Origin of the sequence: Thermoflexus hugenholtzii (genome assembly GCF_018771565.1) — a bacterium.
Taxonomy (GTDB): Bacteria; Chloroflexota; Anaerolineae; order Thermoflexales; family Thermoflexaceae; genus Thermoflexus; species Thermoflexus hugenholtzii_A.
Genome location: NZ_CP076326.1, coordinates 221,485 through 277,415, shown reverse-complemented (window position 1 = coordinate 277,415; position 55,931 = coordinate 221,485). Strand labels below are relative to the sequence as shown.

Here is a 55,931-nt window from a genome sequence, read left to right as displayed (position 1 = left end):
GTGGCGATGAAATACTGGATGAACTCGAAGGTCCGCTGGGGCAGCTTGCTCTGCTGCCAGGCCCCGTAGGCGGCCGTGAACAGCAGCGGCCAGAGGAGGAAGAGCCCCGCCCCCGCCGCCACCGCCTTGTCCACCCACTTGCCGGCCCCGATCTCCACCTGCAGGCTGTCGCCCTGCCGGCGAAGGGCCACGTTGAGGGCCGAGGAGACCCCCAGCAGGTTCCGCCATGTCTCGTCCTGGCGGGCCTGGATCACCACCCCACCCTGGGGGAGATCCAGCACCTGCACTTCGAACTTCTGGGCCCGATACCAGTCGGCCAGGCTCTGCACCAGCCGGCCCATATCCAGGTTCGGAGCGTGGAACACGCGCTGATCGGGCATGGCCTCACCTCCTCAGGCCGGGGTCTGCAGGAAAAGGGTCGTTTGCATCGCATTCAGAACCGCCAGCTCCAGCAGCAGCTGGGTGACCTGCTCATGGAGGGCGTCGCTGAGCTGGGGTTCGATCTCCCGCAGCAGGGCCGCCACCCGCTCCGCCTGGGCCCGCACCTCCTCCGGGTCGATGCGGCCGTCGGCGATGGCCTGCTGCCAGGACTCCATCCGATCGACATACCGCTGGAAGAAGAGGTCATCCCCCTCCTCGCTGAACCAGCTGATCCGTCCCATGGGCGCCTCCTTCCCCCGGATTCGGGAACATCTCGCCTCCTGCATCGGAACAACTTGTGAACAGACCGGCCGCCCCGGCTTGAAAAAGCCGGCCGGACGACCCCCAATCGTCCGGCCGGATCCTCGCATCGTCAGCGGGTCGGGATGGCGTCGCGCGGGTTCTTCGGAGGCTACGGCGGCGGCGGACTCGGGGAAGCAGTGGTTGGGGAGCCCGGCTCTTCCCGTTCCCGGGGAGCCTCGGAAGGCCCGGCCTTCCCTGGCCCCTGGAGGACGTCCAGCGTCATCCGGCGCGTGACGCGCGGCCCGTCCTTCTCTTGCTCCTCCGTCTCCAACCGCAGCTGCATACGCCGGACGATCTCCTCCGGGGTCTCCTCGGGCGGCCCCTCCTCCGGCTTCTTCTCCTGCTTCTTCCACAGCTCCTCCGTCTTCTCCACCATACGGTCCAGCAGGCGCTCAGAGAGGCCGAAGAGGGCCCCCAGGGCCAGGAGGGGCACCGTGTCTTTCTGCAGCGCGATGGGTGGGGTGAGAAGCTGGGAAAGCGTTCCCAGCGCTTCCAGAGAGAGAATCTGCTGGTTTTGCAGGATCGCGACCAGGTGCAGGCCGGCCCATGCGCTGAGGGCCCCAAAGAGGGGTGCCGGGAACACCGTCGCCCACGAGAGCCCGTAGTCCGGCATCTTCGGGCTGCCCCGATACACCCGCGCCAGCCGGCTGAGCAGACCGCCCACCGCCCCCGCCAGCAAGATCGGGCCGTAGCCCACGATGGCCAGGGCCAGCCCAATCGGCAAGCCCACGAGAACCATAAAGGTCAGCAAGTTCTGCATCTTAAGCACCAGCATGAACCGCTTGTCCCGCGCCTCGTAGAGATCCGCCAGGAACGCCGAAAGGGTCGCTCGGGCATCCCCGTTTGCATGCCCCAGCGCTTCCTGGAGAGGCTTTTTCCATGCCTTCTGACGCGCCGGGGGAAGCTCCGAGAGGTCGCCCAGGGCCCGCTGCAGCCGGGCCTTGAGGTGGGGCGTGGCCATCGCGTTCGCCGCCAGCCGCTCCGCGTCGTGGATCAACCGCCAGGCGGCCAGCTCCGCCCCGCCGTTCCAGCATAGCGCTTTCACTTTGTCCCCGAAGGTCCAGGAAACCGCTCGCTCCGCCTGCTGGAGCAGCGCCTCGACATGGTTCAGCACGACCTGTTCGGAGGGGGTGACCGCCTCGGGCTCCTTCTGTTCCAGCTGGATGCGCCGGCGGGTCCCCTCGATCTCGGCCCGGGTGAGCTCCCGGAGCATCCCGGCCACCAGGAAGGCCCGGATGAGGAGGAAGAGCAGCCCATACAGGAGCCACAGGATCACCCCTGCCAGGATGATCCAGACGGGCTCCTCCGCGCAAAGCCCGAAGAGACATCGCTCTCCCGGCATATAGGGCCTCCTTTCTGGGGGAAGATCTCATAGAGAAAAGCGGGGGCGCCCTTTGCAGGGCGCCCCCTGCTGGAGGCCAGACAGGACGTTATGGATGGGCCCGCCGCCGGCGGGGAACCTTGCGGAAGGCAGGAAGGGCGCTCCCCGGCGGCGGGGCCATCTCCCGCGGCTCCGGCGTCGGGATGGACGGCGCCGCGGGGGCTCCCTCCTCCACCGCCTGGCCGCTCGAACGCGCCCCGCCCGCCTGCCGCAGCACCAGCGGCAGGAAGAGCCGATACGGCACCCGAACCGTTATCGGCTCCGATGTGATGCCCATCCCCACTTCATCCCGTGCGTCGACCCGGATTTGATAATCGCCGCCGCCGGGGACGGAGAAGGCGAATACCTGATTCAACTCCCGGACCGGCTCGGTTAGCATCAGGTCTGTCCCCAGACTCCACGCCTGACCCCCATCGCGACTGTAGTAAACGGCAAGGCGGGAGAGGCCCGAGTGCTCATCCTGGGTCCGCACGCGCAGGCGGATCTGATCTCCGGCGACCGAAGGATCCGAAAGCGTGGGCGTCACCGGCGGCGTGACATCGATGACATATGTGATCACGTTTGTCCAGATGGGCGGGTTCACATCAAAGACGATGACCGCCTGGGCCGTCAGAACCGTGCCGCTGCCGAGGTTCGCCTTCGGCCGGACCCGGAAGCGCACCCACCCCTCTCCCTCCGGCGGATTCCGATTGGGGGGCAGATTGATGCCATTGAAGGCCCAGACCAGCACCCGCGACTCCTCATCGGCGCGCAGCTGCAGCTTGTCCGGGTGGCTGCTCCCCAACATCTGAAGGGCTGACCAGTCCAGGTTCGGATCCAGGGTCATGGTCACCACCACCGTTTCGGCCTCCGCCGTCGCCGTGGCCACGTTCTCGAAACGGATGGTGAACATCAACGCTTGAGACGGATCAATATAAACCCGGCTCGGCAAACCCTGGATATCGTTCGGATCCCAGGAGGCCCGCAACGGCACCGACCGGCTCCCGCCACAATCTGATGTCGCGGAGGTTCCCGAAGCGCCCACAGGGCTCACAAGATGCTGATCATCACTGGAAAGCACTTGGTTGACAAAGTCCTTAGTATTATACATGACTACGACATTCAATGGACGAGACTGCGCAAAACTTTCCCGCAACTCATCAACGAAAGCCGGATTCAGTTTCCCTTCTTTAGTAAAATAAGGTATGTTGTCACGGCCCATCCGGAAGTAATGTTTAGTGTAATAGTGTGGGCCAGCGGCCATAATTATGTTCCCCCACTCATCTCGCATAGGCTGCCCGGTGTTCCGATCTATCACTGGCTTGCCTGAACTGCCATATCCCATGTGCGGATCTGTAACGATTTTCCTGCCAAGCACATTGCCGAATTGATCCCTAACCAATTCCTCTCCCACTACTCGCTCGCCATAGTGGAAGATATTTACATCATAATATTCGTCACCAACTTTCACAATCTTGCTTAATCCGACACGAATCGGCTCGATATCATTGCCGCTCAGAGTGAGCTTATACTTGTTCCACAACAAGATGTCCCGCCGACCCGGTGGGCCCCAGCCGAATTGGATGTTCGATAGATTCGAATTGATCCCCAATCGGTTTAGCGCCCCATCCACCCGCTGCAGCGTGTTCAACAGCTTCTGAGCGCCCGAATCCAGGGTAGAGGCAATCACCTTGTAGTGCGATCGGCCGAGTTGGATCAGACGCTGGTTCACACTATGCGCCAGGGCTGCCAGTCGCTCAGAACCGTAGATCTTGATGGGCACGCTCAGTTTGAGCGGCACGGCTATGGCTGCGATATTGCCAGCCACACGACCCCACTTCACCGCCATCTGAATGTAGGGATCCTGGCACTCCAAATCCGGAACCGGATTCAGCTTGACGAACCCCAAGGTCAGCCCTTCCACAAGGCCGGCCCCTATGGCCTTGGCAGAGGCCTCCATCGTCTCCCAGCCCTCAAACGAGAACATCTCTTTAACGGTGGCCCCGAATAACTTCAAATTGTCCCAAAGGCCACCGCTGTATTGCAGCGTGCCGATCCCGGCCGGACGGGCCATGCCCGTCGATCCCTCCAGCACCCGCTCAAAGTTCAACTCTACATACGGCGGCAGGGCCTCCCTACCCCCGAGGGCCTCATACCAGGCCGGCAGAATCGCCTGCACCGCCGCCTGGATCAGGACCGAAGCCAGAACCGGATTCCGGATATACAGACGCTCCCACCATTCAAGGCCCCGCGCGCGCTGCCAGTTGATCAAATCGATGAACCGTTGCTCGTAATGGCCCTCCAGCATCATCCAGCCCGCCATCATCAGCAGCGTCAGCCGCTCCGGCGTCTGGTCGTCCATCTCGGCCCGCAAGAGCTCCCAGCCCTCCACCGTCGTCATCCCGAGCAGCTCGCTATACATAAACAGGGGCGCTCCCAGGCGCAGCTGGCCCGGCGCATCCCCCACCGCCTCCCACGGGATCCGGAACCACACCGTCGCCGTCCGCGTATCCCCCGGCTCCACGCGAATGGCGTAAAGGGCCAGGTTGCCCTCCCGCTTCACCACCTCCACGCCCCCGGCGGCCGCCGTCACCGTGATCACCTGCGTCCCCGTCGGCGTCGTCGCCATCACCAGCGCCACCCCCGGGGCCGTCCCCGCGTTCGTCACCCGCACCTCAAAGGGCAGAAGGAAGCCCGGCCGGGGGCGCGCCGGAGGCTGCGATTCCACCACCATCACCGGCATGTAGGGGAACACATACAGCGGGAAGCGGCGCTCCTCGCCGCCCTGCCGCACCACCACGTCCCACAGGCCGCTGAGCCCGCCCATGTTCACCCGGACGCGCAGCTCCTCCTCCGAAACCCGGATCACCGATTCCGGATCCACTCGCTCCGTGTCCGAGATCACCTGCTCCAGCCACACCTGCGCCCCGCTCGTGAAGCCATACCCGTAAAGGGTCAGCGTCTGGGTCAGCCCGGGCACCGCCAGGATCTCCTCCGGCTGAACGCTGGCGATGCCCCAGGCGGTCAGGTTCACCGAGAAGGCCCGCTCCGGCCCCGTCCCCATCCCGATGCCGTCAAAGGCCGTGACCCGAATCGTGTAATCCCCGGGCGGCAGCGCGCGGGTCAGGGTCAGGGTGGCCGTCACCCCCTCGCTCGACTCAATCCGATAGAACCCCCGATCCCAGCCCGCCGGGCTCTCCACCTGGTCGTAGACCGCCACCACCGTTCCACCCTGCCGGATCTCCGCCCGCAGATAGATCATGTCCTGGACGAAGGTCGTCCCGGTCAGGGCGTCGGTGTCCGTGACCCAGATCTGAAACTGCAGAGGCAAGGCGTTGAAGGTGAAGCCGTCGGCCGCCGGATTCACCACGAAAGCCTGCGGGGGCTGATTCTCCGGAATGAAGACGCCGGCCACCCGCAGCCAGGGCTCGAAGTCCACCCCGTCGCTCACCCGGTCCCCCAGGCCCATGGGGTTCCGGGAGGGATGATACGGGCCCGTGGGATGGCCCCACGCCTGCTGGCGGGCGTTCACCGTCCGGGCAGGGGTGTCATTGCGGATCCCGAAGCCGGCGTTGCGGTAGAAGAGGTTGCCCCGAAGGATGGGCTGGCTGTTCGAGGTCACCAGGCCCGGCCCGCCGTTGAGGTAGATGGCGTTCCCGGCCAGCGTAGGGGCGCTGCCCACCACATACGCCCCGGCGCCTGCGTTATGGTGGATGCGGCAGTCCTCCACCACCACGTCCGAACTCTCAATCCACAACGCCGCATAGTTGCCAGCACCCGCCGAGTTCACCACACACCGCCGCATCACCCCCGAAGAACCACTCGCAAACCGAATGAAATACCAGCGCCCCGGCGCCACCGTCGTCGTGCTCGCCGTAGTAAACGTAATCGGCGCCGTCTCCGTCCCCGTTACAACCAGCCGCCCATCCACCCGCAAATACACATTGTCCTCAAACCGCACCGCCGTCCCCGGGCTCGATGGTGAGCTGGCCCGTGTCCGCCACGGTCACCGACCCCTGGACGATATAGGGGCTGCCGGCCGCCGTCCAGGTCACCGAACCCGTGATGGTGCCTCCGGGGATGATCGTGGGTCCCTCCGCCTCGGCGATGCGGGGGCGGGTCAGCCCCGTGATCCCGGCCCCGATCAGGAAAACCGCCAGCGCCATCACCGCCAGCGCCCCCACGCGCCGGGCGCGCTTCGCGATCTCCGTCCACGGCTTGCTCCGAAACATCGTTCACCTCCTGGGATCGGCTTCAGGCTGCGGACCGCGTCCCGGGATCTCGCCTCAAACATGTGGGCGGCGAACGCATCTTCCCCCCTAACCTGCCAAAGGCTTGTGAACAATCTGTGAACAAAAGCCTCTCACCCTCTAACCTCTTTACAACCCACTTTCGAGGCGAAGCCCTCATCCTCCGACGCCTCTACTCCTTGCTTCTCAGCTTGCCCAAAGCCTGTGAACAAATTGTGAACAAGGTGGCTCCGGGCTCTAACTTTCTTACAACCTTATGCCCACCGAGAGGGATTCGGAAGAGACGCTTCCCTTCTTCGAGGTCTATGGCGCGGGCGCTCCGAGGAGGGCCGTTGCGCGCCCTCGCCTTCCCTTCGGAGAAAGCCGGGGCTCAAGAAGGGGAGTGGATCCGAGGATCGGCCCGCCTATGCCTCGCGGCCCAGCCGGAGGACGGCGAGGAAGGCCTCCTGGGGGACCTCCACGCGGCCGATCATCTTGAGGCGCTTTTTGCCTTCCTTCTGCTTCTCCAGCAGCTTCCGCTTGCGGGTGACATCGCCCCCGTAGCACTTGGCCAGCACGTCCTTGCGCATGGCCTTGATGGTCGCCCGGGCGATGACCCGCCCCCCCACCGCCGCCTGGATGGCCACGTCGAACAGCTGGCGGGGGATCACCTCCCGCAGCTTCTCCACCAGAGCGCGCCCCCTGGCATACGCCTGATCCCGGTGCACGATCAGCGCCAGGGCGTCCACCGGCTGGCCGTGCACCAGGATGTCCAGCCTCACCAGATCCCCCGCCCGATACCCGATGAAGGTGTAATCCATGGAGGCGTAGCCCCGGGTGCGGCTCTTGAGGGCGTCGTAGAAATCGATGAGCAGCTCGGCCAGGGGGACCTCGGCCTCGATCATGACCCGCCGCGGATCCAGATAGGTCATGTTCTGATAAACGCCCCGCCGCGAGGTGATGAGATCCATCACCGGCCCGATGTAATCGGCCGGGGTGATGATGGTGACCTTCATCCACGGCTCCCGGATCTCCTCGATCCAGGAGGCGTCCGGGAGATCCGAGGGACGGGTGATGGTCTTCACCGAGCCGTCCCGCAGCACCACCTCATACTCCACGCTGGGGGCCGTGGCCACGATGTCCAGCCCATACTCCCGCTCCAGGCGCTCCTGCACGATCTCCATGTGGAACATCCCCAGGAAGCCGCACCGGAAGCCGAAGCCCAGGGCCTGGGAGGTCTCCGGCTGGAAAACCAGGGCCGCGTCGTTGAGCTGCAGCTTCTCCAGGGCCTCCCGCAACAGCTCGTAATCCTCGCCTTCCGAAGGGTAAAAACTGGCGAAGACCATGGGCTTGGGAGGGCGGAACCCCGGCAGCGGCTCGGGGGCCGGGCGGTCCGCCGTGGTCAGGGTATCCCCCACCCGACACTCCCGCACGGATTTGAGGCCCGTGGCCACGTAGCCCACCTCCCCCGCCTCCAGCCGGCCCGTGGGGGTGAAGTCCGGCGTGAAGACCCCGATCTCCACCGGCTCGCTGGTCACCCCGGTGGACATCACCAGGATCTTCCGGCCCATAGCGAGGGCCCCGTTGACCACCCGCACGTAGGCGATGACGCCTTTGTAAGGATCGTAGTGGCTGTCGAAGATCAGGGCCTGGAGGGGGGCCTCCGGATCCCCCCGGGGGGGAGGGACGCGCTGCACCACCGCCTCCAGGACCTCCTCCACGCCGATCCCCAATTTGGCGGAGATCCGGAGGACCTCCGACTCGGGGACACCGATGAGCTCGGCGATCTCCCGGGCCACCTCGTCGGGCCGCGCGGCAGGCAGATCGATCTTGTTGACCACCGGGATGATCACCAGGTCGTGCTCCAGGGCCAGATAGAGGTTGGCCAGGGTCTGGGCCTCGATGCCCTGGGTGGCGTCCACCAGCAGCACCGCCCCCTCACAGGCGGCCATGGCCCGGCCCACCTCATACGAAAAGTCCACGTGGCCCGGCGTGTCGATCAGGTTCAGGATGTAGGTCTGCCCGTCCCGCGCCGTGTAGCGCATCCGGACGGCCGAGGCCTTGATGGTGACCCCCCGCTCCCGCTCCAGATCCATGGAGTCCAGCACCAGCTCCACCCCATCCCGCGTCTGGATGGTGCCGGTGCGCTCCAGGAGCCGGTCCGCCAGGGTGGTCTTGCCGTGATCCACGTGGGCGATGATGCAGAAATTGCGAATGCGCTCCAGTCCCATCGCTCCCCCGCCCGGGTTCGGGAAGAGGTGCGCCCGAAGCCGGTTTCGCCGTGCATCATACCCATGGCGCGAAACGGGTGTCAAATGCCTCCGCCGATTGAAATCGGCCTCTCCGGGCGCTCCGCGCCAGGCGTCGGCCTCCGCCGACGCAAAACCCCTTCCCGGTCGGCGCAGGCCGACCGTTGGCCGAAGGCCCCTGGAGGCCGAATTCATTCGGCGTGCAGGCCGACCGCCGGCCGAAGGCCTTTGACGCCGATTGAAATCGGCCCTCTCAGGCGCTGGCGCGCCACGCGTCGGCCTCCGCCGACGCAAGACGCCTTCCCGGTCGGCGCAGGCCGACCACCGGCCAAAGGCCCCTGGAGGCCGAATTCATTCGGCGTGCAGGCCGACCGCCGGCCGAAGGCCTTTGACGCCGATTGAAATCGGCCTTCTTGGGCGCTGCGCGCCACGCGTCGGCCTCCGCCGACGCAAGACACCTTCCCGGTCGGCGCAGGCCGACCACCGGCCAAAGGCCCCTGGAGGCCGAATTCATTCGGCGTGCAGGCCGACCGCCGGCCGAAGGCTCTCCGAGGTCGAATTCATTCGACATCGATCCTCCACTGCTCGCAGTTGCCCTACATGCGGCCGGATGCTTCCTCCCGCGCCCGGCCCGGATGTAAGATAGGAAAGTGCCGCCCCAGGGATGAACAGGCTGCCGGGGGCGGGCTCCGAACTCAAGGGAACCTCTCACAGGAGGCCGCCATGCGCCGCCGTATGCTGCTCTGGATCGGGATCGCCCTGGGGGCCCTGATCCTGCTTCTCCTCGCTGGAGGCGCCCTCGCCTTCTACCGAGCCTCCCGCCAGCCCTTCCCCCAGACCCGCGGGACCCTCCGCCTCCCCGGCCTGCAGGCCCCGGTCACCGTCATCCGGGATCGCTGGGGAGTGCCCCACATCTACGCCTCCAACCTCCACGACCTGTTCATGGCCCAGGGCTTCGTCCACGCCCAGGACCGCTTCTGGCAAATGGAGTTCTGGCGCCACATCGGGACCGGGCGCCTCTCGGAGATGCTGGGGAAGACCACCCTGAACCAGGACCGCTTCATCCGCACCCTGGGCTGGAACCGGGCCGCTCGGCAGGACCTGGAGCGCCTCGGCCCGGAGGAGCGGGCCATCCTCGAAGCCTACGCGGCCGGGGTGAACGCCTACCTGGAACAGCATCGGGATCGCCTGCCCCTGGAGTTCACCCTCTTCCGGCTGTTCGGACGCCGCTGGGAGATCGAGCCCTGGCAGCCCCTGCACACCGTGGCCTGGGCCAAGGTGATGGCCTGGGATCTGGGGGGCAACTGGGACGACGAGCTGCTCAACGCCCGCATCGTGGACCGGATCGGCGCCGAACGCCTGAAGGAGATCGTCCTCCCCTACCCTGCCGACCGCCCGGTCATCGTCCCGACGCCGGTAGCCGAGGTCCCGGAGGAAACCCTCCGGGCGCTGCTGGACATCGGCCGCTCCCTCCAGCGGATGACCCTGGGAGATGCCCCGGACATCGGGTCCAACAACTGGGTGGTGGCCGGATCCCGCACCGTCACCGGAAAGCCTCTCCTGGCCAACGATCCGCACCTCAGCATCCAGATGCCCAGCATCTGGTATGAGGTGGCCCTGCACTGCGAGCCCGTCACCCCCGAATGCCCCCTCCGGGTCGCCGGCGCCTCCTTCCCCGGCGTCCCCGGCATCGTGATCGGCCACAACGACCGCATCGCCTGGGGCGTGACCAACGTGGGGCCCGATGTCCAGGACCTCTATCTGGAGCGGGCGAACCCTCAGAACCCCCTCGAGGTCGAATTTCAGGGGAAGTGGGAGCCCGTCCGGGTGATCACCGAGGAGATCCGCATCGCCGGACAGGCGGAGCCTCTTCTCCTCCCGGTGCGGATCACCCGGCACGGCCCGGTGATCAACGACGTGGTGGAAGCCCTGACCCGCACCCAGACCCTCTACGCCTTCCGCTGGACCGCCCTGGAGCCCTCCTCCATCGTGCAGGCGTTGTTGCGTCTGAACCGTGCCCGGAACTGGGAGGAATTCCGCGCCGCCCTGGCCGACTGGGACGTCCCCGGCCAGAACTTCGTCTACGCCGACGTCGACGGCCACATCGGCTACCAGGCCACCGGCCGCATCCCCATCCGGGCGAAGGGGAACGGCCTGCTGCCCGTCCCGGGCTGGACCGGCGAATACGAGTGGACCGGATATGTCCCCTATGAGGAGATGCCCCGGCGGCTGGACCCACCGGAGGGCTTCATCGTCACCGCCAACAACGCGGTGGTGGATCCAGCCTATCCCTACTTCCTGGCCGCCGTGTGGGATTACGGAGACCGGGCCCAGCGCATCACGGATCTGCTCCGGGCGAAGGACCGGCTCTCCATCGAGGATATGGCCGCCATCCAGAACGACACCTTCTCCCTGGCCGCCCAGGCCATCACGCCCTACATCCTCCAGGTCTCCTTCACCGACCCCCTCGCCCGCCAGGCCCAGGATCTCCTGCGGGCCTGGGATTTCCGAGCCACCCCGGAGAGCCCGGCCCCCACGATCTTCGAGGCTTTCCTCCAGCATCTCCTTCACGAAGCGTGGGTGGACGAGCTGGGCGAGGAGATCGTGCAGGAGCTGCTGACCGGGGGCAGCCACAACCGATACTGGGCCCGCTGGGCGCTGGCCCAGCCGGACCTGGCATGGTGGGACGATCTCCGCACGCCGCAACGGGAGACCCGCGACGACATCGTGCGGCGGGCCTTCGAGCAGGCCGTGGCCGAGCTGCGCGGGCGCCTCGGCCCGGATCCCCGCGCCTGGGCCTGGGGGAAGGTCCACACGGCCACCTTCGTCCACGGGACCCTGGGACAATCCGGTATTGGGCCGGTCGAGGCCATCTTCAACCGCGGCCCCTACCCGGCCCCCGGGACCAGCGCGGCGGTGAACAACACCGGGTTCAACGTCCAGAAAGGGTTCGCCGTCCGCAGCCTGCCCTCCCTCCGCTTCATCGCCTCCACCGCCAGCTGGTCCGACAGCCGCTTCATCCACACCACCGGCCAGTCCGGGCAGCCTTATCATCCCCATTACGACGACTTCATCCCGCTGTGGCTGAAGGGGGAGTATCACCCGATGCTCTGGTCCCGGGAGGAGGTGGAGCGGAATGCGGAGGGCGTCCTCATCCTGCAGCCGTAGCTTCCGCCTGGGGAGGCTCGCATGCGCGTGCTGATCACCGGAGGGACCGGATTGCTGGGCCGGGCGCTGGCGGAGCGCCTCTGTCGGGCTGGCTACGAGGTGATCGCGCTCTCGCGGCGGCCGGAGCCGGCGCGCCTGCCGCCGGGCGTGCAGGGGGCGCGCTGGGACGGGCGCACCCCGGAGGGATGGGGGCATCTGGTTGAGGGGGCCATCGCGATCATCAACCTGGCCGGGGAGAGCATCGGCCAGCGGTGGACCGAGGCCACCAAGCGCCGCATCCGCGAGAGCCGACTGAACGCCGGCCGCGCCGTCGTGGAGGCCATCGCCGCCGCCCGGGTGAAACCCCACGTCGTCCTTCAGGCCTCCGCCGTCGGTTACTACGGGGCGCGGGGCGAAGAGCGGTTAACGGAAGAAGATCCTCCGGGGAACGACTTCCTGGCCCGCCTGGCCGTGGACTGGGAGGCCAGCACGCAGCCCGTGGAGGCCATGGGAGTCCGCCGGGTGATCCTGCGCACCGGGATCGTTCTGGCGAAGGATGGGGGCGCCCTGCCCCGCCTGCTCCTTCCCTTTCGCTTCTTCCTGGGCGGCCCCCTCGGGAACGGCCGCCAGGGGTGGTCCTGGATCCATCGGGATGACTGGGTGGAGGCCGCGCGCTTCCTGATGGAGAACCCGGAGGCCCGGGGGCCCTACAACCTCACCGCCCCCCAGCCGGTTAGCAACGCCGAGCTCTGCCGGATCCTGGGGAAGGTGATGGGGCGCCCCTCCTGGCTGCCGGTGCCCGCCTTCGCCCTGCGCCTGCTGTTCGGGGAGGGGGCCGACTTCCTGCTCACCGGCCAGTTCGTGCTCCCCAGGCGTTTGCTCGAGGCCGGCTTCACCTTCCGTTACCCGGATCCCGAATCCGCCCTGCGGGCCATCCTGCGCCCCACCGCCTCGTAAGTTCGCACATGTCCCCATTCCCGCAGGGATCGGGGAGGTCCCACGAGAGGCCTCCCCGATCCCTCATTTTCCCGCAGCCCCTCCCCGACCGCGCGGGCTCCCCTCGGTTGATCGGTTAAAATGAAGCAAAGCGCTCCGGAACCGGGGTCCTGCCCGCCGCCCGACCGGGGCGCGCTGTGGAGTGGGGGAAGAGGACCGCCATGCTCAAGCCGGGGACGCTGCTCCACGGCCGCTATCGCATCCTGCGCCCCATCGGACGAGGTGGGATGGGCGCCGTCTACGAAGCCGAGGACACGCTGCTGGAGGGACGCCGCTGCGCCATCAAGGAGATCCTGCTCGGCTTCGAGGCGGATCCTGCCTATCGGGAGCAGGCCCGCGCCCAGTTCTATCGCGAGGCCAGCGTCCTGGCCCGGCTGGATCATCCCAACCTCCCCAAGGTCTCGGATTATTTCTCCGAAGGGGATCGGGATTACCTGGTGATGGATTTCGTCCCCGGCCGGGACCTGCGGGAGCTCATCGACGAGGCCCGGGAGAGCGGCCGCTTCCTCGACGAGCGGACGGTGCTGAGCTGGGCGGAGCAGCTGTGCGACGCCCTGGATTACCTGCACCGGCAGAACCCGCCCATCGTCCACCGGGACATCAAGCCCTCGAACATCAAGCTGACCCCCGACGGCCGGATCAAGCTGGTGGATTTCGGGCTGGTCAAGCTCCTGGCGCCGGATGAGGACCGCACCATCACGATCCTGCAGGGGCGGGGCACCGCCGCCTACACGCCGCTGGAGCAGTATGGGGGGGACGTCGGGCACACGGACATCCGTTCAGACATCTACGCCCTGGGGGCCACGCTCTATCATCTGCTGACCAACACGCCCCCGCCGGACGCACGGCAACGTTTCCTGAAGCCGGACAGCCTGATCCCGCCCCGCGCCCTCAACCCGCGCATCTCCCCCCGGGTGGAGCGGGCGATCCTGAACGCCATGGCGTTGCATCCGGATGACCGTCCTCCCAGCATCGCTGCCTTCCGGGCCGAGCTGCTGGGGACGGCTCCGCCCTCCCCACCCGCAGCGGTCTGGGCGCCCCCCGAAAGCCTGTGGGAGGTCCTCTGGCGGCGCCACCGGCTCCTGGCCCTGGTGGCCCTGGGGATCTTCGTCCTCGCCCTGCTGATCACCCTGATGCACGGGTAGGCGCCGACACCCATTGACAATCCCCCGCCGCTCCCCCTATAATGGAAAGCGCGAGGCAGATCGATCCGAACACGAAAGGGGGTGGGAACGTTGGCGCGCGTGGTCATCGAGGAGGGGGAGTCCTTTGAGTCGGCCCTCAAGCGGTTCAACAAGCAGATCCAGGCCGACAAGCTGCTTTCGGAGCTCCGCCGCCGGCGCTACTACGAGCCGCCCAGCGTGATCCGCAAGCGCAAGAAGGCGGCCAAGCTGCGCAAGAGCCGGCGGACGACGCTCAAGGCCCTGCGGGCCGCCGGTTTGCTCTGAGTGGAAACGCCGAAGCCCTGAAGGAGATGAGGGGCGGGGATCTTTCCCCGCCCCTCATCTGTTTTCCGGATCCCGGCTTGCGAACCGGCAACCCCTTCTCCTCCGGCTCGCATCAGGAAGTCGGATTCAGCGGTCGAAAGCCTGACGCTTCCCCTTAGCCCCACGCCTATGGGAGCATCTCCGTCTTCAGCACCGCATCCAGCACGATCATCGCCGCCAGGGCCAGCGGGAGCGCCGTGCCCAGATGATAAATCCAGCCGTATTTAGCAGGGGGGATCGCATAGAGGGCCAGGACACACAGATCCAGGGCGATCCCGATGATCAGCCCGCCCACGATCACGGCGATGCGTTTGGCCAGCATCCCACCTCCCTCCGCGAAGTTCATCGAGCGCCTTCTTCACGGAAACCCCTCACCAGCACAGATAGATTGTAGCCAGCCCCGGTCGCTCCGTCAATGGGAAACCCATAAATTCAGAGCCGGGAAGCGTTTTTGAGAGACGATGACCGCCTTCCCAGCCCCCGTGGACAACCAGCGGCCCATGATTGGGTCAGCTCCATTGACATTTTTCCCAGGATCGGTTATGCTGGGGATAGAGGGGCCAGCGGGGATGGACGGCGATGGCGGAGATCTTAGGGGAGGCACAGGCCTCCCTGACTCCGGAGGTGGCCGATGCAGGCCACGAGGTCTCGTATCCTTCAGATCCTGCGGGAACGAGGAGAAGCCACCGCTGTCGAGCTGGCCACACGGCTGGGCCTCCGCGCCGTCACCGTCCGGCATCACCTCCGCGTCCTGCGCGCCGAGGGCCTGATCCGGGAGGTCCGCACCCACCGCAACGGCCGCGGGCGTCCTCGTCTGGTCTTCACCCTCACCGAGGCCGCCAACCGTCTCTTCCCACGGAACTACGAAGGGCTCGTCCGCCATCTCCTCCCGGTCGCCCTCTCGGCGGCGGAGATCCGTCAGATCGCCCGACGCATCAGTGAGGAGGCCGCCCTCCAGGGGCTGGCCGGTCCGGCCCGGCTCGCCGCCGTCGTCTCCTTCCTCAACTCGAAAGGCTACCTGGCCCGGATCGAGCCCGCGACCAACGGCCCGGCGTGGCTGGAGATCCGCAACTGCCCCTACCTGGAGGTCGCCCGGGAACAGGAGGGGCTTTGCGCCCTGGACGCCGCCCTGATGGAGGAGCTGCTCGGGGCGCCGACGGAGCGGGTCTCCTGCATCATTCACGGGGATCCGGCCTGCCGTTACCGCATCCGCTCCGAAGCGGCCTGATCCCTCGGGCCGAACGACCCTCTCAGGAGCCCCGGTGCGAAAGGCCCGGACCGGGTTACAGGCTCAGTATGTGCCACACTGCATCCTCCAGCCCCAGGCGGCGCAGGGTGAGGGGCACCAGGATCACACCCAGGGTGTTCAGACGACGGCTGCCGGTGAGGGAGGGAAGCAGGCCGATGCCGGAGGCCGCGAGCAGGACCGCAAGCCCCGGGATCCCCCCTAACCCTGCGACGCTGAGGACGATCAGGGCCAGCGCCGCTGCATAAACCCACCGCCACGCCCGGGAGGCCGCCCAGCGGCTCATCCCCTGTGTGAGCGGCTCCATCAGCAGGAAAGCCAGCGCCGCCGCCAGAGCGGTGGCCAGGACCGCCGCGCGATAACGGTCCGGCGTCGCCGGCCCCGCCCAGGGAGCCAGCATCGTCCCCAGCCCGCCCCGCGCCGCGGGGGAGTCCGGCAGGAGAAGCAGCCAGAAGACGCCGACGCTGTAGAAAGCCCGGGCCGCCCCCTGGGCGACCAGGAAGGCGCGATCATCCCGCTGGGCCGTGGCGTGACCCGCCAGCAGCCCCCCGATCCCCGCCGTCACCCCCGGGAAAAGCACCGAGAACACCCCTCCCAGCAACCCGGCCCCCACCCCCCGCGCCCAGATCCCGAACGGAAGCGTCTCCCCTGAGGGACGGGATGGAGCGGGCCGACCGCCCCTCATCGCCTGCAACAGGCTGGGAACCGCGAACAGCCCCAGGAAGGCGGGGATCAACGGCTGACGCGCCAGGGGACCGATGAGAGGGTTCCGGGCGAGCAGGAGAAAGCCCAGCGCTCCGGAGAGGGCGAAGGTGACCACCCCGGCGCCGAGCCGCATCCAGACCGTCATCAGACGCCGGGCCGGCGTGGGCAGCCGCTCGGCGCCCCACGGCCACTCCGAAAGCAACAGGAAGGCGCTGAGGGCCAGCAGGATCCAGCCCACGTGCGGCGCCAGCACCGCCCGCAGCGCCGCCCATCCCCGGGGCCAGAAGGGCGCGGAGAGCAACAGGAGCATCACAGCCCCCCACGCTCCCCATCCGGCCCATCGCACCGCCTCCTGTCCCCATCCCTCCCGGAGGGCCTTCTGGGCCGGCAGCATCAGCCCCAGGGCCCCTTCATCCGGGGTTTGGTAGAACACCGCCGGGGCCAGATGGAAGAAGGCGTAACCCACCGCCACTCCGATCCCCAGCCCCAGCCCGCCGTCGGCGGGAAGGATCCCTTTTCGCTCAGGAAGGCTGAACAGGAGGGCCGCCACCAGGTTATAAGGATGCAAGCCGGGGACGATGGCGCTCACGCCGCTCAGCGCCAGCCCCACCCCTACCCCGAGCAGCAACTCCACGGACATCCGGCTCCCTCCCTCACGATCCATCCTCCGCCCGGAGCCAGCCCGCCTCCGTCAGGATCCACTGCACCCGGCTGTCCCGGGCGGTGTGAGGGAGCGCGTCGACCAGAAAGCGGGCGTAGGTGACCCCCACGGTGATCCCTCGAAGGCGCGGGAGGAGGCGGTCGAAATACCCGCCGCCATATCCCAGCCGGAAGCCCCGGCGATCGAAGGCCACCCCCGGGATGAGGGCCAGCTCGATCTCCTCCGGGGCCACCTCGGGGCACTCCGGCGTCGGCTCCAGCATGCCATAGGGATGGCGCTCCAGGGCGCCGGGCTGATACCGATGGAGCGAGAGCTCCCGGGAAGGGGCGATCCGGGGGAGGACCCATCGCTTCGTGGGGTGGCGGTCGAGCAGCGGTGTCAGATCGATCTCGTTCCGGAAGGCCATATACGTCAGCACCGTATGGGCCTGCGCAAAGGGAGGCCATGCCTCCAGGTGCGCGCGGACCGCCGCGCTGGCGGCGGCGACGATCTCCGGAGGCAACGCCTCCCGCTCGGCGAGCCATCGGGCGCGCAGGGCCCGCTTCACCCCGCGAACCGACTCCAGGGATGGGAACTCATCCTGCTCATTCATCCAGAGATATACTCCTTGCCCTCCGGGTCCGGCGCATCCACCGGAGGCCAGGCGGCCAGCTGCTGCGCCCAGTGCTCCGCAGCCCGGCGGGCGGCCTCCCGGAAATCCATGCGTCGGGAGGCGTAGAGGATCGGCTCCCCTACGAACACCACCGCCGGCGGCGGCCCTCCGGCCATCCTGGAAAGGTCCGCGGGATCCTGGACCTCCAGGGCGACCCATTGGAGGTCCTCGGGGACGGAGAGCGGGGCGCTGCATGCGAGGCCCGCCGGCAGGCCGCGGGCGCGGGCGGCCCGGGCGTGACGGCCAGCGATCCCGGCCTCCGGCGCCTCCCGAGCCCACCAGAAGATCGCCCCGTTGGCAGCCCCATGGGGGACTGCCTCCGCCGGGAGCTCGGGAGCCACCGTCACCGCGTCCGCTCCCCACACCTCAAAGGCGGCCCGGAGATACGCGCCCGCCGAAGCCGGATCCCGCCACCGGGCGTCCAGCAGGATGGGCAGATCGTCGGGGAGATAGCGGATCAGACGCTCCATCGCCACCATCCCGGCCGCGCCCTCGGCCAGGAAGGGGATCAGCGGGACGGCGCAGGCGCAGATCCACGCCCCGACCTCCTCCAGGATGGTGCGGGCGAAGGGGAAGACCGGATCATCCACCGGCAACATCGGCGCCGGCATCCGATCCCGCCACACCGCCAGGGTCAGGCCCAGACGGGTCCGCCGCTGCCGCTGGGCGTTCCGGAGCTTCCCCCAGAAATCCGGGCGTCCGGGGATCGTCATCGCCATCCTCCCGCTCTCCAGCGCGGCGATCCGATGGGCTCAAGCGCCGGCCATCGGCCAGCGGGGCCGATACTGCAGAGCCTCGGCGATATGATGGGCTTGCAGGACCTCCGAGCCCTCCAGGTCCGCGATGGTGCGAGCCACCTTCAGAACCCGATGATAAGCCCGGGCGGAGAGATGCAGCTGATGCATCGCGGCCCGCAGCAGGGCCTGGGCCTGGGGCTCCATCGGGCAATACGCGCGGATATGCCCGGGTCCCATCTCAGCGTTGCACGTGACTCCGGTCCCGTGGAAACGCAGGCGCTGGAGGGCCCGGGCGCGCTCCACCCGCTCCCGGATCCGGGCCGAAGGCTCCCCCCGCCGGTCGTCGGACAGCTTCTCATACTCCACGCGGGGGACCTCAATCTGGATATCGATGCGATCCAGCAGCGGCCCGCTGAGGCGTTTCTGATAACGGGCGACCATGGCCGGGGAGCAGGTGCAGGGCTTGATGGGATCGCCGTAGTAGCCGCAGGGGCAGGGATTCATCGCCGCCACCAGCATGAACGCCGCCGGGAACTCCAGGGTCCCGGCGGCCCGGCTGATCACCACCCGCTTGTCCTCCATGGGCTGACGCAGCACCTCCAGGGCGCGCAGGTCGAACTCCGGCAGCTCATCCAGGAAGAGCACCCCCCGGTGGGCCAGGGAGATCTCCCCCGGGCGGGGGAAGCGACCCCCGCCCACCAGGCCGGCGTGACTGATGGTGTGGTGGGGCGCCCGGAAGGGGCGCTGGCGGATCAGAGGGAACTCCGAGGAGAGGAGGTCCGCCACGCTGTAGATGCGGGTCACCTCCAGCGCCTCCTCCAGGGAGAGACGGGGGAGGATCCCGGGGAGGGCGCGGGCCAGCAGCGTCTTCCCGGTCCCGGGCGGGCCGATCATCAGCACGTTGTGGTTGCCGGCCGCCGCCACCTCCAGGGCCCGCTTTGCGTGCTCCTGGCCCTTGATGTCCGCGAAGTCCACCGCGGGAGGCGTGTCGATCCAGCGATCCAGCGGCGTGGGCGGCTGGGGAGGGATGGGACGCTGCCCGAGCAGGTGATCCACCAGCTCCCGCAAGGAGGCCACGGGGTAGATCTCGATCTCCGGCACCAGGGCGGCCTCCGGGGCGTCTGCGGCGGGGACGAAGAGGCGGCGGATGCCCATCTCCCGGGCCAGGGCGGCCATCACCAGGGTCCCCGGCACGTGGCGCACCGACCCGTCCAGCCCCAGCTCCCCCACCACCATGGCCTCTTCCACGGCGTTCAGGGGGAGCTGCTCGGAGGCGATCAGCACCCCCAGGGCGATGGGGAGATCGTAGGAGGGGCCTTCTTTACGCAGATCGGCCGGGGCCAGGTTGACCACAATGCGGGCCAGCGGGAAAGAGAGACCGGCGTAGCGGATCGCCGAGCGCACCCGTTCCCGTGCCTCCTGAACCGCCGCGTCCGGCAACCCGACGATGGTGAACCCTGGCTGCCCGCGGCTGACATCCACCTCCACCGCCACAGGCTCCCCTTTCAGCCCGATCAGGGCGCAGCTCCACAGGCGGGCGAGCATCCCGGCTCCTTCGCGCGGAATCCCTGGAGCGGGAGGCCGTCCGATGGCCTCTCCCGAACACGCGCTCCCAATTAAATGATAGCCGGTGGTCCGGGCGGCTCTCCGTCCCTCTCAGGAAAAAGACGCCGAAAAGGGCGGATGGAAGCTTCTCTGCCCATCCGCCCCGGCGGCATGCGCTCGATCGCAAGATGTCGGTTGAGAGGAGGGGCTACGCGCCAGCTTCCTCAGAGGCCTCGGGCGCTTCGGAGGGGAGTTCCGCAGCCTCGGGGGCGGCGATCAGGCGCTCCTTCAGGCGGGCCGCCTTGCCGAACCGCTCCCGGAGATAATACAGCCGGGCGCGGCGGACCCGGGAGTGGCGCACGACCTCGATGTGGTCGATGCGCGGGGAATACAGGGGGAAGGTGCGCTCCACCCCGATACCGTGGGCGGCGATGCGACGGACGGTGAAGGTGCGGCCAGTGCCGCTGCCCCGGATGCGGATGACTGTCCCCTGGAAGACCTGCACCCGCTCCTTATCGCCCTCGCGCACCCGCCAGTGCACCCGCACCACATCGCCCGGCCGGAGCTCGGGGACCGGCCGCCCGGCGATCCATTCCCGCTCCAGCTGTTGAAGAATCAGATCGCTCATCCCGATTCCCTCTCCACCGAGATTTGCCCCGAATGGCTTCATGATGGCGACGATCAGGATCCTGGAGGACCCCGTCCCGATCGCCCCGCTGGCCTCTTCCGGATCTCCGTCCCCAGGTGGCCACGGGGTTCGCAAGCGTGCCGATGGCCGATCTTCGCCGCGATCCGCACGCAGAGGGACATTATAGCCGTCCTGTATGATCCTGACAATATTGCCCCCAGCGCGCAACGAGAACGACCTGACCGGTCCACCTCCGACCCCGCCCCAATCTATCCTGCATCCGGAAGAACCGATAAGCCCCGCAACGAACGGTGGACCACGCCGAGATCTCAGCCCCTCCCCGGCATCCCCCGATCCTCCGATGCACATCCCCGGGAGGGGGATCCTCCTCCCATCCCCCGGGATCGGATGTCGGGGAAAGGGCCGGCCGGGAACGCGCCCCCGGCGCAGCCCATCCCCCTTGACAGGCCGCCCCGGCTATGCTATGATGGAAGCCCGCTTGAGTCCGGAAGATGTGGCGGGGCTCCGGCCCTCTCACCCAAGATCTGGGGGTTCCCGACGTGCGCTGTCCCTTCTGTGGGAGCGAGGAGACGCGGGTGATCGACACCACGCCGGAGGCGGAGCGGCGGGCGGTGCGGCGCCGTCGGGAGTGCCCCCGGTGTCTGCGCCGGTTCACCACCATCGAGCGTCCGATCCATCTGGCGCCCATGGTCATCAAGCGGGATGGGCGGCGGGAGCCTTTCGATCGGGAGAAGCTGTTGCGGGGGATCCAGATCGCCTGCGCCAAGCGGCCCATCCCGGCGGAGGCCCTGGAGCGGCTGGTGGAGCGCATCGAGGCTCGCATCCAGGCCATGGGCAAGCCGGAGATCCCCAGCCGGCAGATCGGCGACATGGTGATCGCGGGGCTGAAGGAGCTGGACGAGATCGCATACATCCGCTACGCCATCGTCTATCTCGGCCTGAGCGACCTGGAGAGCATCCGACGGGAGATCGATAGCCTTCTGGAGGCCCGAGCCCGGGAAGGGGCCCCCTCCTCGGTCGGCCCGGCCTGAACGCGCCCACCCCTCGGGCCCTGCCACATCCCAACCGAACGGAAGCCACACCCGGGATCCCGCCGTGCTCCGGGATCCACCATATATGGGATTCAAACACATAGCCACCGCCATATATGGCGTTCCCCATGTTCCGGCAGGGGGCGGGACGGGAGGTGGGGGGTTAACCGTCATGCAGGGAGAAGCGCATTTCGATTCCCGCTGGGACGCGCGGGTTCGGCGCTCAGGGCGGACGAGGGACGGGATCCCCTGGATGGCGCTACACGCATGATCCGTGGGGCGCTTCGAATCCATCCCACTGGAAGGAGGCGGCCATGACGACGCGCTGGGAGATCCGAGTGGATGAGGCCAACCCGGAGGAGGAGATCCCCTTAACGGAGAACGGCCGCATCGTTCTGGAGCGGCGGTATCTGCGCAAGGGGCCGGACGGCCGTCCCGTCGAGACGATCCCCCAGATGTTCCGCCGGGTGGCCCGGGCCATCGCCGAGGCCGAGAAGGAGCTCGGCGGCGATCCGGCCCTGTGGGAGGAGCGGTTCTATCAACTGCTCACCTCCCTCCGCTTCCTCCCCAACTCCCCCACCTTCACCGGCGCCGGCACCCCTCTAGGGCAGCTGGCTGCATGTTTTGTCCTCCCCCTTGAAGACGACATGGGGAAGATCCCGGGGGGGATCTTCCAGACGCTGCGGGATGCGGCGCTGATCCAGCAGACCGGCGGCGGCAACGGCTTCTCCTTCTCCCGTCTGCGTCCCAAGAACGCCATCGTCTTCTCCTCCATGGGCCGCGCCACCGGCCCGGTGGGCTTCCTGCGGGTCTACGATCGCGCCTTCGGGGAGATCGCGCAGGGCGGAAGCCGCAGGGGCGCCAACATGGCGGTGCTGCGGGTGGACCACCCGGACATCGAGGAGTTCATCACCTGCAAGACGGACGAGAACGCCATCACCAACTTCAACATCTCGGTGGGCATCACCGACGCCTTCATGCGGGCGGTGGAGAACGACGAGGAGTGGGAGCTGCGCTTCCCGGATGTGCTGCACCCCGCGTATCGCAACTTCCGGGGGACCCTGGAGGACGCCGAGCGGGCGGGCATCCCCATTCGGGTCTACAAGCGCGTGCGGGCCCGGGACCTCTTCCGCAAGATCGCGACCCAGGCCCATCACAACGGCGAGCCCGGCGTCCTCTTCCTGGACACCGCCAACCGCTCGAACCCGGTGCCCCATCTGTATACGTTGGAAGCAACAAACCCCTGCGGTGAACAGTGGCTGGGGCCTTATGAGAACTGCTGTCTGGGCTCGGTGAACCTGGCCCGCCACGTGAAATACGTGAACGGCAAGGCGGAGGTGGACTGGGAGAAGCTGCGGGAGACGGTGGAATGGGCCACCCGCTTCCTGGACAACGTGGTCCAGGTCAACCAGTATGTGCCCGCCGTCCCTCAGCTGAAGGAGGCCGCCTTCAAGACCCGCCGCATCGGCCTGGGCTTCATGGGGCTGGCGGATCTGATGTATCACCTGCGGATCCGCTACGGCTCCGAGGAGGGCCAGGAGTTCGCCGCCCAGATCGCCGAGTTCATCCGCTATCACGCGATGCGGACCAGCATCGAGCTGGCCCGGGAGCGGGGGCCCTTCCCGGCCATCCGGGGCAGCATCTATGATCCCGAGGACCTGAAGTGGGAGCCCCCGAAGCCCCTCAAACCCTACACCCGCGACTGGGGCCGACCGCCGCTGGACTGGAACGCCATCGTGGAGGGGATTCGCCGTCACGGCATCCGCAACGCTGCTCAAACAACCGTCGCGCCGACCGGCACCCTCTCCACCGTCGCCGGCTGCGAGGGCTATGGGTGCGAGCCGGTCTTCGCCCTGGCCTACATCCGTTACGTCCACGAGGCCGAAGGGCGCCTGGAGCTGCGCTACGTCAGCCCCCTCTTCATGCGCGCCCTCAAAGAGGCCGGCCTCGACGAGGAGACCCGCGCCCGGATCATCGAGGAGGTCCTGCGCAAAGGCACCTGCCAGCACATCCAGGAGCTCCCAGACTGGATCCGCCACACCTTCGTGGTCGCCCAGGACCTCACCCCCGAAGAACACGTGTGGATGCAGGCCAGTATTCAGGCGTTTATTGATAATAGTATATCAAAGACGATCAATTTCCCTGAAACAGCAACCGTAGAAGATGTTGAAAAAGCCTATCTTTTAGCCTGGAAGCTGGGATGCAAAGGGCTTACCGTATACGTCGCCGGCTCCCGCCAGAAAGAGGTCCTGGAGACCCTGGAGACCAAGGCCAGGAAGGAGCAGAAGGAGGCCGCCATGGTTCCCGCTCAGCCGACGCTGCCGCAACCGGTTGGCCCGACGGTGCGCCCCCGGCCCCAGAAGCTTGCGGGCGTGACCTATCGCATCGCCACGCCGGTGGGGACGGCCTTCATCACCCTGAACGAGAACGGGGAGGGCCAGCCCTTCGAGGTGTTCCTGAACGTGGGGAAGGCCGGCTCGGATATCGCGGCGGTGGCGGAGGCCATCGGGCGGCTGATCTCCCTGCTGCTGCGGCTGCCTTCGCCCGTGCCCCCGGCCGAGCGGCTGCGCCAGGTGGTGGATCAGCTCCAGGGCATCGGCGGGGGGCGCGCCCTGGGCTTCGGACCGGAGCGGGTGCGCAGCCTCCCCGACGGCATCGCCCGGGTGCTGGCGGAGTATCTGGCCGAGCGGGGCCTGGAGCTCCCCGCCGCCCCCGCCCCTGCGGTCCAGCCCGCCCTCCCGTTATCGGAACCCCACCCCGGCCGGGAGGAGCCGAGGGCCATGGGGCCGGTGGGGGACATCTGCCCCCAGTGCGGGGAGGCCACCCTGCTGGAACAGGAGGGATGCCGGACCTGCTACAACTGTGGCTACAGCGAGTGTTAGCGCGGCACTCAGGAGGCCCCGGAGCGCGAGGGGGTTGCGCTCAGCAGCCTGCATGAGAGCGCCTCTCGCGCTCCGCACCCGGCAAGGATCCGCCATCGGATCGCGGGGGGTGGCTGGCGGGAATCCCCTATCGCTGTGCGGCTGCCCCCCGTTTCATCCATCAACTCCCACCCTCAGGAGCGAGACCGTAAGCTGCGCCACAGGGACAGAACGCCGATCCCCAGTGGGAAGGCCGCCGCCTGCTCCAGATACGCATCCACTATCCCCAGTAGAACCCAACGGTCTCTTCGCCCGCGCATGATCTAACTCCTGAGATCCATTGTAAGCGCTTCGATTTGATGAACGAAACGCCGGGATCCCCTCACCCGGCCGGCGCCTCCGGTTCTCCGGAGCGCGGGAGGACCCGAAAGAGGCCATAGCCGATGAGGACGGTGAGGTCGGGCTCCAGGCCCTGGAGGACCTCCGGGCGGTGGGTGGCGGCGATCAGGGTGATGCCGTGGGCGCGGCACAGGGCCGCCACCTTGCGGGCCACCCGCAGCGCCATCGCTGGATCCAGATGGGCGGCGAACTCGTCGATGAGCAGCAGGTTCGGCCGCGCCGCCAGCAGGTAGGCGATCCGCGCCCGCTCCTTCTGCCCGGTGGAGAGCTCGGAGAAGCGCGCCCGGTAGAGCACCGCGTCGGCGATCCCCGCCACGTTCAGGACCTCGATGGCCAGCACCTCATCCCCTGTCAGCCGATACAGGGCTTCCAGCAGCGTCTCCTCCCCGAACTCCGGCTCCACCTCGCCCGGCAGATACGCCGCCGCCCGGATGTTCTCCGGCACCTCGATGCTCCCCGCCTGCAGGGCATACAGGGCCCGGATCGCCCCACGGGGCAACGGGGCCTCCCCCCGCCGGGCCGCCGCCCCCAGCAGCAGGCGCAGCAGGGTGGTCTTCCCCGCCCCGGACGCGCCGATCAATGCCACCACCTGTCGGGGGTGGATGATCAGGGATACATCCTTCAGCACGATCTTCTGGATCGCCCGCTCCTGAACGCCAAAGGCCTCCAGCACCTCCTGCACCGGGCGCGCCACCCCGGCCAGGCGCAGAAGGCTTTCATAGCGATAGGTCACATGCCGCAGGCGAATAGGGCCGGCCAGCGGCTCCACCGGCCGGAAGGCCGGACGGTAGAGCCGCCCGCGATGGGCCCGGGCGACCGGGTCGGTTTCATAGAACCGCTCCAGGTAAGGCTGCGCCTCCTCCGTTAGCGGGTAGACCAGCACCGGCCGCCCGGAGGCGGTGTCGCCGAGATAGCGGAAGCCCGCCCGCTCCATAAACGGGTTGTAGCGGGCCATCTGGGCGATGGTCTCCAGAAGCACCTTGGGACGACGCATCTCCGGGATCCGCCGCTCCCGGATCCAGGCGATGGCGGCTCGCAAGGCCAGCTGCCCCAACCCATCCGCCCGGTAATCCGGATGGACCACCACCCGTGCCAGACGGGCCACCCGCGTGTCGCAGACCCGCAGGGCGATCTCCTGGGATTCCCACCACAGGTCGAAGGGGGTGAGCTCCGGCCGCTCCCGCTGCAGCTCCTCTTCATAGCGCTCCGGCCAGAAGGGAGGCTCGAACCATTCGGCGGGGAAGATGGCCTGCCGAAAATGGGGCTGGACGGAGCCATCGGGCAGGCGGCGGTGCATCAGGGGGATCGGCGGATCGATCCGCACGTATCCGATGTAAAGGGGCTCATAGGGCATGCGCTCCTCCAGGGTCAACACCAGAAAGCGGGAGGCCCGGGTGGCGTCCTTGAGGTCGCCGAAGCGCATGGGACGACGGCAGTGGGGGCACTGGGGCCGGGCATTGGCCTCCGCCCAGGTCCGATCCTCCGGGCACCACCAGCGGGCCAGGATCTCGGCCTCAGAGGCGTAGTGATGCTGCTCCAGATCGACGATGGCTTCGAAGTCCGACTCCAGGCCGGCCTCCCGGGCCCGCACGGCGTAGCGATACAGAGGCGCCGTTGAAAGCGGGGAGGAGCGCTCCAGGACGAAGGAAGCCTGATACATGGGCCAGACCGGGATCCACTCCCCGTCGACCGCACGCCACAGGGCGTAGGCATCGAAGGTCAGGGCCTGGGGATCCGCCCCTGCGCCCAGGGCCACCCACACCTCCTCCCCCGGGCGGAACCACTGGGCGATGGTCCCGGTCATCGGCAGACGAAGCCGCCCGTCCTCTCCCTCCACCTCCAGCATGCCGAACCAGCGGTATCGGAAGCGATCGAGCCAGACGCCCCGAACCCGATAGGGCTTCCCCGCAGGATCCGGGACGCCGGATGGATGCGCGCGCTCCGTCGACACGGAATCAGACCTCCGGACGGATTCCCTGATCGACCCGCCTTCCTCACAGGATCACCGGGATGGCCTCGGCCAGCCGGATCTCCTCCATGGAGACCACGCATCGGTAAGCCAGGGCCTGCACCCCTCCGGCCACGGCCGCCCGCAACATGCGCCCGAAGGCGGGGTCCGCCGCGTCGTGGGGGCGGAAGGCCCGGGCGTCCGGCCGCTGCACAATGAAGACGATGAAGGCCTGGGCGCCCGCCGCGCGGGCTGCCTGAAGGGCGGAGAGATGGCGCCGCCCCCGCTCCGTGGGGGCATCCGGGAAGAGGCCATCCCCTCCCTCGACCAGAGTGACGCTTTTCACCTCCACATAAGCCAGGCCCTCCGGACCCTCCAGGCGGAAGTCCACCCGACCTTCCCCCAGAGGGGGCTCGGGGATCAGACGGATGTAGCCGCGGAAAGGCGCCAGCCGCCCCTCCGCCCAGGCCTCCCGGAACAGGACGTTGGGAACCCGGGCGTCCGCGGAGACCAGGGTGCCGTCCGGGAGGGCCACGAGCTGGACATCGTAGCGGGTGCGCCGCGGGCCCTCCCGGCGGGCCAGCCACATCGGATATCCCGGGATGAGCAGCTCGTGCAGGCGGCCGGAGTTGGGCAGATGGGCCCGTGTCCGGCGCCGGCCGAGGCGCACCTCCACCGCAAAGCGATTCAGACGCCGCAGGAACACCGCCGGGATCAGGGGCGGCCAGCGCATGGCGGCAACGCTCACAGGATCAGCATGGCGTCGCCGAAGGAATAGAACCGATAGCCTTCGGCGATGGCCGTCTGGTAAGCCCGGCGCATGAGATCATAGCCCATGAAGGCCGCCACCAGCAGGAGCAGCGTGGAGCGAGGGAGATGGAAGTTGGTGATGAGGGCATCGACGGCGCGGAAGGTGAACCCGGGATAAATGTAAAGATCGGTCTCCCCCTCGAAAGGCCCCACCGTCCGCCAGGGGCAGACGTCCTCCGGGGAGCAACCCAGGCCGTAACGGGCGGCGGTCTCCAGGACCCGCACCACAGTGGTGCCCACCGCCACGATGCGCCCGCCCTCCAGTCGGGTCCGGTTGATCTGCTCCGCCGTCTCCGGGGACAGGATGCACCACTCCCGGTGCAGCTTGTGCTCCCGGACATCCGGGGTCTCGATGGGGCGGAAGGTATCCAGACTGATGTGGAGGGTGACGAAGGCGAAGCGGACGCCGTGCTCCCGCAAGCGGGCCAGCAGCTCGGAGGTGAAGTGTAGCCCGGCCGTCGGGGCGGCCACGGAGCCCGGCACCCGAGCGTAGACGGTCTGATAACGCTCCGGGTCGTGGAGGGGCTTCCGGATATAGGGGGGGAGAGGGATCGCGCCCAGCCGCTCCAGCCAGCTCTCCGGAGGGACGGAGAAGCGGAGCAGGCGGAGCGGCCCTTCGCCCTCAGCCTCCACCTCGGCGTGGAGATCGATGGACTGGTTGCCGGAGAGCAGCTGCAACCGCAGGCCCGGGCGGACGCCCCGACCCCGCACCATCGCCCACCAGCGATCCGCCGCCACCCGCCGCACCAGCAGGAGCTCCACCCGACCGCCGGTAGGCTTCATCGCGAACAGGCGGGCCGGGATCACCCGGGTGTCATTGAACACCAGCAGATCCCCCGGCCGCAGATACGCTACGATCTCGCGGAAGATCCGGTGCTCGATCCTCCCGGTCGCCCGGTCCACCACCATCAGCCGCGAGGCGTCCCGGGGCTCGACGGGCTCCTGGGCGATGCGGTCGGGCGGCAGCTCGTAGTCATACGCTTCCAGGCTCAGGAGATCCTTCGGCTCCATAGCGAGCGCGATACAGCTCCAGAAGGGTTTGAAAGCCCTCCTCCCCCAGCACCCACTTCACCTCCTGATCGAAGACCATAAACAGCGGACGGGCCGTCTCGGCGGGCTGCTGGCAGGAGGCCTCCGCGTAGAGCTCGTTCTCGTCATCCAGGATCAGCTGACCCTCCCACAAGGTGAGGGGGTAGAGGGCGCAGTGGAAGGGTTTGAGGGCCCAAGGATGCATGCCGGCCTCCACGGCCGCCACCTGCAGGCTGCAGCGGCCGTCGTCCAGCAGGAAGATGCACGACTGACCGACCGGATGGTTGGGGTTCTCGATGACCGTGGTCCCGACCCAGTAGCCCGCAGGCGGCGTGTCGTCCCATTCGGGCTCCGGATCGAACCAGCGGCTCGGGTCCCGGCGGTCCGGCGGCAGGACCCGCTGGACGAGCTCGGCGTGGCGGAGGATCTCATCCCGCTGCTCCACCCGCACCCACACCCCATAGGCGCAACAGCGCCCCCGGCAGTAGGCGGGGCCGCACCGCTGCACCGGCCGGGGCTCCAGCAAGCGGGGGTCCACCCGAATCCCGCGGATCTCGATGGTCATCCCGGCCATCCCCTCCCACCGGAAGCAGGAGGCTACCCGATCAGGAACTTCCCATCCCGATAGAGGACCTCGCCATCCACCACGATCTCTCCTTCTTTCAGATCACAGATCAGGTCCCAGTGGATGGCGGACTGGTTGGTCCCTCCGGTCTCGGGATAGGCGGCGCCCAGGGCGAGGTGGAAGGTGCCGCCGAGCTTCTCGTCGAAGAGGATGTTGCGGGTGAAGCGGCGGATGGCGAAATTCGTGCCGATGCCCAGCTCCCCCAGCCGCCGGGCGCCCTCGTCGGTCTCCAGCATGCGGTGGAGGAAGGCCTCGTTCTTTTTGGCCGTGGCCTTCACCACCCGCCCGCCCTCGAAGACCAGCTCCACGCCGTCGACCTCCCGGCCGCCGTAGAGGGCGGGGTAGGTGAAGCGGACCCAGCCCTCGGTGACGGTCTCCTCGGGGCCGGTGAAGATCTCGCCGTCGGGGAAGTTGTGGCGGCCGTCGGCGCTGATGAAAGTTCGCCCCTCGATCCCCAGCACCAGGTCCGCGTTCGGGCCGCGGATGTGGACCCGTCGGCGGCCCTTCAGCCATTCCACCAGGCGTGCCTGGAAGGCCGCCTGCTCCTGCCAGCGGGCGACGGGATCTTCGTCGTTGAGCCAGCCTGCCTCGTAGACGAAGTCCTCGAACTCCTGGAGGCTCATCTCCGCCTCCTGCGCGTAGGCCTCCGTGGGGTAGAGGGTGAGGACCCAGCGCAGCTCCCCCCGGGCGGCCCGCTCCATATAGGTGCGAGTGAGATCCCGACGGGCCGCGGAGGCCTTCGCCTGACGGGCCGGATCCACCGTGCTCAGGGAGCGGGTGTTGGTCTCGCTGAGCACGCTGATCAGGACGTCGAAGGTCTCGATCACCAGCCGGTCGATGGGGGAGACAAAGGTGAGCTGATGATCCTCCGCCACCCGGTAGAAGATCTCGGCCGCCCCCGGGAGGGAGACCAGCAGGTGGGGATAGGCCCCTCGCTCCAGGACCTGCCGGTAGAGGGTGAGGAGCAAGGGAGCGGCGGCCGGGGTGCCCCGGAGGGCCACCTTGTCCCCCGGCTTCACCGCCGTGGCGTAGTCCACCAGCACCCGGGCCCACTTCTCCAGACGCGGATCGCTCATCGGACACCTCACGGCGAAGAGGATGGATCCATCCTCCGTGATTATATCTTGCGCCCGTCTTCCGGAGACATCGGATCTGCCCTCCGGCGGATGGTCCAGGCTATCATGGTCCCCGAACGTATGCGGGAGAGGAGGTCGGGGATGTTGCGGATCACCCGCGAGGGCGGCCTGGCCCTCTGGACGGTGGATCGGCCCCATCGGCGCAACGCGATGGATTGGGCCACGATGGAGGCCTTCGCCCGGGCGGTGGAGGAGGCCTGCGCGGATCCGACGCTGCGGGTAGTGATCCTCACCGGCGCGGAGGGGGCGTTCCTTTCGGGGGCGGATCTGTATGAGCTGAGCGGCTACCGCACCGAGGCGGACGGCCAGCGGCTCTCGGCGTTGATGGGAGAGGCGCTGCGCCGGATGGAGACGGCGCCCTGGATCAGCATCGCGGCCATCAACGGCCCCGCCCGGGGCGGCGGGGCGGAGGTGGCCCTGGCCTGCGATCTGCGGGTGATGGCGGAGGACGCGGACCTGGCCTTCGTGCAGATCACATGGGCCCTCCCACCCGGATGGGGCGGCGGGCAGCGGCTGCGGCGGCGGGTGGGGCTCGGCCGCGCCATGGAGTTGCTCCTGACCGCCCGACGCATCGGGGCTTCAGAGGCGCTGCAGCTGGGCCTGGTGGAACGGATCGCTCCGGCAGGCCAGGCCCTCGCGGTCGCCCGGGCGCTGGCCGAGGAGATCCTCCAATGGGACGCGGAGGCCGTGCGGGCGGTCAAGGCCCTGCTGCGGGAGGGGGAGGAAATGCCCTACGAGGCCGCCCTGGCGGCGGAGCGAGAGCGCTTCGCCCGCCTCTGGGCCGCCCCCGCCCACTGGGCCGCCAAAGCGCGTTTCCTGAACCGGCGAAGCATATAGGTTTTAGGAGGGGCTTCAGCCCCGAACTCTCCGCCCTCGATAACACAAGGGTCGCAGCGAAAGCCGCCCCGATCACTCCGAACCTCCGATTTTCGATGACGCAAAGGTCGCGGCTGAAGCCGCTCCTACAAAAAGACGCTTTCTGTAGGAGGGGCTTCAGCCCCGAACTCTCCGTCCTCGATGACGCAAGGGTTGCAGTGAAAGCCGCTCCTACAAAAAGATGGTTTCTGTCGGAGGAGCTTTAGCCCCGAACTTCCATCTTCGAGACAGCATCGCATTCTCAAATATAAGGACGAATTTGTTGAATAAATCGCACAAAATCATCCGTCCGGTCGAGGAGAGAATACAAATAATCTATATTGACTTCGGCATATTCATGAACTAGTATGTTCCTTAAACCCACCATTCCGAGCAAAACCCTGTAGGTTTGCTCGTCAATGAACCCGTTTCGGCGAAGAAGATCCATGCATGCCGCATATGAATCAGGCACTCCAAGATTGTAACGGCTCACGATATGACAAGAAATATCGATTACAATTTGAATCGCCTCCAATAAGCCGTAGCGCAACGACCACTCGAGGTGAGGCTCCTGCCGGATCTCCTCCAGGGTGTATCGCTGGCGGAAACGTCGAAGCTCGCGGACGTTCGTTTCCAGACGGAGCAGGCGCTCATTCCCGGGGTTCATGGGGCGGCTCCTGGGCGAGACGGCCAGTTCGCAGACGTTCCTCAAACGCTTGCTGAACCATGGCGCGCAGGAAGGCCGTATCCAGATAGCGCTGGATCGCCCGCGCCCGGAAGGTCACAAACCGGTCGCGGTCTTTGCAGAAAAACAGGCGGCCCTCCGCGAGCACCCGATGCGTGAGGGCGGGATGACGCTCCAGGGCCGTGTTCAGAACCAGAAGATCCACACTCCGGCCCAGGGCGATCTCCAGCTCCGCGGCGAGCCGTCCCAAATCGAGCGCCGACATATGAGCATGGACGTCCTCGGAAATATACACGGCCACATCCAGATCGCTCCACGGCCTCGCCGTGCCCCGGGCAAAGGAGCCGAAGAGCAAAGCGAACTCCACCCCATGGGCGGAGAGGATCTCCTTCGCCCGCTCCAGGCGAGCCTCCAGCGCCCCCTCGTGCGAGCGGCTCATTCCAGCGCCTCCTCACAGATCGATCGGAACCCGCAGGCCCGGCAACGGGCCGGGATGGCGTGGGAGCGATGCGCCTCCCCCCAGGCCAGATCCCGCCGCATGGCCTCCAGGACACCGAGCAGCTCCTCCCGCAACGCCTCCGTGTAATCCACCCGGAAGGTCCGATCCCGGTAGCAGATCAGCCCGTAGGGCGGGCGCTCCCCCAGGGCTTCCTCCACCAGCAGGCAATAGGCCGCCAGCTGCAGGCGGTGGGAATCGTAAGGCCGCGCCGGCGCGGACCCCGATTTCACCTCCACCGGGATCAGTCCCTCCGGGCGGCGGATCAACACGTCGGGCCGCCCGCTCAAACCGTAACGGGGCGCCCGCAGCACCGGGGCGGGACGTCCGCCGAGGTCCTCGGCGACCACGGCCCCGCCGGGCAGGCCCGCCATCCGCCGGAGGAGCCATCCGATCCCGCCGAGGAACACCGCCAGGACCAGCAACAGAAGACCCGTCAGCGTCATCGCCGGATCAAAACGCCCGCAACGCCCCGACCTCCTGAACATCCACCGGAACCCCGTCGATCTCCGGCGGGATGCGGTCCTCAGGGGCCAGCTCCTCCAGCGGGACCTTGCGGCGAACGGAGACGACCAGGCAGAGCTCGCCGGTCGGCCGGCCGCCCCGCTGCCGATAGCCGATGCCCACGGCCACCACGTTGGCCTTGCGCAGCAGCTCCGCCTCCCGCCGTCGCTTGACCTCCCGGATGCGCGTGAGGGCTTCCGGTTCGCTCATCGCAGGGCCTCCGGGGCCGCCCGGCGTCGAAGCGCGGCGTGCAGCAACAACCGCCAGGCGAGCAACAACGCGCCGTTGCCGATCAGAGTGATCAGGGCGAAGGCGAGCGGGGCCGGCCGCCCAAGGAGGAGGCTCCGCAGAGCCAGCCCCAACGCCCATGCCCCCAGCCAGGCCAGCCCGGTCCGAACCCCCACCCGGGCGAATGTCGCCGAGGGATCCGGGCGATGTCCGCCGAACAGAGGGATCAGCATCAGCCAGGCGAGGGCGAAGGGGATGGCCGCTCGGACCACTCCCCAGAGCGGGGGCCCTTCCAGCAGCAGACCGTGGCTGGCCCGCCCCATCGCCGCGAAGATCAGGAAGAGGAGAAGATCCCCTCCCAGCGCCACTCCACCCCAGCGCGTCATGGGTTCCTCCCGGAGCTCCAGCCTGTCCATCGCTTTCCTTACTTGCTTCCATTGTAACGTGGGGCAAGCCGAGCGGGGGAGGGTTGACGGGCCGGCCGTTCCTTCTACAATTGAAGGGGTGAGCATGGGGCACCCTCCGAAGACCCGCCCGGCGCGATGTTGCCTTTCCGCATTCGAAATCCGATGGAGGGGGCGATGGATATCTTCGCGAAGTGCTACAGCTTCACCACCGCGAAAGAAGCGATGGCCGCCGGCTTCTATCCCTATTTCATCCCCCTGGAGGAAAACGAGGGCACCGAGGTCATCTACCAGGGGCGCCGCATCCTGATGTTCGGCTCCAACAACTACCTGGGTCTGACCACCCATCCCAAGGTGAAAGAGGCGGCCATCGAGGCCCTCAAGCGCTATGGCACCTCGTGCACCGGCTCCCGCTTCCTGAACGGCACCCTGCGCCTGCATCGGGAGCTGGAGGAGCGCCTGGCCGCCTTCGTCGGCAAGGAAGCGGCCCTGGTGTTCTCCACGGGCTATCAGACCAACCTGGGGACCATCTCCGCCCTCGTCGGGCGGGGGGATTACGTGATCCTGGATAAAGAGGATCACGCCAGCATCGTGGACGGCGCCCGGATGTCGATGGGGGTGACCAAGCGCTTCTCCCACAACGACATGGCCGCCCTGGAGCGCCTGCTGGCTTCTCTCCCTCCCGAGGCGGGCAAGCTGGTGGTGGTGGATGGGGTGTATTCCATGGGCGGGGACATCGCCCCGCTGCCCCAGCTGGTGGAGATCTGCCGCAAACACGGCGCACGCCTGATGGTCGACGACGCCCACTCCCTGGGGGTCCTCGGCCCCAACGGGCGCGGGACCGCCGCCCACTTCGGGCTCACGGATCAGGTGGATCTCATCATGGGCACCTTCAGCAAGTCCTTCGCCTCCATCGGCGGGTTCATCGCCGGGGACGAGGCGGTGATCCACTACATCCAGCACCACGCCCGCTCCCTGATCTTCAGCGCCAGCCTGCCCGCCCCCAACGTGGCCGCGGTGCTGGCCGCCCTGGAGATCATGCTGGAGGAGCCCGAGCGGGTCCGGCGGGTGAACGAGATCGGCGCCCGCATGCGCTACGAGCTCCGCCGCCTGGGCTTCGACATCGGGCCCAGCCAGACCCCCATCGTGCCCATCATCATCGGCGACGACATCAAGACCGCCCTGGCCTGGAAGGCGCTCTTCGAGAACGGAGTCTACGTCAACTGCGTGGTCGGCCCCGCCGTCCCCCCCGGCAAGCAGCTCCTGCGCACCTCGTATATGGCCACCCACACCGACGAGCAGCTGGAGCGCGGCCTGGAGATCTTCGAGCGGGTGGGGCGGATGCTGGGCCTCATCAACCCCTCGGCCGCCCATGCCGAGGAACCCGCGCCTTCCGCCCATCCCTGAGGGAGGAACGCGAGGATGCCGCTGTATGAATACCTCTGCCAGGATTGCGGGACGAAGTTCGAGCTGCTGCGGGGGATGGCCCACGCCGACGACCCCGCCCCCTGCGCTCAGTGTGGCAGCCTGCGCACCGGGCGCCTGATCTCCCTGTTCGCCGCGGTCAGCGACGGAAGGATCGTGACCGGCCCGGCCGGGTGCGCCGGGTGCTCCGCTCACTCCTGCGCCGCATGCGGATGCCATCGATGAGGTCCGGTCTCGATCCCCGACCTCGCGCCTTCCTCCGGCTTCTGCTCCTGCTCCTCGGGGTGGGAGCGGTGGGACGGATCTCGGCCATCGCCTGGGCCCAGGGCAACGCCCAGGTGATCTCGCCTCCCCGGGATCAGCCGGTGCGGGGCACCGTCGACATCGTGGGCATCGCCACCCATCCCAACTTCGCCAAATACGACGTGGCCATCCTCGACGCCTACGATTTCAGCAAAGAGTGGCGCTGGCTGGTCCAGGGACGGCCGGTCCGTGCGGAGGTGCCGATGGTCCTGGCCACCTGGAACACCACGCTCTTCCCGGATGGGGATTACGTGATCCTGATCCGCATCTGGGATCAAGGAGGGGGCCACCAGGATTTCCTGTTCTCCGGATACCGGGTGGCGAACGCCATGCCCGCCCCCACGCCCACGGAGGAGATCGCGCCGACCTTCGAGCCCGAGCCCACCGGCACCCCGGTTCTCACCCCGACGGTTCGCATCGAACTGCCCCCCACCCCTACGCCCGGCCCTACTCCTACCCCGATCCCGGGGGTCGGACGAACCCGAGGGGATTCCCTGGGGATCGGGGATCTCATCGGTGCGTTCCTCCGGGGAGTCCAATGGACTTTCCTCCTGTTCGGGGCCTGGGGCGGGATCCGGCTCCTGCGCTGGGCCTGGCGCCGGCTGGCCCGTCGGCCCCGCGCCCCCTGAGGGCCGCTCTCCCCTCCTCTTCTTAGCGGGAAGCGAGGAGCGGTGACTTCGGTTAAAATTTCCGTGAACTTCCCGCTCTCCGGGACCACTTATGGCACCCGAGCCCATTCGCGTCCTTCATTTCGCCGATCTGCATATCGGCATGGAGGCCCACGGCCAGATCGACCCCCAGACCGGCCTGAACCGGCGGGTGGTGGACTTCCTGCATGCCTTCGATCGCATCGTGGACTATGCCATCCAGCACGAGGCGGACCTGGTCCTGTTCTGCGGCGATGCCTTTAAAAACCGGGATCCCTCCCCGACCTATCTGCGGGAGTTTGCCGCCCGCCTCCGGCGCCTGCTGGAGGCCGGCCTCCCGGTGTTCCTGCTGGTGGGCAACCACGACCTGCCCGGGATGGAGAAGCGGGCCACCCCCCTGGACGTCTTCGGGGAGTTCCGGCCGCTGCTCCGGGGCGGCGAAGGCCTCATCGTGGGGCGCCGGGAGGATGTGCATCGCATCGACACGCGCCGCGGCCCTCTCCAGGTGATCGCCATGCCCTTCCCGGTGCGCAGCCGCCTCCTGAAAGACGAGGCCTGGAGAAACCTCCCCCCGGAGGAGCTGGATCATCAACTCCGGGAGACGCTTCACGCGGTGCTCCAACATCTCCTGGAGACGAAGATCGATCCCGCTTTGCCGACCATCGTGGCCGGGCATTTCTCCATCGAAGGGGCGACCTACGGCTCCGAGCGCCAGGTGATGATCGGCTACGACGTGGTCCTGCCTCCCTCCATGTTCCGCCATCCGGCCATCGATTACGTGGCCCTGGGCCACATCCATAAGCATCAGGCCGTGGGCGATGGGGCTCCACCGATCGTCTACAGCGGGAGCGTGGAGCGGGTGGACTTCAGCGAGGAAGGTGAACCGAAGGGCTTTTGCTGGGTGGAGGTTCGCCGGGGGGATGCCCGGTGGCGCTTCGTCGAGCTCCCCGCCCGGCGTTTCTTCACCCTCTCCCTGGACCTCCGCCAGGCCGCCGACCCGGAGATGACCGCCATCGCCGAGATCCGCCGCCAGGCCGATCGGATCCGGGAAGCGGTGGTGCGGGCCCGGGTGCGCATCCGGCCGGAGCAGGCGGAGCGTCTGCGGGAGGCCCGGATCCGGGAGGAGCTGGAGAAGGCCGGCGCGTTCTCCGTCTCAAGCCTTCACATCGAACGGGAGGAAAGCGTCCGCTCCCGCATCAGCCTGACGGAGATGGAACATCTGACCCCCCTGGATCTGCTGGCCCGCTACCTGGACTCCCGGGATCCCCCGCCGGATCCCAGGCGACGGGAGCGATTGCTCCGCCTGGCGGAGCAGCTGATGCGTGAGGAAGAGCCGTGAGCTTCGCACGTCGAATGAATTCGACCCTGGGAGGTGGGTGTGTCCCAATTTTGTCGGGCTGGCCCCTTTGTAGGACAACTGCGAGCAGTTGTCCTACGATTTTGGGACACACCCTGGGAGGCCTGCGGCCGACGGTCGGCCTGCGCCGACCACAAGGGTGTTCTTTGCGTCGGCGAAGGCCGACGCTTGGCGCAGCGCACGTCGAAGGAATTCGACCTTGGGAGGCCTGCGGCCAACAGTCGGCCTGCGCCGACCGGGAGAAGATCCTTTTGCGTCGGCGGAGGCCGACGCTCGGCGCGCCAGCGCCTGAGGAGGCCGATTTCAATCGGCGCCAGAGGCCTTTGGCCGACGGTCGGCCTGCGCCGACCACAAGGGTGTTCTTTGCGTCGGCGAAGGCCGACGCCTGGCGCAGCGCACGTCGAATGAATTCGACCTTGGGAGGCCTGCGGCCGACGGTCGGCCTGCGCCGACCGAAGGAAAAAGGCGTCGGCGGAGGCCGACGCCCGGCGCGCAGCGCCCGGAGAGGCCGATTTCAATCGGCGCGAAAGCCTGTGCCGGCGAAGGCGACGTCCGGCGCCCAGCGTCTTAGAGGCCGATCGCAATCGGATGAGGACGGAGATAGGGATTCGTGGAAGGTCTCCGCCGTCCTACCGGAGGTAAAGCGCGATGGAGCTGGTCCGGCTGGAGTTAAAGAACTTCCTGAGCTATCGGGAAGGGGTCCTGGATTTCAACGGCCTGCGCATGGCCGCGCTGGTGGGGCCCAACGGGGCCGGCAAGAGCAGCCTCCTGGATGCCATCACATGGGCCCTGTGGGGGAAGACCTCCCGTCTGGACCGGGATCAGGATCTGCTGGTGCATCGGGGAGAAAAAGAGGCCCGGGTGAGCCTCACCTTCCGCCTGGGGGAGGCCCTCTATCAGGTGACCCGCACCCGCCGCCGGGGGAAAGGCAGCACCCTGGACTTCCAGATGCTGGCGCCCCGCCGTCGCTCCCTCACCGGCTCCGGCCTCCGGGAGACCGAGCGGCTTATCTCCCAGACCCTCGGGATCGACTTCGAAACCTTCGTGAACTCCGCCTTCATCCGTCAGGGGCGCGCCGACGAGTTCACCACCAAAACCCCTGCGGAGCGCAAGGACGTCCTGGCGGAGATCCTCCAGCTCAGACGATGGACGGAGCTGGAGGAGCGGGCGAAGGAGAAGATCCGGCGCATCGACCAGGAGCTGGAGACCCTGCGCTGGCGGATCCAGGAATGCGAGAAGGAGCTGGCCCAGCGCCCCCAGCGGGAAGCCGATCTCCGGAAGGCCTCAGCCGAGCACCTGGCCCGGCAGGAAGAGCGGGAGAAGGCGGAGAAGGCCTGGGAGGAGCTGCGCCGGGATGAGGAGCGGGCCCGGGAGGTCCAGGGGCGGCTCCGCGAGCTGCAGGCCCAGCGCCAGGAGGTGGAAAACAGCCTGGCTCGCCTGGAGGAACAGATCCGCCAGCAAGAGGAATCCCTGCGCCGGTGGCGCGCGTTGCTCGAACGACGGGCGGCCATCGAGGCCGCCTGGGCCGCGCTCCAGCGCGCCCGGGAGGAGCTCGCCCGCATGGACGAGGCCTCCCGGACCGCGCTCGCCCTTCGAGAGCGTCGCGCCGAGCTGGAGAAGCAGATCGCCGTCGCCCGGGCGCAGCTGGAGGGGGAACGCCAGCGGCTGCAGCGGGAGATCGAAGCCGCCCGGGATCGCGCGAGCCGCCTGCCGGACCTGGAGCGCGAGGCCGCCGACCTCCGGGAGCGCCTGAGCCGGCAGCCTGCGCTGGAGCAGGAGATCCGGGCCCTCGAGGAACGGCTTCAGACGCTGCAGGCCGAGCGGGTCGAACGCCAGAGCGAGAACCGCCGCCTCCATGAAGAGATGAGGGATCTCAAAGCGCGCATCCAGGCCATCGCGCAAATCGGCGCGGAATGCCCCACATGCCGTCGCCCCCTTCCCGATGCGGAACGAGAGCGCCTGCGCCGGGAGTGGGAGGAAGAAGGACGCCGCCGGGCCGACCGCTACCGGGAGAACCAGAACCGTCTCCAGGCGCTGGAGCAGGAACAAGCCGAGGCCGCCGCCCGCCTGGAGGAGCGCCGGCAGGCCCTGAGCGCCCTCGCCCGATTCCATTCCCGCCTGGAGCAGATCGAGGGGGAGCGGGCGGACATCCTGCGGGAAAAGGAACGGCTCGCGGACCTGGAGACGGCGCTTCGGGAAGTGGAACGACGGCTCCAGGAGGACCTCATCGTCCCCGAGGAGCAGGCCGAACTGCGCCGCATCGACGAGGCGCTTCGGGACCTGGGCTACGACGTCGAGGCCCACCACGCCCTGATCCAGCGGATCCGGGCGCTGGAGGAGGAGGCTCAGGACTGGCCACGCCTTCAGGAGGCCGAGCAGCGCGTCCCCCAGGAGGAGGAAGCCCTCCGCCGGCTGGAGAGCCTGTATCACGACAGCCTCGAACGCCGGGAGCGCATCCTCCGATCCATCGGGGAGCTGGAACAGGCCGGGCAGGCGCTGGCGGAGCGCCTGAAGGCCTTGCCCGAAGCCCAGCGACGGCTGGAGGAAGCCCGGCGGGCGGAGCGGGAAGCGCGGGATCGCCTGATCGCCGCCGAACAGAGGCTGAAGATCCTCGATCAGCTGGAGCAGGAATGGCAAAGCCTGCAGGAGGAGATCCTCCGCCTGGAGGAGGAGAAGGGTCTCTACCGGGATCTGCAGCTCGCCTTCAGCCGGAACGGGGTCCCGGCCATGATCATCGAAGCCATCCTCCCGGAGATCGAGGAAGAGGCCAACCGTATCCTCCACCGCCTGACCGATGGGCGCCTCACCGTGCGTTTCCGCTCCCAGCGGGAGACCAAAGAAGGCAACGTCCGGGAGACCCTGGACATCCTGATCTCCGACGAGGGGGAGGAGCGGCCCTACGAAAACTTCTCCGGCGGGGAGAAGTTCCGGGTGGACTTCGCCATCCGCCTGGCCCTCTCCCGGATCCTCGCCCGGCGCTCCGGAACCCCCCTGCGGCTGCTGGTGGTGGATGAGGGGTTCGGCTCCCAGGACCAGGCCGGCCGGGAGCGGCTGATCGAAGCCCTGAACGCCATCAAGGACGAGTTCGCCACGATCCTGGTGATCTCCCATCTGGAGGAGTTCCAGGACGCCTTCCCGGTCCGCATTGAGGTCCGCAAGACAGCGGCGGGCTCCCGGCTGCACATCGTGATGTGAGGCGCAGGGATGTCGGAGCGCGTTTCCGCTCCACCGCGCGTCACCGCTCTCTATGGAGGCCAGGCCGTCCTGGAAGGGGTGATGATCCGGGGGCCGGCGGGGCTGGCCGTGGCCGTCCGCGCCCCCGATGGGCAGATCGTCCGCTGGACGACCCGGCTGCCGCTCCGGCGGGGCTGGCGCCGCTGGCCCCTCCTCCGGGGCGTCTTCGTCCTCTGGGAGACCCTGCGCTGGGGGATGGAAGCCCTCTGGTTCTCCGCCACGGTGGCGGCCGGGGAGATCGAAACCCGGGAGGGCCTGCGGAGCCCGGCCGCCCTGCTCACGATGGCGTTCTCCCTGGCCCTCGCCCTGGGGATCTTCCTGCTGCTGCCGGCTTCCCTGGCGGAGGGGATCCAACAGGCCACGGGAGCCTCCCCAGGGGTCCGGACGGCGGCGGAGGCGGTCCTCCGCCTGGGGCTGGTGATCGGCTACCTGATCGCCGTTGGGCGCCATCCCGAGGTCCGCCGCGTCTTCGCCTACCACGGCGCCGAGCACAAAGTGGTGCACGCCCTGGAAGCCGGGGCGCCCCTCACGGTGGCCGGGGCCCGCCCCTTCCCCACCGCTCATCCTCGCTGCGGCACCGCGTTTCTCCTCACGGTGATCGTGGTCGCCGCGGTCCTGTTCGCTTTCCTCCCCGCCTCAACGGTCCTCGAACGCTTGCTGCTCCGCCTGGCCCTGCTCCCGGCCCTGGCGGGTCTTTCGTATGAGCTGCTGTGGCTGAGCGCCCGCTACCATCATCTGCGACCGGTGTCCTGGCTCTTCGCGCCGAACCTGTGGCTTCAGCGGTTGACCACGCGGGAGCCTGACGACGCCATGCTGGAAGTCGCCCTGGCCGCCCTCGAGGCCGCGCGGGCCTTGGAGTCCTCAACAGAGGTTGCCGCTGGCGATGAAGCCTCCGGACCGTGAGCATCAAGGGGGATCTCCGCAAAACAATCGGGGTTCCTTCCCATCGCAGTGGGCCCTCACGTTGATCCTGATCGCGTATTTCCTGGCCCTGACACCCGGAAGGGAGCCCGGAACGATCGATGGGGAGCTGGTCTACTGGGCGACGGTCAGCATGGCCGAGCGCTGGCGTGCTGCAGTTCGGAATCCATTCCCCCCTTCCTGGGCAGCAGAACATGCTTCCTGGGTAGTGGAAAATGGCTTCCTTCAACCCGGATGGGATGGCTCCTGGTTCGTCCGCTTCTCCCTGGGCCAGCCCCTCGCAGCCCTCCCCTTCTATCTCACCGGACGGATCCTCGGCGGCCCGGATTCCCCCACCACCCGCCTGTTCGTGAACGCCCTGTCGGCCGTGGCGATGGCCGGGGCCGGAGCCCTGCTCTACGCCTGGGGCCGCTCGCTCTGGGACAGTCGCACGGCCCTCCTCACGCTCGCGATCTTCGTCCTGGCCACCCCCGCCCCCGTCTACGCCCGGCTCTTCTTCAGCGAGGCGCTGCTCACCTTCTGCCTGCTGCTGGGCTTCCGGCTGTTCTTCACCCGCCGACCCGCCGGGATCGCCCTGGGCGGTCTGGCCATCGGCTGGGCCGTCCTCACCCGGGAGGGGGCTGCGGCTGCCCTGCCCGCCGCCGCCCTCGCCCTTCTGGTTCTGGCCCGAGACCGGCGCGAGCGCCTCGCCTTCGCCGGTTACGGGATGCTCGGCGCCGCGCTCCCCATCTCCCTGCTGCTCTGGTATAACGTCTACCGATTCGGCCATCCCCTCCGCCACGGCTATGAGGGGGAGGGCTTCACCGCCTCGCTGCCCGAAGGGGTGGCCGGGTTGCTGTTCAGCCCGGGCCGGGGTCTCCTCTTTTACGCGCCCACCGTCCTCCTCGCCCTCCCCGGCGCGCGGCTCCTCTGGCGCCGGGATCGCGCCCTCATCCTCACCGCGGGGACGCTGTTCGCCGGATACCTTCTGATGTATGGCCACTGGTGGGCCTGGGATGGCGGATGGGCCTGGGGCCCCCGCTTCCTGGTCCCCACGCTCCCCTTCCTGCTGTTGCTCGCCGGGGAAGCCATGACCCAGCCTGCCGGCCGCCGCGCCGCCCTCGCCCTGGGCCTCCTCGGGTTCCTCGCCCAGCTCCCCGGCGTGTTCACCGATCACCAGAAGTTCCACACGGAGCTGTTCGTCGAACGCGGCTTGCCCTACGCTCCCAACGTCTGGTTCCGGCCGGAGCTCTCTCCCATCCTGGGCCAGTGGCGCGACCTGTGGCATGGGCGCCACGGGGCGCTGGCCCTCCACCGCCTGGAAGCACAGGGGATCCCATCTCCCATCGCCTGGGGCTTCCGGCTCGGGATCGCCGCCTTATTGGCCTTCGGGCTGTGGGGCCTCCGCCGGCCGGTTCCCCCGGTGCCGGGTTTCAGGCTCCCAGCCCGATGGGCCTCCGCGATCCCCATCCTGCTCCTGTTCGCCGGCATTGCCCTGAACGGGGTCGCCCTCGCGCGCTGGGCATGGATCCGCCGCCAGCCGTTCTGCGATGGCGCCGGCCGCCTCTGCCTGAAGCAACGGTTCGGCGGCCAGGTGGAGCTGGTCGCCTTTTCCGTCGAATCCCCACAAGCCCGTCCGGGCGAGGACATCGGCCTCACCCTCTGGTTCCGCGCCCTCCGGCCAATCACCGAACCCCTGAGCGTCTACGTCCACGTCCTCCCTGCCGATCACCCCGAGGCCCATCAGGTGTTTCAGGAGGACCACGAGCATCCCGCTTCCCTGCCCCTCCCCCGCTGGAGGCCGGGGCCGCTCTACAGCGACTTCTATCGCCTGCAGGTTCCGGCCGCCCTCTCCCCCGGTCGCTATGCGCTCAAGGTGGGACTGTATCGCCGGGCACCTCCCGGCGGCCGGATCCCCGTGGACAGCTCCGGGGCGGACGGCGTGATCCTTCCCCTTCCGATCGAGATCCGCCCCTGAGCCGCTGAACCCATGCCCGGCCTTCCCGGAGGCCCGAACGCCCGGTTTCCGGTAGAATCTTCCTCGGGGACATTTCGAAAAGCCGAGGTCACCGATGGAGATCGGTCTGGTGGGAATGCCCAACGCGGGCAAATCCACGCTCTTCAACGCCCTCACCCGCCATGCGGTTCCCACAGCGCCCTATCCCTTCACCACCATCGAGCCGCACCGCGGCGTTGTCCCTGTCCCCGATCCCCGGCTGGAGGCTCTGGCCCGCATCATCCGACCGGAGCGGGTGGTCCCGGCCACCCTGACCGTCGTGGACATCGCCGGACTGGTCCGCAACGCGCACCGAGGGGAGGGCCTGGGGAACCAGTTCCTGGCGCACATCCGGGAGGTGGATGCCCTGTTGATGGTGTTGCGCGGGTTCGCGGCGCCGAACGTCCCGGCCGGCCTGGGGGAAGTGGATCCCGTAGCCGAGCTGGAGGTGCTGGATCTGGAGCTGGCCCTGGCCGACCTGGAGACGGTGCAGCGGCGCCTGGAGAAGACCCGGAAGGCGGCCAAGGCGGATCCCTCGGCCTTCGCGGAGACCCTGGCCGCGCTGGAGGACCTCGCCGCCCATCTCCAGGCGGGCCGCCCTGCCCGCACCTGGCCCGGCCGGGAGGCCTGGGCGGGGCTGTTGCGGGAGCTCTTCCTGCTCACCGACAAGCCCCGCCTGCTCGTCCTGAACGTATCCGAGGAGGACCTGCCGGAGGACGGCCGGTGGGCGGCGGAGCTGGCCCGCCGGGCCGCGGCGGAGGGAAGCCCTTTCCTCGTCGTCTGCGCGGAGCTGGAGGCCGCCCTGAACGAGTGGCCCGAGGAGGAAGCCCGCGCCTACCGGGAGAGCCTGGGGCTCTCCGGTTCGGCCCTGGATCGTTTGATCCGGGCCGCCTACGCCCATCTGGGTCTCATCACGTTCTTCACCATCACCGGCGGCCATGAGGTGCGGGCCTGGGCCATCCGAAAGGGGACCCGCGCGCAGCAAGCGGCCGGGCGGGTGCACTCCGATATGGAACGCGGCTTCATCCGGGCCGAGGTGATTCCCTGGAACGTCCTGGTCGAGGCCGGCTCCCCCCAGGCCGCCCGGGAGCGAGGCCTCTGGCGCATCGAGGGGCGCGACTACGAGGTCCAGGACGGGGACGTTCTACACTTCCGATTCCACGCATGAGCACACGCCAGGAGGAAAGGATGAAGGTCGCGCTGATCACCGGGGCCGGGCGCGGATGGGGGGAGCGCCTCGCCCGGGAGCTGGCTGCCCGCGGCTTCCACATCGTGGCCAACGATATCCACCCGGCCGCCGCGGAGCGGACCGCCGAACGGATCCGCACGGCGGGGGGATCCGCGGAGCCTTTCCACGCGGATGTGGCCAATCGGGTGGCCGTAGGAGCCATGGTCCAGGAGATCCTGGACCGCCGGGGCCGGCTGGACCTGGTCATCCATCACGCGGAGGTCCATCCGCACCGCGGGCTGCTGGAGATGGGGGAATACGAATGGGACCGCACGGTGGCCGTGATCCTCAAGGGGGCTTTCAATTTGTTGCAGGCCGCCGCCCCGGCGATGATCTCGCGGGGACGCGGGGCCTTCGTCTTCATGATTCCCGCGCCGATTCTGGAGGGGAAGATCCCCCACGCTGCCTATGGGGCAGGGAAAGCCGGGCTGCTCGCGCTGGCCTATGCGGCCCGGGACGCCCTGAATCCCTTCGGCCTGGCCGTGCACATCCTCCTCACAGAGGAAGGGGGTTCCCCTCCCGAGGACAGCGCGGCCGCCGTCCTGGATCGGATCGCCGCCCTGGATGGACGGAGCGAGACGCTGCGCCTCCCCCCTTGCCGGGATCTCAGGCCCCAAACGTGAAGGGCGGCCGGGACCGTGGTATGATGACGGATGAGGCGTTGGGAAGGACATCTCTTTCCTGAGGCGAGAGGGCGATGGAAGACCTCTACCGGGAGATCATCCTGGATCATTATGAGAACCCGCGCAATTACGGCGTGCTGCCGGACGCGGACATCTCCTACGAAGATGACAACCCCCTGTGCGGGGATCGGATCCGGATTGACCTGAAGGTGCAGGATGGGCGTATCGTGGATGTGCGGTTTTCGGGGAAAGGATGCGCGATCAGCCAGGCCTCGGCGTCCATGCTGACCGAGCGGATCAAGGGGGCCACCGTCGAGGAGGCCCGCCGGCTGACCCGCGACGATATCCTGGAGATGCTGGGGATCCCCCTGGGGCCGGCCCGCATCAAGTGCGCTCTGCTCTCCCTGAAGGTCCTCAAAGCCGGCCTCTACGGGTTGCCGAAGATCGACTGGGACGAGCTGGGCTGAGGCACCCGGCCCTGAGGTTCAGACGTCAGCGGGGGCACGTGGGAAGAAGATGAGGTGGAAGACAGCCCGCGCCCACGAGGGCCTGCCGGTCCCGCATCGAAACCGCCCCCCTCGCTGAACTCCCCATCCCGCACCGGCGGGCGCTCGCCCGAAAGCGCCTTCGACAGCTCCAAAGCCCGCCGGGGGCTCCTCCTCAAACCAGGCTGGCCTCAATCCGTGCATCAGGACAGACTGCGCCATGGGAGACCTCGGGGATCGGGCTATCCCTCGCCATTCTACCCGGCGAGGAGGTCCCTCTCCCCCTGTCCCCACTCGCGTCCGAACCCCCGCCACTACCGGGCCGGAGCGCTCGAGGGTCCGGAGGCCTTCTGCTTGGAGGCCTTCCGCTTCATCGAGGGACGCACCCCCCGGTTCAGGTAGGCCTCGATCTCCTCCCGGGCCTCCTCGAAGCGCTCGATCAACTGCTCGTCCGTCCCCTTGAACCCGGCCACGGCCCGCTGGGAGCAGGTCGCGCACCCCAGGGACGCCCGGTAGCTGTCCATGTCGCAGGTCAAGCAGCCTGCGAGGCGGATCACGGTCAAGGAAAGGGCCAGCGTGTCCGGATGGTCCTCCGGCAGCCGGGCCACCCGACGCACCAGCGCCTTCCATGCCTTGCCCCGCACCTCCGCCAACAACGGGATGCACCGGGGCGGGAACAGGATCTCGCTGTCCGGATACATGGATTCCCTCCTCACCGAGCTCTTCCCCACACCCATTTCCCCCTATTCTACACCCACTCACTCCCACCCCATGCAACTCTCAATTAAAATATCTCGGTCATACTTTGGGATCAAAGTACATAGCATTCAACCCAAATAAAACGTTAATATACAGCATAACTTTGGTAGATTGATCTAAAATGATTCGTATAAATGTTTTATCTTGCCGGAAACATCAAAATTGCACTCTGCAAGGACCGTGTGGGGCCTCGGGTCAGGGGCTTCGGAAACCTTGGAGGCTTGTCCCTGCGATCCCTTTGGGTTTAGGGCCCCAGGAAGGCGATCCAGACCCCCGCGGCGGTCTTGGAAGCTCTGGCTCGCGATCGCCCTGGGGGCGGACCTGCGGGGGCGCTGGCGGGTGCTTGGGATCTCCCCGCGCTTTGGGACGCGCTCTCCCCTCCCCTCCGGGAGAGAATGGCCTTCGAGCGGATCGATCGTCCTTCCCCTCGAAGCTTCAACACCCGCCGCCGAGCGATTCGAAAGATCGGGCCTCGGGACCTCGCCCGGCTTTTCCGGTTCCGGTCGATTCGGGGAAAATGAACAGCGAGGTCCCGAAAGGATGACCTTCGAGCTCGAGAAGGGGAGGAATCGATGCCGGCGCGGGCCCGGATTGATCCGGAGACACGATCGGTGATCGTGGAATGGCCGGATGGTCTCCAACGTGCCTTCTCATGGTCCCGGCTGCGGGCGGCCTGCCCCTGCGCCCTGTGCCGGGTGGAGGCCCAGCGCGCACAGGAAGATCCTCTGTTCCTGCGCCCTGCCCCCGATGACACGCTGGTGGGCCTGGAGCCGGTGGGCAACTACGCGGTGCGTTTCTTCTGGGGGGACGGTCACTCGGCGGGCATCTACACGTGGCGCTATCTGCGGGAGCTGGAGGAGGGATGATGGCGCGCCTGGTGCTGATGGGCTCCCCCACCTTTGCCCTGCCCACCTTCGAGGCCCTGGCGGAGGAGCACGAGATCGTTGGGGTGTTCACCCAGCCGGACAAACCCGCCGGGCGCGGCCTGCGCCCCACCCCGCCGCCGGTGAAGGTCTGGGCCCAGGAACGGGGGCTTCCGGTGTTCCAGCCCCGCTCCCTCCGCCGGGACCCGGAGGCGGTGGCCCAGCTGCGGGCCCTACGGCCGGAGGTCATCGTGGTGGTGGCTTACGGGCTGATCCTGCCCCCGGAGGTGCTCGCCCTTCCCCCCTACGGATGCCTGAACCTTCACGCTTCGCTCCTCCCCCGCTATCGGGGCCCTGCGCCGATCCAGGCCGCCCTCCTCCACGGGGATTCGGAGACCGGGGTGACCGTGATCTGGATGACCGAGGAGGTGGACGCCGGGCCGATCCTGGCGATGGAACGGGAGCCGATTTACCCGGAGGACACCGCGGAAACCCTGGGGGAGCGTCTGGCCCGGCGGGGGGCCCGCCTGATGCGGGAGACCCTGCGACGCTGGCTGGCGGGGGAGATCACGCCGCAACCCCAGGATCCGTCCCAGGCCACTTACTGCCCGCGGATCACCAAAGCGGATGGGGAGATCGACTGGCGCCGCCCAGCGGTGGAGATCGAACGGCGCATCCGGGCCTTCACGCCCTGGCCCGGCGCTTACACGTTCTGGAAAGGCCGCCTGCTGAAGATCGGCCCGGCCCAGGTCCGCCTCGACCTCCACGCGCCTCCCGGCCGGGTGGTGCCGGTGAACGGCGGGGCGGGCGTGGGGACGGGCGAGGGGGTTCTGGAGCTCCGGACGGTTCAGCTGGAGGGCAAGCGGATGATGCCCATCGAGGCCTTTCTGAACGGCCATCCGGATTTCCTCGGGGCGACCCTGGGCCGGGAGGAGGCCCGGGATGGCTGAAAGGGCTCACCTTGAGACCGGCCTGGCCTTCCTCCTCACCGCCGGGCTGCTCTACCTCACGCAGCGAGCTCTGCATCGGAACCTCCAGCTCGCGCTGCACCGCCTGGCGCGGGATCCCGAGGCCGCCCTCGTGCTGTATTGGGCGCTGCTGTTCCCGGGCGTGCTCCTCCACGAGCTCAGCCACTGGATCGCGGCGCTGCTCCTGGGGATCCGCCGCTATCGTTTTGTGTTCTGGCCCCGGCGGATGGGCGGTCGGATCCGTCTGGGGGCGGTGCAGCTGGAGGAGGGGGATCCCTTCCGGATGAGTGTGATCGGGGCGGCCCCGCTGTTGACCGGGATCGGCGTGATCGCGCTGATGGGAGGAGCGGAGCCTTCGACCCCTTCGTCCGGGCTGGCCCTGTGGGCTTCTGCCGCGCAGGCGCTCCAGGGGCTGTTGCAACGGGAGGGCGGCGGGGCGCTTCTTTACCTGCTCTTCGCCGTGGGGAACGCGATGTGGCCCAGCCCTTCCGATCGGGCGGCATGGCCGGCGGTGGGGATCGCGGGCGGGGCGCTGCTGGGGCTGCTGCTGCTGGCCGGCCCCAGCTCCCTCCTCCCGGCCCTCGCCGGGGTGGCCGTCCATCTCCTGTCGCGGCTCACGCCCCTGTTCGCCCTCCTCCTCGCCGTGGACCTCCCGGTCCTGATCCTCCTCCTCGCCCTCAACCGGCTCCTGAGCCGATAAGCCGTCCTGCGCCCATGCGGCGCCGAGCGTCAGCCTTCGCCGATACCCCCTTTCGTGTCGCAGGAGGGGCTTCAGCCCCGAACCTCCGTCTTGGAGGGCGCAAGGGTCGCGGCGGAAGTCGCTCTGACAATCCTGAATCTCTGGTTCTCGATGACGCAAAAGTTCGCGGCTAAGGCCGCTCCTACCAAAGAAGAGGCTTCAGCCCCGAACCTTTCGTCTTCGAGAAGGCGCAGGTCGCGTCCTGTAGCCGATAAGGAATTTCGGCCTGCGGGTTGAAAGGCTTCCGCTCCTCTGTCGGCGCGGGCCCGAGGTCCCAACGAGGCTGCCGGAGAAAAACATCAGCGGGGCAGGCACGGATGCCCGCCCCGCCGCGCCGGCAGCATACAGGCTGCGGCTCATTCCACCACGATGTTGATCAGCCGCCCGGGCACGTAGATGATGCGCTGGGGCTGGCGGTCTCCCAGATGACGGCGGACGTTGGCCCGGTCCAGGGCGATGCGCCGGGCCTCCTCCTCGGTGATCGAGGCCGGCACCTCCACCCGGTCCCGCACCCGCCCGTTGATCTGGATCACCAGGGTGATGGTATCGGCCCGGGCCAGAGCTTCATCCCATTGCGGCCACGGCTGCTGGTGAACGCTGTAGGGATAGCCCAGGCGCTCCCACAGCTCCTCCGCCAGGTGCGGGGTGAAGGGCGCCAGCAACAACAGCAACGTCCGGATGGCCTCCTGCCAGGCCTCGTGGCCGGCCACCGGGGTCGCCTTCGCCTCCTGGAGGTAGTTGGTAAACTCCATCAGGGCAGCGATGGCGGTGTTGAACTCGAAGTCCTCCAGGTCCTGGCTCACCCGCTTGATGGTGCGGTGGGTCCAGCGCCGCAGCTCGGCCACCTGTTCGGGCGTGGGCTCCCCTGCGGCCGCGGCCGGCTCCAGGACCAGGTTCCACACCCGGTTCAGCCAGCGGTGGACCCCTTCGATGCCGGTGGAGCTCCAGGGGCCGCCCACGTCCCAGCGGAAGCCGAACATCAGGTAAGCCCGCACGGTGTCCGCCCCGTAGCGCTCCACCAGCTCGTCGGGGGCCACCACGTTGCCCCGGGACTTGGACATCTTCTCCCGGTCCTCTCCCAGGATGACGCCCTGGTTGCGCAGGCGGATCATCGGCTCGTCGAACCAGACCATTCCCATATCGCGCAGGACCTTGGTCCAGAACCGGGTGTAGAGCAGGTGCATGGTGGCGTGCTCGACGCCGCCGGTGTAGAGGTCCACCGGCAGCCAGTAGCGGGCCTCCTCCTCATCCCACGGCGCATCGTCCTTGTGCGGGCTCAGGTAGCGGTATTGATACCAGGAGGAATCGACGAAGGTGTCCATCGTGTCGGTCTCCCGCTCGGCCGGGCCGCCGCACTGCGGGCACGTCGTCCGGACGAACTCCTCCAGGTATTTCAGAGGCGACTCGCCGGTGGGCAGGACGTTGACGGTCTCCGGCAACAGCACCGGCAGCTGGTCTTCCGGCACGGGAACGGTGCCGCACTTCGGGCAGTAGATGATGGGGATGGGGGTGCCCCAGTAGCGCTGGCGGCTGATGCACCAGTCCCGCAAGCGGTAGGAGACGGCGGGGCGGCCCAGGCCGCGTCGCTCCAGCTCGGCCACCACGGCCTTCTTGCCCTCCTCGCTGGGCAGGCCGTCGAAGGGACCGGAGTTCACCATCGTCCCGGGCCCCTCGTAAGCGGCCGACAGGGGCTCCCCCTGCCAGCCGGGCGGGGCGATCACCACCCGGATGGGCAAGTTGAACTTCGTGGCGAACTCGAAGTCCCGCTGATCGTGGGCGGGCACGCCCATCACCGCCCCCGTCCCGTATTCCATCAGCACGTAGTCGGAGATCCAGATGGGCAGCCGCTCCTCCGTCAGCGGATGGCGGGCGTAGGCCCCGATGAAGACGCCGGTCTTCTCCCGCTCCAGGGATAGCCGCTCGATCTCGGTGCGGCGCTGGGCCTCATGGATGTAGGCCTCCACCTCAGCGCGGCGCTCCGGGGCGGTCAGCTTCGGCACCAGGGGATGTTCCGGAGCCAGCACGACGAAGGTGGCCCCGAACAGGGTGTCCGGGCGGGTGGTGAAAACCACGATGGAATCCTCCCCCTCGGTGGGGAAGACGATCTCGGCGCCTTCGCTGCGGCCGATCCAGTTCTTCTGCATCGTGCACACCCGCTCCGGCCAGTCCAGCCGGCTGTGGTCCAGCAGTTCGTCGGCGTAGGCGGTGATGCGCAGGAACCACTGTTCCAGCTCCTTCTTGATCACCGGTGTCCCACACCGTTCGCAGACCCGCTCCCCGTCCTGGGAGACCACCTGCTCCCGGGCCAGGGTGGTGTTGCACTTCGGGCAGAAATCCACCGCCGAGCGTTTGCGGTAGGCCAGCCCGCGCTTGTAGAACTGGATGAAGAACCACTGGTTCCATTTGTAGTATTCCGGCTCGCAGGTGATGACCTCCCGTGTCCAGTCAAAGGAGGCCCCCATGCTGCGCAGCTGCCGGCGCATCCGCTCGATGTTGGCATAGGTCCAGGTCTTGGGGTGGGTGTTGTGCTTGATGGCGGCGTTCTCCGCGGGCAGGCCGAAGGCGTCGAAGCCGATGGGGAAGAGGACGTTGTAGCCTTTCATGCGCAGGTAGCGGGCGACGGCGTCGCTGGGGGCCATGGCGAACCAGTGGCCCATGTGCAGGTCGCCCGAGGGATACGGGAACATGGTCAGGAAATAGAACTTGGGGCGGCTCGGGTCGCGGACCGCCCGGTAGATCCCGGTTTCCTCCCAGCGCTGCTGCCACTTCGGCTCGATGACCTGAGGATCATAGCGCTCCATCCCACACCTCCTTTTTATCCTTTCCGATCCACCACCGTCAGCCATCCATAAAGATCCGGCGTCTGACCGGTCACGATGGCAAAGAAGCGCTCCTGCAGCCGCCGGGTGATCGGCCCCGGCTCCCCGCAACCGATGCGAATGCGGTCCACTGATCGCACCGGGGTGATCTCCGCCGCCGTCCCGGTCATGAAGATTTCGTCGGCGGCGTAGAGCCACTCCCGGGGGATCGGTTGCTCCCGGACCTCCAGGCCCTGCTCCCGGGCCAGGGTGAGCACGGCGTCGCGGGTGACCCCGAGCAGGATCGAGTTGTGGAGGGGTGGCGTGTAGATCACCCCGTCCTTCACCAGGAAGAGGTTCTCCCCGCTCCCCTCAGCCACGTAGCCGTAGGCGTCCAGCATGATCGCCTCGGCATAGCCCAGGTCATGGGCCTCCATGGCGGCGAACTGCGAGTTCACATACTGGCCCCCGATCTTCCCCAGAGCCGGGAAGGTGTCCGGCGCCATGCGCCGCCAGGAGGAGACGATGACGTCCACTCCCTTCTCCAGGGCCTCCTGGCCCAGATACTTCCCCCACTCGAAGGTGATGATCACCACCTCCACCGGGCAGGAGCGGCCGTCGACCCCCAGGACACCCGCTCCCCGAAAGACCAGGGGGCGGATGTAGCAGGAGGCGTGGCCGTTGGCGCGCACCGTCTCCACCACCGCCTCGGCCAGCTGCTCCTCCGTGTAAGGGATCTCGATGCGCAGGAGCCGGGCGGAGAAGAACAGACGGGCCAAATGGGGCCGCAGCCGGAAGATGGCCGGCCCCTGCGGCGTCTCATACGCCCGGATCCCCTCGAAGACGCTGGTCCCGTAGTGGAGGGCGTGCGCCGTCACGTGGACGGTGGCCTGATCCCATGGGACCAGCCGCCCGTTCCACCAGATCCAGTCGCTTCTCAGCGCCATCGGGGTCCTCCTGCTCAGGGTATGGAGACCAGCTCATGGGCCACGACGGCCCCGGCCAGCACCAGCAAGGAGAGCTCCAGCGCAAGGAAAAGAGGCTGCCGGTAATAGCGGCGATAGAAGGCCAGCCCCCGCACCCCGGCAGTGTGGAGGTCCCGAGGCCAGAGGGCATACTGCCGCCGCCGCCACGGCCACAGCCACATGATCCCATCGTCGGTCCCCAGGCTGTCCAGCAGCAGATGCACGAGGGCCAGCCCGAGCACCAGGGCGACCGGCAGGTGGAAAGCCCAGGCCAGGCAAAGACCCCAGATCCCCCAGAACAATGGAGTGTGGGTCCAGAGGGCGTGGTGGGGATTATGGCCTTCGCCCCCGGCCCGACGCCGGCGCCACCAGCCCCACAGGAGATCCAGGTCGGGCAGCCCGCTGAGCAGGGCCGCCAGACCCGCCACGCCCAGGTGGAAGGGCTGATGGGCGGCGCGCTGGATGACATACGCGGCCACCACGCCGGCCGCCGCATGGGCCATCACGGTCATCCCGCTCCCTCCGGAACGATTCGGGATCCTTCGAGCCCCGGTCTGTTTAAGGAAAGAGCCCCCCTCCGTCAGGGACGAAGGGGGGCTCCTCCGCGGTCCCACCCTGATTCACCGGGAGCGCGGGGTCTGCGCCTCCGGTGCGCTCTGGCGCGGTAACGGGCGCGACCCGGCCGGGGCTACCCGCCGGGCAGGCGTTCACCCCGGCAGCTCCGGGGCGAGTTCAGCCTTTGGGGGCTTCCGCAAGAGCCGCCCGGGATCCGGGGATGACCCGGGGGACCCTCGCCCCGCTGGCCCTCCTCAGGGGCCATGCGGCCTCGCACCAGCCGGCCGCTCGCTGGAGGATGGCCTACTACTCCCCTTCCCCGCCTTTAGCAGGATCCACAATCCCACGGCGGATAAAAATTAGGGCGCTTTCGCGCCCCGGAACAGGTGGACCCGACGGGATTCGAACCCGTGACCTCCTCAATGCCATTGAGGCGCGCTCCCAGCTGCGCTACGGGCCCACGATTTCCAACCAGTGGAGCCGACCGGATTCGAACCGGCGACCTCTCCCGTGCGAGAGGAGCGCTCTCCCAGCTGAGCTACGGCCCCACGTGCATCCTTCATTTTACCCGGAGGACATGAGCCGTGTCAAGATTGAGAGGCACACGCACACCCCAGGAGGCGCAGGGGTCAGAGGACGTGGGGGGATCGACGTGGGACTGGAGGCCTTCGCCTTGCTGTCGGATGGCGCGAGGATCGAGGCGCCCAAGCCGGTCGTCCCGCGGCACTGACACCGTCGAGGGCAGCACCCGCGGGCCCTCGGAAGAAGAGATCTTCAACGCCCCGTAGCCGGGATCAAAGCCGAGAAACCCCACGCCTGTCATCTTGGGCCTCCTCCAGAAGGAGAAAAGGCACCACACGAATCATTCATGGAAAATGTATGGGCCGGCGTGGCTACCACCACTCCTCTTCATCCCACGTCTCGTCCCACTCCGCTTGCCGCTCCTGTGCCTCCCTTCGCAGGCGCTCGAAGTCCGCCTCTTTCCCCATCGCCCGCAGAGCCACCAGATAGGCCTGCTCCCAGTCCTCCGGCTCCCGGTCCTCCGGCGTTTCGGGCGCCGGGATCCGAACGACCGCCGTCCGGGGCGGACGCACCCGGATCGCCTCTATCCCCTGCTGCCGGGCCAGCTCCAGGATCCGGGAGCAGAGCAGATCGTAGATCCGCCGGGTCTGCTTCCGCGCGAAGGCCTTGCGCAGCCCTGCCTCCAGGGCGATGACGCTGCGCTGCCGGCGGGCGAACCGGACGACGTCCGCCGCCACGTCCCACAGATGGTCCTCCTGTCGCTCCCCGCTCCAACCCTCCATCCGCCGCAGCGGGATCTCGTCATAGCCGCGCAGACGGCCGTCCCACCCCACCGCGGCAACGAGGACGCGGAACGGAAGCCGCATCAGGCAGACGCCCACCACCCCGCGGGGCCGGGGCGGCTTCCGGGCGGCCCGGCGCCGCCGCCAGGCGTCCAGAAGATCCCGGTTCGCCTCGGCCCACGCGGCGACGTCCGACATCCGGACCAGCCGCATGGGGGCGGCCTGCCGGTAGTGGGGATTGGGCACCTCCCGGTGTGGCAGCTGCGCGAGGATCCGGCGCGCGGCCGATTGGGAGATGCCCAGGGCCTCGGCCACCGTGGCGGCGGTGACCCACCGGTCGTTCCAGGCGATGGCCAGGACGGCGGGCGAAACCACCTGCCGGAGCTCCTCCAGGACGGCCGGATCCGGGGGCTCGGCCATCCAGGCCGGCTCCCGGTCCGGCGGGTCCGGCGTGTAGGGCCGGAACAGCTCGAAGGCGCGGCGAAGGCCCAGGAACCGCACGGCGTCCGCCGGAAGCATCCGGCGCAGATGTCCGAGGCGCTCCTCCGTGACGGGCTCGGCGATGCCGGCTTCCCGAAGGAGCGCCTTGAGGGCCTTCAGCCGCTCCCGCATCCGGGCGATGCGCGCGGCCCCCTGGAGGGCTGGAGCGCTGCGCTCCGACATGCCGGCTCCTCCGTCTCCCGGTTTCCGAAAAGCGCAGTGGAGCGATGGCGGACAGCCGTGTCGCTGTCCTCACGCCATTCCGGGATCAAGAACGAGCCCCTTGCTTCGGAAACCGAAAAGATTCCGTCTTAGGTGGCGGCGGAAGGCCCACCCTGGGCTTCTATCCAGGCCAGGGCCTCCCGGACGGGGATGAACCGCCCCTCCGGCCACAGCCACCCGGCCCGCAACGCAAAGCCCGGGATCGCCGCGCTCCGCAACACCCCGCCCTCCACCCGGGCCGGCACGAACCGCCCCCCTTCCAGCCGGTAAAACTCCGTCCCCGCTGGCCCATACGGATCGATCCGCCATACCTCCCGCACCCCTGCTCGTTCATACGCCCGTAACTTCGGCCCCCGATCATATGCCACCGTCGCCCGGGACAGGATCTCCACCACCAGGTCCGGCGCCCCCATCACCCCCCGCTCGGTGATCAAACCCGCCCGCTCCCGGGCCACAAACAAGATGTCCGGCTCATACACCTGGTCCGAGGCCAGAACGACCGGCGTCCGCGATCCCCGCACCTCTCCCAGGTCATGCGCCTCCACATATTCGCTGATCAGACGGAACAGGAAGCCAAACAGCCGTTCATGGATGTCCAGGGCTGGTGAAGCCATGATCATCACCCCATCGATGAGCTCCGCCTTGCGATCCTCCGGGGCCAGCTCCAGGAACTCCTCTGCGGT

General features: G+C 68.1%; 49 protein-coding genes and 2 tRNA genes (2 of these 51 only partly in view). 21 read left to right on the top strand and 30 right to left on the bottom strand.

The annotated features are described in order from the left end of the window. The 6 genes from KNN16_RS01375 to lepA all read right to left on the bottom strand — a co-directional run. Nucleotides 1-380: the 5' portion of a zinc ribbon domain-containing protein gene (locus tag KNN16_RS01375; RefSeq protein WP_303898202.1), read on the bottom strand. The gene continues 217 nt to the left of window position 1, outside the view; only the first 380 of its 597 coding nucleotides appear in the window; its start codon is at nt 378-380; the stop codon falls past the left edge of the window. A gap of 12 nt (nt 381-392) precedes the next feature. Further along, on the bottom strand, nt 393-662 hold the full coding sequence (locus KNN16_RS01370; RefSeq protein ID WP_299284622.1) for a hypothetical protein: 270 nt from the start codon (nt 660-662) through the stop codon (nt 393-395). 170 nt (nt 663-832) lie between these two features. After that, nucleotides 833-2,065 carry a hypothetical protein gene (locus KNN16_RS01365; RefSeq protein ID WP_303898200.1) on the bottom strand — a complete coding sequence of 411 codons (1,233 nt, stop codon included), beginning with the start codon at nt 2,063-2,065 and terminating at the stop codon, nt 833-835. Between the two features lie 88 nt (nt 2,066-2,153). Further along, nucleotides 2,154-6,044, bottom strand: coding sequence for a right-handed parallel beta-helix repeat-containing protein (locus tag KNN16_RS01360; RefSeq protein WP_303898199.1), 3,891 nt, complete (start codon nt 6,042-6,044; stop codon nt 2,154-2,156). Then, nucleotides 6,034-6,315 carry a hypothetical protein gene (locus tag KNN16_RS01355; RefSeq protein ID WP_303898198.1) on the bottom strand — a complete coding sequence of 94 codons (282 nt, stop codon included), beginning with the start codon at nt 6,313-6,315 and terminating at the stop codon, nt 6,034-6,036. Before KNN16_RS01355 ends, KNN16_RS01360 begins: the two co-directional genes overlap by 11 nt. A gap of 422 nt (nt 6,316-6,737) precedes the next feature. Then, entirely contained in the window at nt 6,738-8,543 is a 1,806-nt protein-coding gene (gene lepA / locus KNN16_RS01350) for a translation elongation factor 4 (protein ID WP_299284619.1), read from the bottom strand. A gap of 741 nt (nt 8,544-9,284) precedes the next feature. Here lepA and KNN16_RS01345 point away from each other — a divergent pair. From KNN16_RS01345 to rpsU, 4 genes are all read left to right on the top strand, one after another. Next, nucleotides 9,285-11,729 (top strand): penicillin acylase family protein, encoded by a 2,445-nt coding sequence (locus tag KNN16_RS01345; protein WP_303898196.1) that lies wholly within the window; start codon nt 9,285-9,287, stop codon nt 11,727-11,729. A 21-nt stretch (nt 11,730-11,750) separates the two neighbouring features. Continuing rightward, the gene (locus tag KNN16_RS01340; protein ID WP_303898195.1) at nt 11,751-12,665 is read left to right on the top strand and encodes a TIGR01777 family oxidoreductase; all 915 of its coding nucleotides are present in this window, start codon (nt 11,751-11,753) and stop codon (nt 12,663-12,665) included. 200 nt (nt 12,666-12,865) lie between these two features. After that, entirely contained in the window at nt 12,866-13,849 is a 984-nt protein-coding gene (locus tag KNN16_RS01335) for a serine/threonine-protein kinase (protein WP_303898194.1), read from the top strand. Between the two features lie 90 nt (nt 13,850-13,939). After that, complete coding sequence (gene rpsU, locus KNN16_RS01330) at nt 13,940-14,152, top strand: 30S ribosomal protein S21 (RefSeq protein ID WP_088570770.1); 213 nt, start codon at nt 13,940-13,942, stop codon at nt 14,150-14,152. Nucleotides 14,153-14,318: 166 nt separating this feature from the next. On the opposite strand, the gene KNN16_RS01325 is transcribed toward rpsU, so the two are convergent. Next, the gene (locus tag KNN16_RS01325; protein WP_143597526.1) at nt 14,319-14,537 is read right to left on the bottom strand and encodes a hypothetical protein; all 219 of its coding nucleotides are present in this window, start codon (nt 14,535-14,537) and stop codon (nt 14,319-14,321) included. A gap of 285 nt (nt 14,538-14,822) precedes the next feature. Here KNN16_RS01325 and KNN16_RS01320 point away from each other — a divergent pair, with 285 nt between their 5' ends. Beyond that, a complete protein-coding gene (locus KNN16_RS01320; protein WP_299284605.1) occupies nt 14,823-15,419 on the top strand; it encodes a metalloregulator ArsR/SmtB family transcription factor in 597 nt (198 codons plus the stop codon). Nucleotides 15,420-15,474: 55 nt separating this feature from the next. Here the strand turns inward: KNN16_RS01320 and KNN16_RS01315 are convergent, their stop codons facing one another. The 5 genes from KNN16_RS01315 to rplS all read right to left on the bottom strand — a co-directional run bounded on the left by KNN16_RS01315 (nt 15,475) and on the right by rplS (nt 20,365). Beyond that, nucleotides 15,475-16,782 (bottom strand): tripartite tricarboxylate transporter permease, encoded by a 1,308-nt coding sequence (locus tag KNN16_RS01315; RefSeq protein WP_303898192.1) that lies wholly within the window; start codon nt 16,780-16,782, stop codon nt 15,475-15,477. 13 nt (nt 16,783-16,795) lie between these two features. Further along, nucleotides 16,796-17,395, bottom strand: a complete 600-nt coding sequence (locus tag KNN16_RS01310; RefSeq protein ID WP_303898191.1) for a 5-formyltetrahydrofolate cyclo-ligase — start codon at nt 17,393-17,395, stop codon at nt 16,796-16,798. Continuing rightward, on the bottom strand, nt 17,392-18,168 hold the full coding sequence (locus KNN16_RS01305; protein ID WP_303898190.1) for a hypothetical protein: 777 nt from the start codon (nt 18,166-18,168) through the stop codon (nt 17,392-17,394). The genes KNN16_RS01310 and KNN16_RS01305 overlap by 4 nt, the downstream gene beginning before the upstream one ends. Before the next feature lie 39 nt (nt 18,169-18,207). Further along, nucleotides 18,208-19,737 carry a YifB family Mg chelatase-like AAA ATPase gene (locus tag KNN16_RS01300; RefSeq protein WP_299284593.1) on the bottom strand — a complete coding sequence of 510 codons (1,530 nt, stop codon included), beginning with the start codon at nt 19,735-19,737 and terminating at the stop codon, nt 18,208-18,210. Nucleotides 19,738-19,945: 208 nt separating this feature from the next. Further along, nucleotides 19,946-20,365 carry a 50S ribosomal protein L19 gene (gene rplS, locus KNN16_RS01295; protein WP_369685867.1) on the bottom strand — a complete coding sequence of 140 codons (420 nt, stop codon included), beginning with the start codon at nt 20,363-20,365 and terminating at the stop codon, nt 19,946-19,948. A 512-nt stretch (nt 20,366-20,877) separates the two neighbouring features. Here rplS and nrdR point away from each other — a divergent pair. Further along, nucleotides 20,878-21,417, top strand: coding sequence for a transcriptional regulator NrdR (gene nrdR / locus KNN16_RS01290; protein WP_303898189.1), 540 nt, complete (start codon nt 20,878-20,880; stop codon nt 21,415-21,417). A gap of 314 nt (nt 21,418-21,731) precedes the next feature. Further along, on the top strand, nt 21,732-24,299 hold the full coding sequence (locus tag KNN16_RS01285; protein WP_303898188.1) for an adenosylcobalamin-dependent ribonucleoside-diphosphate reductase: 2,568 nt from the start codon (nt 21,732-21,734) through the stop codon (nt 24,297-24,299). A gap of 361 nt (nt 24,300-24,660) precedes the next feature. On the opposite strand, the gene KNN16_RS01280 is transcribed toward KNN16_RS01285, so the two are convergent. From KNN16_RS01280 to KNN16_RS01260, 5 genes are read right to left on the bottom strand one after another with little or no spacing between them, the layout of a single operon-like run. Continuing rightward, entirely contained in the window at nt 24,661-26,628 is a 1,968-nt protein-coding gene (locus KNN16_RS01280) for a GNAT family N-acetyltransferase (RefSeq protein WP_303898186.1), read from the bottom strand. Between the two features lie 43 nt (nt 26,629-26,671). Further along, the gene (gene sfsA / locus KNN16_RS01275) at nt 26,672-27,358 is read right to left on the bottom strand and encodes a DNA/RNA nuclease SfsA (RefSeq protein WP_303898184.1); all 687 of its coding nucleotides are present in this window, start codon (nt 27,356-27,358) and stop codon (nt 26,672-26,674) included. A gap of 11 nt (nt 27,359-27,369) precedes the next feature. Next, entirely contained in the window at nt 27,370-28,446 is a 1,077-nt protein-coding gene (gene queA, locus KNN16_RS01270) for a tRNA preQ1(34) S-adenosylmethionine ribosyltransferase-isomerase QueA (protein WP_303898182.1), read from the bottom strand. Further along, the gene (locus tag KNN16_RS01265) at nt 28,409-29,029 is read right to left on the bottom strand and encodes a DUF3109 family protein (protein WP_303898181.1); all 621 of its coding nucleotides are present in this window, start codon (nt 29,027-29,029) and stop codon (nt 28,409-28,411) included. The genes queA and KNN16_RS01265 overlap by 38 nt, the downstream gene beginning before the upstream one ends. A gap of 32 nt (nt 29,030-29,061) precedes the next feature. Further along, entirely contained in the window at nt 29,062-30,165 is a 1,104-nt protein-coding gene (locus KNN16_RS01260) for an aminopeptidase (RefSeq protein ID WP_299286195.1), read from the bottom strand. Between the two features lie 141 nt (nt 30,166-30,306). On the opposite strand from KNN16_RS01260, the gene KNN16_RS01255 reads away from it, so the two are divergent. Next, nucleotides 30,307-31,062: an enoyl-CoA hydratase/isomerase family protein gene (locus tag KNN16_RS01255; protein WP_299286201.1), complete on the top strand. Its 756-nt coding sequence runs from the start codon at nt 30,307-30,309 to the stop codon at nt 31,060-31,062. Between the two features lie 280 nt (nt 31,063-31,342). Here the strand turns inward: KNN16_RS01255 and KNN16_RS01250 are convergent, their stop codons facing one another. The 5 genes from KNN16_RS01250 to KNN16_RS01230 are packed head-to-tail and all read right to left on the bottom strand — an operon-like array spanning nt 31,343 to nt 33,379. Further along, nucleotides 31,343-31,747, bottom strand: a complete 405-nt coding sequence (locus tag KNN16_RS01250) for a DUF86 domain-containing protein (protein ID WP_303898180.1) — start codon at nt 31,745-31,747, stop codon at nt 31,343-31,345. Beyond that, nucleotides 31,731-32,204, bottom strand: coding sequence for a nucleotidyltransferase domain-containing protein (locus KNN16_RS01245; RefSeq protein WP_303898179.1), 474 nt, complete (start codon nt 32,202-32,204; stop codon nt 31,731-31,733). Before KNN16_RS01245 ends, KNN16_RS01250 begins: the two co-directional genes overlap by 17 nt. Continuing rightward, nucleotides 32,201-32,707, bottom strand: a complete 507-nt coding sequence (gene cas4 / locus KNN16_RS01240; RefSeq protein ID WP_303898178.1) for a CRISPR-associated protein Cas4 — start codon at nt 32,705-32,707, stop codon at nt 32,201-32,203. Before cas4 ends, KNN16_RS01245 begins: the two co-directional genes overlap by 4 nt. 7 nt (nt 32,708-32,714) lie before the next feature. Continuing rightward, nucleotides 32,715-32,975, bottom strand: coding sequence for a hypothetical protein (locus KNN16_RS01235; protein ID WP_299286209.1), 261 nt, complete (start codon nt 32,973-32,975; stop codon nt 32,715-32,717). Further along, nucleotides 32,972-33,379 carry a DUF3054 domain-containing protein gene (locus tag KNN16_RS01230; protein ID WP_299286212.1) on the bottom strand — a complete coding sequence of 136 codons (408 nt, stop codon included), beginning with the start codon at nt 33,377-33,379 and terminating at the stop codon, nt 32,972-32,974. Before KNN16_RS01230 ends, KNN16_RS01235 begins: the two co-directional genes overlap by 4 nt. 195 nt (nt 33,380-33,574) lie before the next feature. Between KNN16_RS01230 and KNN16_RS01225 the strand changes: the two genes are divergently transcribed. The 10 genes from KNN16_RS01225 (at nt 33,575) to sufU (ending at nt 45,577) form a co-directional block, all read left to right on the top strand. Then, a complete protein-coding gene (locus KNN16_RS01225) occupies nt 33,575-34,804 on the top strand; it encodes a pyridoxal phosphate-dependent aminotransferase family protein (protein ID WP_303898175.1) in 1,230 nt (409 codons plus the stop codon). A 15-nt stretch (nt 34,805-34,819) separates the two neighbouring features. Continuing rightward, the gene (locus KNN16_RS01220) at nt 34,820-35,047 is read left to right on the top strand and encodes a zinc ribbon domain-containing protein (protein ID WP_088570750.1); all 228 of its coding nucleotides are present in this window, start codon (nt 34,820-34,822) and stop codon (nt 35,045-35,047) included. Next, the gene (locus KNN16_RS01215) at nt 35,044-35,754 is read left to right on the top strand and encodes a hypothetical protein (protein ID WP_299286220.1); all 711 of its coding nucleotides are present in this window, start codon (nt 35,044-35,046) and stop codon (nt 35,752-35,754) included. The genes KNN16_RS01220 and KNN16_RS01215 overlap by 4 nt, the downstream gene beginning before the upstream one ends. Nucleotides 35,755-35,845: 91 nt before the next feature. Continuing rightward, the gene (locus tag KNN16_RS01210; RefSeq protein WP_303898173.1) at nt 35,846-37,111 is read left to right on the top strand and encodes an exonuclease SbcCD subunit D; all 1,266 of its coding nucleotides are present in this window, start codon (nt 35,846-35,848) and stop codon (nt 37,109-37,111) included. 666 nt (nt 37,112-37,777) lie between these two features. Continuing rightward, nucleotides 37,778-40,324 (top strand): SMC family ATPase, encoded by a 2,547-nt coding sequence (locus KNN16_RS01205; RefSeq protein ID WP_303898171.1) that lies wholly within the window; start codon nt 37,778-37,780, stop codon nt 40,322-40,324. 9 nt (nt 40,325-40,333) lie between these two features. Further along, the gene (locus KNN16_RS01200; RefSeq protein ID WP_303898170.1) at nt 40,334-41,266 is read left to right on the top strand and encodes a DUF1385 domain-containing protein; all 933 of its coding nucleotides are present in this window, start codon (nt 40,334-40,336) and stop codon (nt 41,264-41,266) included. A 61-nt stretch (nt 41,267-41,327) separates the two neighbouring features. Beyond that, complete coding sequence (locus tag KNN16_RS01195; RefSeq protein ID WP_303898168.1) at nt 41,328-43,241, top strand: hypothetical protein; 1,914 nt, start codon at nt 41,328-41,330, stop codon at nt 43,239-43,241. Between the two features lie 94 nt (nt 43,242-43,335). After that, a complete protein-coding gene (gene ychF, locus KNN16_RS01190) occupies nt 43,336-44,427 on the top strand; it encodes a redox-regulated ATPase YchF (RefSeq protein WP_299287535.1) in 1,092 nt (363 codons plus the stop codon). 20 nt (nt 44,428-44,447) lie between these two features. Continuing rightward, nucleotides 44,448-45,110, top strand: a complete 663-nt coding sequence (locus KNN16_RS01185) for an SDR family NAD(P)-dependent oxidoreductase (protein WP_299287532.1) — start codon at nt 44,448-44,450, stop codon at nt 45,108-45,110. A gap of 74 nt (nt 45,111-45,184) precedes the next feature. Next, a complete protein-coding gene (sufU, locus tag KNN16_RS01180) occupies nt 45,185-45,577 on the top strand; it encodes a Fe-S cluster assembly sulfur transfer protein SufU (protein WP_088570742.1) in 393 nt (130 codons plus the stop codon). Nucleotides 45,578-45,909: 332 nt separating this feature from the next. Here sufU and KNN16_RS01175 read toward each other — a convergent pair whose 3' ends face one another. Further along, nucleotides 45,910-46,296 (bottom strand): hypothetical protein, encoded by a 387-nt coding sequence (locus KNN16_RS01175; protein ID WP_088570741.1) that lies wholly within the window; start codon nt 46,294-46,296, stop codon nt 45,910-45,912. A 630-nt stretch (nt 46,297-46,926) separates the two neighbouring features. Between KNN16_RS01175 and KNN16_RS01170 the strand changes: the two genes are divergently transcribed. From KNN16_RS01170 to KNN16_RS01160, 3 genes are read left to right on the top strand one after another with little or no spacing between them, the layout of a single operon-like run. Then, on the top strand, nt 46,927-47,220 hold the full coding sequence (locus tag KNN16_RS01170) for a DUF971 domain-containing protein (protein ID WP_299284682.1): 294 nt from the start codon (nt 46,927-46,929) through the stop codon (nt 47,218-47,220). Next, entirely contained in the window at nt 47,220-48,167 is a 948-nt protein-coding gene (gene fmt, locus KNN16_RS01165) for a methionyl-tRNA formyltransferase (RefSeq protein ID WP_303898166.1), read from the top strand. The genes KNN16_RS01170 and fmt overlap by 1 nt, the downstream gene beginning before the upstream one ends. Beyond that, a complete protein-coding gene (locus KNN16_RS01160) occupies nt 48,160-48,885 on the top strand; it encodes a hypothetical protein (RefSeq protein WP_299284676.1) in 726 nt (241 codons plus the stop codon). The genes fmt and KNN16_RS01160 overlap by 8 nt, the downstream gene beginning before the upstream one ends. A gap of 395 nt (nt 48,886-49,280) precedes the next feature. On the opposite strand, the gene leuS is transcribed toward KNN16_RS01160, so the two are convergent. The 7 genes from leuS to KNN16_RS01125 all read right to left on the bottom strand — a co-directional run. Further along, nucleotides 49,281-51,725: a leucine--tRNA ligase gene (leuS, locus tag KNN16_RS01155; RefSeq protein ID WP_303898163.1), complete on the bottom strand. Its 2,445-nt coding sequence runs from the start codon at nt 51,723-51,725 to the stop codon at nt 49,281-49,283. 14 nt (nt 51,726-51,739) lie between these two features. Next, nucleotides 51,740-52,669, bottom strand: coding sequence for a branched-chain amino acid transaminase (locus KNN16_RS01150; RefSeq protein ID WP_303898162.1), 930 nt, complete (start codon nt 52,667-52,669; stop codon nt 51,740-51,742). Nucleotides 52,670-52,683: 14 nt separating this feature from the next. Then, on the bottom strand, nt 52,684-53,199 hold the full coding sequence (locus KNN16_RS01145) for a metal-dependent hydrolase (protein ID WP_303898161.1): 516 nt from the start codon (nt 53,197-53,199) through the stop codon (nt 52,684-52,686). 430 nt (nt 53,200-53,629) lie between these two features. After that, nucleotides 53,630-53,702 (bottom strand) — tRNA-Ala (locus KNN16_RS01140). A gap of 15 nt (nt 53,703-53,717) precedes the next feature. Continuing rightward, a tRNA-Ala gene (locus KNN16_RS01135) sits at nt 53,718-53,790 on the bottom strand. A 345-nt stretch (nt 53,791-54,135) separates the two neighbouring features. After that, nucleotides 54,136-55,209: a hypothetical protein gene (locus KNN16_RS01130; protein WP_303898159.1), complete on the bottom strand. Its 1,074-nt coding sequence runs from the start codon at nt 55,207-55,209 to the stop codon at nt 54,136-54,138. A gap of 128 nt (nt 55,210-55,337) precedes the next feature. After that, a protein-coding gene (locus tag KNN16_RS01125) for a Uma2 family endonuclease (protein WP_303898158.1) crosses the window boundary here: on the bottom strand, nt 55,338-55,931 show its 3' portion. 48 nt of this gene lie beyond the right edge of the window; 594 of the gene's 642 nt are visible here — the last part of the coding sequence; its start codon lies off the right edge, out of view — the gene reads right to left on this strand; the stop codon is at nt 55,338-55,340.

Excerpts from the sequence above, each read along its gene's own strand:
- KNN16_RS01370 (WP_299284622.1), bottom strand. The coding sequence starts at position 662 with ATGGGACGGATCAGCTGGTTCAGCGAGGAGGGGGATGACCTCTTCTTC.
- KNN16_RS01260 (WP_299286195.1), bottom strand. The coding sequence starts at position 30,165 with ATGAGCGATCCGCGTCTGGAGAAGTGGGCCCGGGTGCTGGTGGACTAC.
- KNN16_RS01210 (WP_303898173.1), top strand. The coding sequence starts at position 35,846 with ATGGCACCCGAGCCCATTCGCGTCCTTCATTTCGCCGATCTGCATATC.
- KNN16_RS01355 (WP_303898198.1), bottom strand. The coding sequence starts at position 6,315 with ATGTTTCGGAGCAAGCCGTGGACGGAGATCGCGAAGCGCGCCCGGCGC.
- KNN16_RS01315 (WP_303898192.1), bottom strand. The coding sequence starts at position 16,782 with ATGTCCGTGGAGTTGCTGCTCGGGGTAGGGGTGGGGCTGGCGCTGAGC.
- nrdR (WP_303898189.1), top strand. The coding sequence starts at position 20,878 with ATGTGGCGGGGCTCCGGCCCTCTCACCCAAGATCTGGGGGTTCCCGAC.
- KNN16_RS01265 (WP_303898181.1), bottom strand. The coding sequence starts at position 29,029 with ATGACCATCGAGATCCGCGGGATTCGGGTGGACCCCCGCTTGCTGGAG.
- ychF (WP_299287535.1), top strand. The coding sequence starts at position 43,336 with ATGGAGATCGGTCTGGTGGGAATGCCCAACGCGGGCAAATCCACGCTC.
- KNN16_RS01255 (WP_299286201.1), top strand. The coding sequence starts at position 30,307 with ATGTTGCGGATCACCCGCGAGGGCGGCCTGGCCCTCTGGACGGTGGAT.
- leuS (WP_303898163.1), bottom strand. The coding sequence starts at position 51,725 with ATGGAGCGCTATGATCCTCAGGTCATCGAGCCGAAGTGGCAGCAGCGC.
- sfsA (WP_303898184.1), bottom strand. The coding sequence starts at position 27,358 with ATGCGCTGGCCGCCCCTGATCCCGGCGGTGTTCCTGCGGCGTCTGAAT.
- KNN16_RS01235 (WP_299286209.1), bottom strand. The coding sequence starts at position 32,975 with ATGAGCGAACCGGAAGCCCTCACGCGCATCCGGGAGGTCAAGCGACGG.
- KNN16_RS01250 (WP_303898180.1), bottom strand. The coding sequence starts at position 31,747 with ATGAACCCCGGGAATGAGCGCCTGCTCCGTCTGGAAACGAACGTCCGC.
- KNN16_RS01365 (WP_303898200.1), bottom strand. The coding sequence starts at position 2,065 with ATGCCGGGAGAGCGATGTCTCTTCGGGCTTTGCGCGGAGGAGCCCGTC.
- KNN16_RS01225 (WP_303898175.1), top strand. The coding sequence starts at position 33,575 with ATGGATATCTTCGCGAAGTGCTACAGCTTCACCACCGCGAAAGAAGCG.
- lepA (WP_299284619.1), bottom strand. The coding sequence starts at position 8,543 with ATGGGACTGGAGCGCATTCGCAATTTCTGCATCATCGCCCACGTGGAT.
- KNN16_RS01175 (WP_088570741.1), bottom strand. The coding sequence starts at position 46,296 with ATGTATCCGGACAGCGAGATCCTGTTCCCGCCCCGGTGCATCCCGTTG.
- KNN16_RS01160 (WP_299284676.1), top strand. The coding sequence starts at position 48,160 with ATGGCTGAAAGGGCTCACCTTGAGACCGGCCTGGCCTTCCTCCTCACC.
- cas4 (WP_303898178.1), bottom strand. The coding sequence starts at position 32,707 with ATGACGCTGACGGGTCTTCTGTTGCTGGTCCTGGCGGTGTTCCTCGGC.
- sufU (WP_088570742.1), top strand. The coding sequence starts at position 45,185 with ATGGAAGACCTCTACCGGGAGATCATCCTGGATCATTATGAGAACCCG.
- KNN16_RS01340 (WP_303898195.1), top strand. The coding sequence starts at position 11,751 with ATGCGCGTGCTGATCACCGGAGGGACCGGATTGCTGGGCCGGGCGCTG.
- KNN16_RS01310 (WP_303898191.1), bottom strand. The coding sequence starts at position 17,395 with ATGAATGAGCAGGATGAGTTCCCATCCCTGGAGTCGGTTCGCGGGGTG.
- KNN16_RS01205 (WP_303898171.1), top strand. The coding sequence starts at position 37,778 with ATGGAGCTGGTCCGGCTGGAGTTAAAGAACTTCCTGAGCTATCGGGAA.
- KNN16_RS01150 (WP_303898162.1), bottom strand. The coding sequence starts at position 52,669 with ATGGCGCTGAGAAGCGACTGGATCTGGTGGAACGGGCGGCTGGTCCCA.
- KNN16_RS01215 (WP_299286220.1), top strand. The coding sequence starts at position 35,044 with ATGAGGTCCGGTCTCGATCCCCGACCTCGCGCCTTCCTCCGGCTTCTG.
- rplS (WP_369685867.1), bottom strand. The coding sequence starts at position 20,365 with ATGAGCGATCTGATTCTTCAACAGCTGGAGCGGGAATGGATCGCCGGG.
- KNN16_RS01245 (WP_303898179.1), bottom strand. The coding sequence starts at position 32,204 with ATGAGCCGCTCGCACGAGGGGGCGCTGGAGGCTCGCCTGGAGCGGGCG.
- KNN16_RS01305 (WP_303898190.1), bottom strand. The coding sequence starts at position 18,168 with ATGACGATCCCCGGACGCCCGGATTTCTGGGGGAAGCTCCGGAACGCC.
- KNN16_RS01320 (WP_299284605.1), top strand. The coding sequence starts at position 14,823 with ATGCAGGCCACGAGGTCTCGTATCCTTCAGATCCTGCGGGAACGAGGA.
- KNN16_RS01200 (WP_303898170.1), top strand. The coding sequence starts at position 40,334 with ATGTCGGAGCGCGTTTCCGCTCCACCGCGCGTCACCGCTCTCTATGGA.
- KNN16_RS01300 (WP_299284593.1), bottom strand. The coding sequence starts at position 19,737 with ATGCTCGCCCGCCTGTGGAGCTGCGCCCTGATCGGGCTGAAAGGGGAG.
- queA (WP_303898182.1), bottom strand. The coding sequence starts at position 28,446 with ATGGAGCCGAAGGATCTCCTGAGCCTGGAAGCGTATGACTACGAGCTG.
- KNN16_RS01220 (WP_088570750.1), top strand. The coding sequence starts at position 34,820 with ATGCCGCTGTATGAATACCTCTGCCAGGATTGCGGGACGAAGTTCGAG.
- KNN16_RS01345 (WP_303898196.1), top strand. The coding sequence starts at position 9,285 with ATGCGCCGCCGTATGCTGCTCTGGATCGGGATCGCCCTGGGGGCCCTG.
- KNN16_RS01285 (WP_303898188.1), top strand. The coding sequence starts at position 21,732 with ATGACGACGCGCTGGGAGATCCGAGTGGATGAGGCCAACCCGGAGGAG.
- KNN16_RS01145 (WP_303898161.1), bottom strand. The coding sequence starts at position 53,199 with ATGACCGTGATGGCCCATGCGGCGGCCGGCGTGGTGGCCGCGTATGTC.
- KNN16_RS01185 (WP_299287532.1), top strand. The coding sequence starts at position 44,448 with ATGAAGGTCGCGCTGATCACCGGGGCCGGGCGCGGATGGGGGGAGCGC.
- KNN16_RS01170 (WP_299284682.1), top strand. The coding sequence starts at position 46,927 with ATGCCGGCGCGGGCCCGGATTGATCCGGAGACACGATCGGTGATCGTG.
- KNN16_RS01335 (WP_303898194.1), top strand. The coding sequence starts at position 12,866 with ATGCTCAAGCCGGGGACGCTGCTCCACGGCCGCTATCGCATCCTGCGC.
- fmt (WP_303898166.1), top strand. The coding sequence starts at position 47,220 with ATGGCGCGCCTGGTGCTGATGGGCTCCCCCACCTTTGCCCTGCCCACC.
- KNN16_RS01325 (WP_143597526.1), bottom strand. The coding sequence starts at position 14,537 with ATGAACTTCGCGGAGGGAGGTGGGATGCTGGCCAAACGCATCGCCGTG.
- KNN16_RS01230 (WP_299286212.1), bottom strand. The coding sequence starts at position 33,379 with ATGACGCGCTGGGGTGGAGTGGCGCTGGGAGGGGATCTTCTCCTCTTC.
- KNN16_RS01130 (WP_303898159.1), bottom strand. The coding sequence starts at position 55,209 with ATGTCGGAGCGCAGCGCTCCAGCCCTCCAGGGGGCCGCGCGCATCGCC.